This window comes from Vibrio sp. Hal054 (assembly GCF_037162405.1).
GTDB lineage: Bacteria > Pseudomonadota > Gammaproteobacteria > Enterobacterales > Vibrionaceae > Vibrio > Vibrio diazotrophicus.
The window spans coordinates 1,960,828-2,018,498 of the sequence record NZ_JARLUT010000001.1; the positions used below are offsets into that span (position 1 = coordinate 1,960,828).

At 43.8% G+C, this 57,671-nt stretch carries 47 protein-coding genes and 2 pseudogenes (2 of these 49 only partly in view); 20 read left to right on the forward strand and 29 right to left on the reverse strand.

All coding sequences use genetic code 11. From position 1 onward, the window contains the following. From nirB to P4S58_RS09155, 13 genes and pseudogenes are all read right to left on the reverse strand, one after another. A protein-coding gene (gene nirB, locus P4S58_RS09095) for a nitrite reductase large subunit NirB (protein WP_337164549.1) crosses the window boundary here: on the reverse strand, positions 1–1,909 show its 5' portion. Its footprint begins 572 nt before the window's first position; the window shows 1,909 of its 2,481 coding nt (coding positions 1–1,909); the start codon lies at positions 1,907–1,909; its stop codon lies off the left edge, out of view. 14 nt (positions 1,910–1,923) lie between these two features. Beyond that, positions 1,924–2,751, reverse strand: coding sequence for an ABC transporter ATP-binding protein (locus P4S58_RS09100; protein ID WP_337163699.1), 828 nt, complete (start codon positions 2,749–2,751; stop codon positions 1,924–1,926). Between the two features lie 12 nt (positions 2,752–2,763). Then, positions 2,764–3,732 carry an ABC transporter permease gene (locus tag P4S58_RS09105; RefSeq protein WP_102952948.1) on the reverse strand — a complete coding sequence of 323 codons (969 nt, stop codon included), beginning with the start codon at positions 3,730–3,732 and terminating at the stop codon, positions 2,764–2,766. 99 nt (positions 3,733–3,831) lie between these two features. Next, positions 3,832–5,214 (reverse strand): CmpA/NrtA family ABC transporter substrate-binding protein, encoded by a 1,383-nt coding sequence (locus P4S58_RS09110; protein WP_337163701.1) that lies wholly within the window; start codon positions 5,212–5,214, stop codon positions 3,832–3,834. 279 nt (positions 5,215–5,493) lie between these two features. Next, positions 5,494–6,081, reverse strand: a complete 588-nt coding sequence (locus P4S58_RS09115; RefSeq protein ID WP_102952946.1) for an ANTAR domain-containing response regulator — start codon at positions 6,079–6,081, stop codon at positions 5,494–5,496. A gap of 155 nt (positions 6,082–6,236) precedes the next feature. Continuing rightward, on the reverse strand, positions 6,237–7,190 hold the full coding sequence (locus tag P4S58_RS09120) for a glycosyl transferase family protein (protein WP_337163703.1): 954 nt from the start codon (positions 7,188–7,190) through the stop codon (positions 6,237–6,239). Between the two features lie 27 nt (positions 7,191–7,217). Next, a pseudogene (gene cobA / locus P4S58_RS09125) lies at positions 7,218–8,089 on the reverse strand (uroporphyrinogen-III C-methyltransferase). A 16-nt stretch (positions 8,090–8,105) separates the two neighbouring features. Continuing rightward, entirely contained in the window at positions 8,106–10,727 is a 2,622-nt protein-coding gene (locus P4S58_RS09130; protein ID WP_443089009.1) for a nitrate reductase, read from the reverse strand. Between the two features lie 256 nt (positions 10,728–10,983). After that, on the reverse strand, positions 10,984–15,006 hold the full coding sequence (locus tag P4S58_RS09135; RefSeq protein ID WP_337163707.1) for a polysaccharide lyase family 8 super-sandwich domain-containing protein: 4,023 nt from the start codon (positions 15,004–15,006) through the stop codon (positions 10,984–10,986). 260 nt (positions 15,007–15,266) lie between these two features. Continuing rightward, entirely contained in the window at positions 15,267–16,574 is a 1,308-nt protein-coding gene (serS, locus tag P4S58_RS09140) for a serine--tRNA ligase (protein WP_042481870.1), read from the reverse strand. 102 nt (positions 16,575–16,676) lie between these two features. After that, positions 16,677–18,026 (reverse strand): replication-associated recombination protein A, encoded by a 1,350-nt coding sequence (locus P4S58_RS09145; protein ID WP_337163710.1) that lies wholly within the window; start codon positions 18,024–18,026, stop codon positions 16,677–16,679. Positions 18,027–18,050: 24 nt separating this feature from the next. Beyond that, a complete protein-coding gene (gene lolA / locus P4S58_RS09150; RefSeq protein ID WP_102952942.1) occupies positions 18,051–18,647 on the reverse strand; it encodes an outer membrane lipoprotein chaperone LolA in 597 nt (198 codons plus the stop codon). Positions 18,648–18,787: 140 nt separating this feature from the next. After that, on the reverse strand, positions 18,788–19,408 hold the full coding sequence (locus P4S58_RS09155; protein WP_102952941.1) for an SEC-C metal-binding domain-containing protein: 621 nt from the start codon (positions 19,406–19,408) through the stop codon (positions 18,788–18,790). 241 nt (positions 19,409–19,649) lie between these two features. Here P4S58_RS09155 and dusC point away from each other — a divergent pair, with 241 nt between their 5' ends. Next, complete coding sequence (gene dusC, locus P4S58_RS09160) at positions 19,650–20,600, forward strand: tRNA dihydrouridine(16) synthase DusC (RefSeq protein ID WP_337163712.1); 951 nt, start codon at positions 19,650–19,652, stop codon at positions 20,598–20,600. A 9-nt stretch (positions 20,601–20,609) separates the two neighbouring features. Here the strand turns inward: dusC and P4S58_RS09165 are convergent, their stop codons facing one another. From P4S58_RS09165 to yfbV, 6 genes are all read right to left on the reverse strand, one after another. Beyond that, a complete protein-coding gene (locus tag P4S58_RS09165; RefSeq protein ID WP_042481856.1) occupies positions 20,610–22,073 on the reverse strand; it encodes a GGDEF domain-containing protein in 1,464 nt (487 codons plus the stop codon). Between the two features lie 199 nt (positions 22,074–22,272). Then, positions 22,273–24,114, reverse strand: coding sequence for a maltodextrin glucosidase (gene malZ, locus P4S58_RS09170; RefSeq protein ID WP_337163714.1), 1,842 nt, complete (start codon positions 24,112–24,114; stop codon positions 22,273–22,275). Positions 24,115–24,248: 134 nt separating this feature from the next. Next, positions 24,249–25,043, reverse strand: coding sequence for an ABC transporter ATP-binding protein (locus tag P4S58_RS09175; RefSeq protein ID WP_042481850.1), 795 nt, complete (start codon positions 25,041–25,043; stop codon positions 24,249–24,251). Beyond that, a complete protein-coding gene (locus tag P4S58_RS09180) occupies positions 25,040–25,984 on the reverse strand; it encodes an ABC transporter permease (protein ID WP_042481846.1) in 945 nt (314 codons plus the stop codon). Before P4S58_RS09180 ends, P4S58_RS09175 begins: the two co-directional genes overlap by 4 nt. 64 nt (positions 25,985–26,048) lie before the next feature. Continuing rightward, entirely contained in the window at positions 26,049–27,014 is a 966-nt protein-coding gene (locus P4S58_RS09185) for an ABC transporter substrate-binding protein (protein WP_042481844.1), read from the reverse strand. Between the two features lie 304 nt (positions 27,015–27,318). Beyond that, the gene (gene yfbV, locus P4S58_RS09190; protein ID WP_102967882.1) at positions 27,319–27,771 is read right to left on the reverse strand and encodes a terminus macrodomain insulation protein YfbV; all 453 of its coding nucleotides are present in this window, start codon (positions 27,769–27,771) and stop codon (positions 27,319–27,321) included. Between the two features lie 356 nt (positions 27,772–28,127). Between yfbV and P4S58_RS09195 the strand changes: the two genes are divergently transcribed. The 3 genes from P4S58_RS09195 (at position 28,128) to P4S58_RS09205 (ending at position 32,879) form a co-directional block, all read left to right on the forward strand. Then, positions 28,128–29,324 (forward strand): acetate kinase, encoded by a 1,197-nt coding sequence (locus P4S58_RS09195; protein WP_042481839.1) that lies wholly within the window; start codon positions 28,128–28,130, stop codon positions 29,322–29,324. A 139-nt stretch (positions 29,325–29,463) separates the two neighbouring features. Next, positions 29,464–31,608, forward strand: coding sequence for a phosphate acetyltransferase (pta, locus tag P4S58_RS09200; protein WP_102952936.1), 2,145 nt, complete (start codon positions 29,464–29,466; stop codon positions 31,606–31,608). Between the two features lie 179 nt (positions 31,609–31,787). Continuing rightward, positions 31,788–32,879: an OmpP1/FadL family transporter gene (locus P4S58_RS09205; RefSeq protein ID WP_337163718.1), complete on the forward strand. Its 1,092-nt coding sequence runs from the start codon at positions 31,788–31,790 to the stop codon at positions 32,877–32,879. Between the two features lie 44 nt (positions 32,880–32,923). On the opposite strand, the pseudogene P4S58_RS09210 reads toward P4S58_RS09205, so the two are convergent. The 10 genes and pseudogenes from P4S58_RS09210 to P4S58_RS09255 all read right to left on the reverse strand — a co-directional run bounded on the left by P4S58_RS09210 (position 32,924) and on the right by P4S58_RS09255 (position 44,344). Next, positions 32,924–33,867, reverse strand: a pseudogene (locus P4S58_RS09210) (glutathione S-transferase family protein). A gap of 82 nt (positions 33,868–33,949) precedes the next feature. After that, positions 33,950–34,753: an O-antigen ligase family protein gene (locus P4S58_RS09215; RefSeq protein WP_337163719.1), complete on the reverse strand. Its 804-nt coding sequence runs from the start codon at positions 34,751–34,753 to the stop codon at positions 33,950–33,952. A 751-nt stretch (positions 34,754–35,504) separates the two neighbouring features. Beyond that, complete coding sequence (gene oppF, locus P4S58_RS09220) at positions 35,505–36,497, reverse strand: murein tripeptide/oligopeptide ABC transporter ATP binding protein OppF (RefSeq protein WP_042481828.1); 993 nt, start codon at positions 36,495–36,497, stop codon at positions 35,505–35,507. Further along, positions 36,494–37,465 carry an ABC transporter ATP-binding protein gene (locus P4S58_RS09225; protein WP_042481824.1) on the reverse strand — a complete coding sequence of 324 codons (972 nt, stop codon included), beginning with the start codon at positions 37,463–37,465 and terminating at the stop codon, positions 36,494–36,496. The genes oppF and P4S58_RS09225 overlap by 4 nt, the downstream gene beginning before the upstream one ends. 17 nt (positions 37,466–37,482) lie before the next feature. Continuing rightward, entirely contained in the window at positions 37,483–38,385 is a 903-nt protein-coding gene (oppC, locus tag P4S58_RS09230) for an oligopeptide ABC transporter permease OppC (RefSeq protein ID WP_042481822.1), read from the reverse strand. A 12-nt stretch (positions 38,386–38,397) separates the two neighbouring features. After that, on the reverse strand, positions 38,398–39,318 hold the full coding sequence (gene oppB, locus P4S58_RS09235; RefSeq protein WP_042481819.1) for an oligopeptide ABC transporter permease OppB: 921 nt from the start codon (positions 39,316–39,318) through the stop codon (positions 38,398–38,400). 115 nt (positions 39,319–39,433) lie between these two features. Continuing rightward, complete coding sequence (locus tag P4S58_RS09240) at positions 39,434–41,065, reverse strand: ABC transporter substrate-binding protein (RefSeq protein ID WP_042481816.1); 1,632 nt, start codon at positions 41,063–41,065, stop codon at positions 39,434–39,436. A gap of 529 nt (positions 41,066–41,594) precedes the next feature. After that, positions 41,595–42,833 carry an NAD(P)/FAD-dependent oxidoreductase gene (locus P4S58_RS09245; RefSeq protein WP_337163721.1) on the reverse strand — a complete coding sequence of 413 codons (1,239 nt, stop codon included), beginning with the start codon at positions 42,831–42,833 and terminating at the stop codon, positions 41,595–41,597. Between the two features lie 25 nt (positions 42,834–42,858). After that, positions 42,859–43,926, reverse strand: coding sequence for a methyltransferase (locus P4S58_RS09250; RefSeq protein WP_337163723.1), 1,068 nt, complete (start codon positions 43,924–43,926; stop codon positions 42,859–42,861). 28 nt (positions 43,927–43,954) lie between these two features. Continuing rightward, a complete protein-coding gene (locus tag P4S58_RS09255) occupies positions 43,955–44,344 on the reverse strand; it encodes a hypothetical protein (protein WP_102986959.1) in 390 nt (129 codons plus the stop codon). Between the two features lie 78 nt (positions 44,345–44,422). Here P4S58_RS09255 and P4S58_RS09260 point away from each other — a divergent pair, with 78 nt between their 5' ends. The 16 genes in view from P4S58_RS09260 to P4S58_RS09335 are tightly spaced (at most 25 nt apart) and all read left to right on the forward strand, a layout consistent with a single transcriptional unit that may run on beyond the window. Beyond that, positions 44,423–45,148: a beta-ketoacyl synthase chain length factor gene (locus tag P4S58_RS09260; protein ID WP_102963536.1), complete on the forward strand. Its 726-nt coding sequence runs from the start codon at positions 44,423–44,425 to the stop codon at positions 45,146–45,148. Beyond that, on the forward strand, positions 45,145–45,915 hold the full coding sequence (locus tag P4S58_RS09265) for a lysophospholipid acyltransferase family protein (RefSeq protein ID WP_042481807.1): 771 nt from the start codon (positions 45,145–45,147) through the stop codon (positions 45,913–45,915). The genes P4S58_RS09260 and P4S58_RS09265 overlap by 4 nt, the downstream gene beginning before the upstream one ends. A 10-nt stretch (positions 45,916–45,925) precedes the next feature. After that, complete coding sequence (locus tag P4S58_RS09270; protein ID WP_042481803.1) at positions 45,926–46,186, forward strand: phosphopantetheine-binding protein; 261 nt, start codon at positions 45,926–45,928, stop codon at positions 46,184–46,186. Between the two features lie 16 nt (positions 46,187–46,202). Beyond that, positions 46,203–46,460, forward strand: a complete 258-nt coding sequence (locus P4S58_RS09275; RefSeq protein ID WP_042481800.1) for an acyl carrier protein — start codon at positions 46,203–46,205, stop codon at positions 46,458–46,460. Then, a complete protein-coding gene (locus tag P4S58_RS09280) occupies positions 46,460–47,017 on the forward strand; it encodes a hypothetical protein (protein ID WP_042481798.1) in 558 nt (185 codons plus the stop codon). The genes P4S58_RS09275 and P4S58_RS09280 overlap by 1 nt, the downstream gene beginning before the upstream one ends. Before the next feature lie 7 nt (positions 47,018–47,024). After that, a complete protein-coding gene (locus tag P4S58_RS09285; protein WP_337163728.1) occupies positions 47,025–48,389 on the forward strand; it encodes an AMP-binding protein in 1,365 nt (454 codons plus the stop codon). Between the two features lie 25 nt (positions 48,390–48,414). After that, a complete protein-coding gene (locus P4S58_RS09290) occupies positions 48,415–48,783 on the forward strand; it encodes an ApeI family dehydratase (RefSeq protein ID WP_081878667.1) in 369 nt (122 codons plus the stop codon). Beyond that, entirely contained in the window at positions 48,776–50,485 is a 1,710-nt protein-coding gene (locus tag P4S58_RS09295; RefSeq protein ID WP_443089010.1) for a glycosyltransferase family 2 protein, read from the forward strand. Before P4S58_RS09290 ends, P4S58_RS09295 begins: the two co-directional genes overlap by 8 nt. Further along, the gene (locus tag P4S58_RS09300; RefSeq protein WP_337163730.1) at positions 50,463–52,007 is read left to right on the forward strand and encodes an HAL/PAL/TAL family ammonia-lyase; all 1,545 of its coding nucleotides are present in this window, start codon (positions 50,463–50,465) and stop codon (positions 52,005–52,007) included. Before P4S58_RS09295 ends, P4S58_RS09300 begins: the two co-directional genes overlap by 23 nt. 8 nt (positions 52,008–52,015) lie before the next feature. Beyond that, on the forward strand, positions 52,016–52,462 hold the full coding sequence (locus P4S58_RS09305; protein WP_042481787.1) for an acyl-CoA thioesterase: 447 nt from the start codon (positions 52,016–52,018) through the stop codon (positions 52,460–52,462). Between the two features lie 23 nt (positions 52,463–52,485). Then, positions 52,486–53,085 carry an outer membrane lipoprotein carrier protein LolA gene (locus P4S58_RS09310; protein WP_414628702.1) on the forward strand — a complete coding sequence of 200 codons (600 nt, stop codon included), beginning with the start codon at positions 52,486–52,488 and terminating at the stop codon, positions 53,083–53,085. Next, positions 53,057–55,381 (forward strand): MMPL family transporter, encoded by a 2,325-nt coding sequence (locus P4S58_RS09315; protein WP_337163732.1) that lies wholly within the window; start codon positions 53,057–53,059, stop codon positions 55,379–55,381. Before P4S58_RS09310 ends, P4S58_RS09315 begins: the two co-directional genes overlap by 29 nt. Then, complete coding sequence (locus tag P4S58_RS09320) at positions 55,378–55,992, forward strand: DUF3261 domain-containing protein (RefSeq protein ID WP_337163733.1); 615 nt, start codon at positions 55,378–55,380, stop codon at positions 55,990–55,992. The genes P4S58_RS09315 and P4S58_RS09320 overlap by 4 nt, the downstream gene beginning before the upstream one ends. A gap of 10 nt (positions 55,993–56,002) precedes the next feature. After that, positions 56,003–57,190, forward strand: coding sequence for a beta-ketoacyl-[acyl-carrier-protein] synthase family protein (locus P4S58_RS09325; protein WP_337163734.1), 1,188 nt, complete (start codon positions 56,003–56,005; stop codon positions 57,188–57,190). Next, complete coding sequence (locus P4S58_RS09330; RefSeq protein WP_337163736.1) at positions 57,183–57,647, forward strand: hotdog family protein; 465 nt, start codon at positions 57,183–57,185, stop codon at positions 57,645–57,647. Before P4S58_RS09325 ends, P4S58_RS09330 begins: the two co-directional genes overlap by 8 nt. Beyond that, positions 57,644–57,671 carry the 5' end (the start) of a 3-ketoacyl-ACP reductase FabG2 gene (locus P4S58_RS09335; RefSeq protein ID WP_102986969.1) on the forward strand. The gene runs 698 nt beyond the window's last position, so the window shows 28 of its 726 coding nt (coding positions 1–28); the start codon lies at positions 57,644–57,646; its stop codon lies beyond the right edge, outside the window. The genes P4S58_RS09330 and P4S58_RS09335 overlap by 4 nt, the downstream gene beginning before the upstream one ends.

Genomic DNA, 57,671 nt, shown 5'->3' on the forward strand with positions numbered 1-57,671 from the left:
ACCAAGTAGAACCGACGCAAGATTTCACCGTACGCAGAGACTTGCCGTAAGCATGCCCAGTTTCAAAACCAGCGTTGATCAGTTCACGCCAGATTTCAGGTAACTGTTCCATTTGCGCGCCAAACAAATCAACCCGTTGCCCACCGGTGATCTTGGTATAAAGGTCGTATTTCTTAGCCACTTCCCCCAGTACAATCAGTTTGTCCGGTGTAATTTCTCCACCCGGAACACGCGGCACAATGGAGTAAGAACCGTCTTTCTGCATGTTTGCCATGAAAGCATCATTGGTATCCTGCAAACGACTGAGTTGCGGTTCCATAATATGTTCGTTCCACAGGGAAGCGAAAATTGACGCCGCAGTTGGCTTACATAAATCACAACCTAAACCGTGCCCGTGTTTTTCCAGTAGGGTATCGAAATCTTTAATCTCTTCAACCTGACAGATATGGAACAGCTCTTGGCGTGAATATTCAAAATGTTCGCAAACGTGGTTGTTCACTTCCATCCCCATCGCCACCAGCTCTGCATCGAGAACCGATTTCACCATACTTGAACAACCACCACAGCCAGTACCCGCTTTAGTTACCGCTTTGAGATCATTCAACTCTACCGCACCTGCATGAATGGCATTAACTAGCGCACCTTTCGTCACGTTATGGCAAGAACAGATCATGGTGTCATCAGAGACTTCACCACTGAGCGAAGAGGTATCAAACAGCAGATAAGCAGGATGTTCCGGCAATACCGTTTTGTTTAAATAAGCTTGCAGCAACGCATCGTAGTCAGAGTTATCACCGACAAGAATGGCACCTAAAAGCTGAGTGCCACTTTGATCAACCACCAGCTTTTTATAACTGCCGGTGCAGGTGTCCTGCAAAACAAGCTCTTGAGCGCCTTCCGTTTGCATTTGCGCGTCACCGATAGATGCCACATCCACACCCAACAGCTTCAACTTGGTACTCATATCTGCGCCGGTGAAATCGCCGCCCTGCCCCATAATTTGACCAGCAACCGCACGAGCCATTGCATACCCCGGAGCAACCAAGCCAAAGATGCGTTGTTGCCATAATGCACACTCACCGATGGCGTAGATGTTTGCATCGCTGGTTTGGCAACTATCATTAATCACAATACCGCCACGTTCACCGATTTCTAATCCACATTGGCGAGCCAGTGCATCTTGCGGGCGAATACCTGCCGAAAAGACAATCACGTCCACTTCCAAAGGTTCTGCATCTTTAAACACCATACGGTGTTTTGCTGTTTCACCATCAATAATTTTTTCTGTCGCAGTGGATGTATGAACGGTTAAGCCGAGCTTTTCGATTTTCTCTTTAAGAATCGTACCCGCACCATCATCCAACTGCACTGGCATTAAGCGGGGCGCGAATTCGATGACATGCGTTTCCACACCCAAAAGACGCAACGCGTTTGCGGCTTCTAAACCCAGCAAACCACCGCCAATCACCGCGCCCGTTTTTGCTTTATCACAAGCGTTACGAATCGAAGACAGATCATCCAAAGTTCGATAGACAAAAATACCGTCACGCTCATGGCCCGGCACTGGCGGAACAAACGGGTACGAACCCGTTGCTAGCACAAGCGAGTCGTAACCCAGAACATCATCACCATCTAAAATAACACTCTTTTGAACGCGGTTAATCGCCGTCACTTCACTGCCTAAAATCAGATTGATGCCATGTTTTTGATACCACTCTTCACTGCTTAGCATTAAGTCTTCATGAGACTTACCTGAAAACAGAGAAGAGAGTTGTACTCGGTCATAGGCGATAAACCGCTCTTCACCAATCACTGTAATACGTTTTTCTAAATGAGCTTGCTGCTCAACCAATTTCGCAACAAGGTGATGTCCCACCATTCCGTTGCCGACAATAACGATATGTTCCATCATGAGACTCTTCCTTAAGCCGTTTTTGCCATAGGAGCAGCGACTTTTTGAGCTGCTTCTGTTTTGGTTTGCTTTTCATACAAAAAGCGCAGTACCGATTGACGATATTTTTGATACGTCGGGTTGTCTGCCAACGCGACTCGGTCACGTGGTCTTGGTAGATCAATCTCAAGCACTTCGCCCACCGTGGCCGCGGGGCCATTGGTCATCATGACGATTTTGTCTGACAGCAATACAGCTTCATCCACATCGTGAGTAATCATGATGACAGTGTTATTCAGCTCTGCCTGAATCTTCATCGTTGCGTCTTGCAAACGTGCACGAGTCAATGCATCCAGTGCGCCAAATGGCTCATCCATCAACAACACTTTCGGTTGCAACGCCAGTGCACGAGCAATACCAACGCGCTGCTTCATACCACCTGAAATTTCATCCGGCTTCTTATCTGCTGCATGATCCATTTGAATCAAATTCAGGTAGTGTTCCACCTGCTCTTTAATCCAACTTTTCGATTTACCTTTGGCGATTTGTTTCACCGCCAGTTCAACGTTTTGATACACGGTCAACCAAGGCAATAAAGAATGGTTCTGGAATACAACGGCACGCTCAGGTCCCGGTCCATCAACCTCGCGACTATCCAGAATTACACCTCCATCGGTTGGGTTATGCAGCCCAGCGACAAGGTTTAACACGGTTGACTTACCACAGCCTGAGTGACCGATAAGTGAAATAAACTCGCCTTTTTGGATTTGCAGATTGACGTTTTTCAGTGCCACAAATTCACCTTGTGGCGTCGGGAAACGCATGCCGAGTTGTGATAGATCTAAAAATGCTTTTGACATGAAATTTCTCCTTTAGCGAAGTTCTTGTTGTTTGTTCCAAGACAGGCGTTTTTGCAGTTTGAGCATGCCTCGATCCAATAACAGACCGATAAAGCCGATAACAAACACCGCGACCATAATTCTGCCCAGTGATGCTGAGCTACCGTTTTGGAATTCGTCCCAAACGAATTTCCCTAAGCCTGGGTTTTGTGCCAGCATTTCAGCCGCAATCAGAACCATCCACGCAATACCCAGTGATAAACGTAATCCGGTAAAAATCATTGGAATCGCAGAAGGCAAAACAATGGTCCGAATGTGTGCCCACCAAGAGAGGCGCAATACTTTGCTCACGTTGAGCAGGTCTTTGTCCACACTGGTCACACCCACCGCAGTATTGATAAGCGTTGGCCACAAGCTACAAAGTGCAACGGTAAAGAGTGAGTTGACGAACGATTTAGCAAACATTGGGTCATCACTGACATAAGTCGCACTCACCACCATGGTGACAATAGGTAACCATGCAAGCGGTGATACAGGTTTGAGCAACTGAATAATCGGGTTAAACGCCTGATACATGCCTTGATTTAGCCCCAACACAATGCCAAGCGGAATGGCGATAACAGAAGCTAGCAAAAAGCCTGCGGAAACCGTGACTAAACTGGTACCAATTTGATCAAAAAAGGTCGGTTTGCCTGTGTATGGACGAATCTTCACTTCTGCGTCTGGATTCTTAGCCAATTTGGTTTGATTGCGCTTTTCTTGCCTCTCAATAAATGCCACTTCTTTCTCTCGTTCCTTAAAGTGCTCATCAACCAAATTGCTGAACTGTGTAAAGGTTTGAACTGGACCCGGCAAGGTACCTAATGAGGTCTCTACTTGTTTGGCAGCCAAATGCCAGAACATAAGAAAAAAGCAGATTCCGAGCATTGGCCACAAGATCATCTTGCTTTGGCTCACAACTTGAGTGCGACTTGGAATCAGTGAAATAACATTGCTCGACATAGCAAACTCCTTGGCTATCTGTCTTTTAGGGTCTGTAGCCCTAGAACTTCCGTGTACATCTGTTTGCTTGGAGACTCTCAGAGCCTCCAAGCGTGAGGCTTAAACTTTGTCTTTGCCTTTTAAACCAATAGAGAACTTCTCCAGATAAGCATTCGGTTGACGGCCGTCATACACGATGTTGTCGATGAAGTGTTTCTGAGGAGCGCGGAATCCATCCATCTGTTTGAAATCTGGGAAATCCTTCGCCGATAACGTGCCATCTTCAATCAAAGACTGAGCAGCTTGTTGATAGATGTCTGGGCGATACACTTCTTTGGCGATGCTCATGTACCAATCATCAGACTGCTGCTCTGGAATTTGTCCCCAACGACGCATCTGAGTGAGGTACCAAATCGCATCGCTGTAGTACGGATAAGTGGCGTTATGACGGAAGAAAACGTTGAAATCAGGTACATCGCGCTTATCTCCTTTTTCGTACTCAAAGGTACCTGTCATAGAGTTGGCAATGACTTCTGCATCTGCACCCACATACTGACTTTTCGCCAAAAGTTTTACTGCTTCTTGTCGGTTAGCATTGTTGCCCTCATCTAACCAATACGCTGCACGAATCAAAGCTCGTACCACTCGCAGATGGGTGTTTGGGTATTTATCTGCCCATGTTTTAGACACACCGAAAACTTTCTCTGGGTTGTTTTTCCAAATCTCGTAGTCCGTCACCACTGGAACGCCGATACCTTTGAACACCGCCTGCTGGTTCCATGGTTCGCCAACGCAATAGCCCTGAATTGTGCCCGCTTCCATAGTGGATGGCATTTGTGGAGGAGGAGTGACACTTAACAGCACATCGGCTTTTAGCTGACCGCTGTTATCACCTGTCGTTGGAGCGTAATAACCCGGATTGATACCACCCGCAGCTAACCAATAACGCAGTTCGTAGTTATGAGTGGAGACAGGAAATACCATCCCCATGTTGAACGACTTACCTTCGTCACGATACTTAGAGATAACAGGCTTCAAAGCGTCTGCTTTAATCGGGTGAGCAATTTTCCCATCACTTTCTTTGGCAAGGAATGGCTTCATTTGCTCCCAAGTGTTATTGGAGACAGTAATCGCATTACCATTCAAATCCATGCTAAATGCCGTCACCACTTCTGCTTTGGTGCCAATGCCAATGGTTGCGCCGAGAGGCTGGCCAGCCAGCATATGTGCACCATCCAGTTCACCGTCTATCACGCGGTCTAACAGAACTTTCCAGTTCGCTTGCGCTTCTAACGTGACGTATAAACCTTCGTCTTCAAAATAACCTTGCTCGTAGGCAACCGCGAGGGGTGCCATATCAGTCAGCTTAATAAATCCAAATTTAAGATCTTCAATTTCCGGCTCACCAATCTCAGCATGAGCAGTGGCACTGAGCAGTGAAGCTGAAGTTGCAAGTGAAGCGCCGAGCACTAAAGTGCGCATCCATGGCTTGATATATTGCATCGCAATACTCCCTTTCCTTATAACGAATCCCAAAACACAAAAAGGCGCTACTGCCCGATTGAGCAGTAGCGCCTTTGCTATTTCTTTCATCACCGCCGTTGATGATGTCCGAAGTTATACTTTAAATTTATCTACAAATAGTAATCCAATTTGTATGCCATCTTTTATATTTATTATTTTTCAACCACTTAAATTAAAACATTTCAATTTATAGTGATTACACTGCATTTCTAAGTGCAACCTGCACCAAATCAACAATTTCTCCCTACCCCCAAAGTATTATTTACCATTGATACTATCGAAGGTATGAATCACGTTCTTCGCAACTTGCGCCATAGATAAACTAGATTGCATCGCAGAACTTCTTAATACGCGATAAGCGTTCTCTTCATCGATAGCATGCATCCTCATCAGCAATCCTTTGGCTTTTTCAATCCACTTTCTCTCTTCCAGTTTTGCCGTCAACTGCTGTATTTCTTGTTGCAACGCAACGCTTTGATCACGAACCTGAATTGAATAATCAACCCAAGGTTTGAGATCAAATGAAGAATCAAAAGGAAGAATAACGAAATCATTAGACTGAGGTAGTCTATTGATATCATTAGAATTTAGCTGTTTAAGAATAACAAGGAGCGGGATTTTCTTGCTCTTGCAAAACTCAACGATCAGGCGTAACTCCGCCGTTGGCTGACGCCAGGAGACAACCACAATTGAGCTGCTTTCACGCCCAACCATCTTCTCTAACTGTACAAGCTGACAAGCTAATATATGGTCGTAATGCAGCGCCAATTTGGCGCTGATATCTGCTTGGTCACTAATACTGTCACTACATACAATGACTGGCTGAGATGCTGTTGAAGGTGACATAACCATTCCCTGTTTAATCGAACCCTGTAATCAATTGAGCAAGGAATGTACCAATCTAATAAATTTAAATTTAATTAAATAAAAACAAATAGTTATAATTGATTACTTTAAATTATTACTACTTTATAGGTATATTTAAACAAGCAAAACACAGATTAATGATTAAGCACGTGCGCTTTCCAGAACATATATGCGGCTTCATACGCCTTTTCTCTGTTATGGCACTGCGCAAACAGTACGGCAGCCATGGTCGATACCACGGTATTTGCCATCATCTGCAGGTCTTCTTGTGGCGTATTCATAGGGCAGTTCGCCACCGTTTCAATTTCTGAAACGTACTGTTCTGGCCAATAAAAAGACTCTACGCCTGAAGGCTGGCTCAGCCAAACGGTTTGGCTGACTTTAGGGTTGTATTCCGATTCCCCAGACACCCCTTTAAATGAGATAACCGCGTGTGACGTTTTACCGATGACATGTTCGACTTCTGCATGCAGCTGTTGGAAACCGGGATGAAAACTACCGCGAATCCCGATTTTGCCTCCACCGGGATTGAGCGCTCGAACCACGGTATTAATGGGAGTTCTTAACCCATAGCGGTTTTTCCAACTGATCATTAACTCTGCTTGTGGCGCGAAAGCATTCAGAGGCAAATAAGCAATGCTTCCTGTCTGCAATAGCAGTTGTGCGTGTTCCGTGTTTGACGCCATAGGAATGCCGAGTGCAGGCAGATAGTCTTCAGCATGTTCACGTGAAGCTGGCTTATCGTTATAACCATGAAGCAGCACTTTAAAACCGTTATCGGCGAGGATTTTCGCCGCCAAAAGATGCCAAGGTTTACCAGCGGTTGCACGTTTTCCCGCGTAGCATGGCCAGTCGATATCAGCGCCAAGATTAGGAACACGCGATTGGAATGCTTTTACAAAACCAGCGATTTCGTCATTGGTTTCATTTTGAACTCGAATCAGCATTAAAAGCATCGCCATTTGATCATCATCGCACTCACCATTGAGGTACTCATCCATTACCTGAAATGCTTGATCAAATGTGAGCGATTTTCGTCCTCGCTCCCCTCGTCCTACTGTTCGAATACACTCTTTTATTATGCTCATGACAACCTCATCGCTTACAAATAAAGCTTATAGATGCGCAGACTCCGCTTCAAAACGTGTCGCTTGTGCGGTTTGAATTAACTGTTCTCTAAGCTTGACCACATCGCCCATAATAATCAATGCTGGACTTAGTCCTTTTAGATCATTTGCTGTTTGTGTGAGCTGATGAAGCTCAAAGGTAACAACCGTTTGATTGACTGAGCAGCCTTGTCCAACCACAGCAACAGGAGTGTCCACCGATAGACCATGCTGAATTAATCCTTCTTGTATCGAACTCGCATTCTCCAGTCCCATATAAAAAACCAGCGTTTGACCGCTAGCCACCAGACCCGCCCATGCAGGAAGAGCTCCGGTGACCACTTGACCTGTAATCAGTGTAACACTGCGAGAGACTTGTCTATGAGTCAAAGGGATCAGAGCGCTTGAAGAGCAACCGATAGCCGCAGTAATCCCCGGAATCACTTGATAAGCGATATTGTGCTTAACCAATTCCAGTGCTTCTTCCCCCCACGGCCGAAAATGAACGGATCACCACCCTTTAAACGCACAACTTGCAGTCCTTTCTGTGCAAATTCCACCAGCAAGCGGTTGGTTTCCTCCTGTTTAAGGCTTGGCAATCCACACCGTTTACCCACGTAGACCATTTCTGCATCGGGATTAACAAGGTCGAGTATCTCGCGTCCAACTAAGCGGTCATACACCACAACATCAGCGGTTTGAATGACTTTCAATGCTTTCACCGTCAATAAATCAGGGTCGTTTGGCCCTGCACCAACTAAATAGACAAAACCTTGTTTTCCATTCGAAGGACTGCGGCGCGACAAATTAGGTGTATCACAATAATGTCGCTCATGAACAGTAAAGCTTTCTCGTGCTTGAGCAGTCGTATTTGATCTCATTTTCATAGCAAATTCCTTATGCCTTGCTCACAGCAATCGTCTGATAGCTTTTAAGAATTTTGTTGACTTCCGGCAGGCATGAGCCGCAATTCGAGCCACATTTCAGTTTGGATTGGAGCTGATTTAACGATACACACCCGTCCTCTTCTATGGCGGTTTGAATCTGCTTATCAGTCACTCTAAAGCAGCTGCATACCAGCTGACTTTGCGCCTTTTCTCCCGCAATCGAGATAATAGAGCTCAAGCTTAGTGGCTTGCCGATTAAGGCTGTGATTGCCGTGTAATCTTGCTCCAGTGGTTGTGGAGAAATGAGCAACACACCCGTAACCGTCATCTGCTGATGATTGCCAGTTTGACGGCCTATCACCATCATCCAGCCTTGTGGCAGATCCCAACGGAAAACCTTTTCTCCTTGACCGACAGAAAACATCGATTTATCCAATTTAGTAAGGTTGGCAAAACGTGTAACAGCAGCATTGTCATCCAGTTGATAGCTACTGTAATCGCAACTGGGTAAATCTCTCTCCTGCCCAACATAGATGCCATAGCTTTGCATCTGCACGGCAGCAATATGCACGTTTGAAGATTTGAATGCAGGCTGACCTGAAATAGGATCGACCACACTTGAAACCGTTCGGTTAACTTGAGACTGTCCGCCATAACGCCCCGCCCAATGCATCGACATAAATAGCTGTTTACCGCTGAGCCCGTCATCAAATTTCACCTTGGCAAAAATACACGAATCGGATTCATCCGAGATACCCCGTATCGCAGCGCTGTAACCTTCTTGTAGCCCTATCGTTTCTGCGCTGAGTTTGTTGACATAAATCGTTGGCTCAACTTCTCCCGCAGCGAGTTTTGCGATATGACCTGTTCGCGTCATGGTATGCCACTGATCACGCAATCTACCGGTGTTGAGCCACCAGCCATTCATCACAGTCGAAGGTGCGGTTACCGCAACAAATTGGGCTTTACCCGAAGGGGTAGAAAACACGCCATCACGGTAAGGCGCTTCTTTTTCTAACGGCCACTGCGTCGGTTGCCAGTTCGCATATTCTTCATCGCTTATAGAAGCGAATTTAGAGAGGTTGAACATATAATTTGAATTAGTGTTGATAGCGCTGAGACCCGCGAACTCACGAAAAACAGCCGCTTCACTGTCGAACTCAAATCCAGATTCACAGTTCAACTTTGAGCACAGTTTTTTCCCTACTTGAGTCACCGCCCACCAATCAGGTTTTGCTTCTCCCGGTGCCGGTAGAAACGCGCGCTGACGAGACATACGACGCTCAGAGTTCGTCACCATCCCCTGTTTTTCGCCCCAACCTGCGGCTGGTAATACGAGGTCAGCGTACTCTGCCACATCACTGTGTTCAGTAATGTCAGACACCACCACAAAGTCACAACCTTTCAATGCTCGGCGAACTTGGTCGCTATTCGGTAACGAAACAACGGGGTTGGTTGCCATAATCCACAGCACCTTGATTTTCCCCGCTTCGACAGCTTCAAACAGATCAACAGCCTTGAGGCCGGGTTTGGCGGCAATCGATGGTGATTGCCAATATTCTTTGACTAAACGTACCGATTCAGTGTCAAAACCACGATGCACCGCGAGCTGGTTTGCTAGCCCACCGACTTCTCTACCGCCCATCGCATTAGGTTGTCCGGTAAGGGAGAATGGCCCACATCCTTGTTTGCCGATTTTTCCGCTGGCAAGGTGTGCATTGATAATTGCGTTGCCTTTATCGACACCAGATTCAGACTGATTGATACCCTGACAAAACAGAGTCAATGCTTTTGGTTTATGACTAAACCAACGATAAAAAGTCGTCACTTCATTGAGGGTTAAATTTAAAGCGCGAGCCACATTTTCTAACCGGTATTGATCCGACTTCACTTCTTCTTCCAGCTCAGAAAAGCCTTCTGTTGAAGCATCAATAAAACCTTCATCCAGCGCATTCTGGTCTATCAGGAAACGGAGCAAACCGTTGTAGAGCAAGACGTCACCATCATTTTCGATTGCAAGGTGCAAGTCTGCTTGTTCAGCGGTAACCGTATTTCTTGGGTCGATGACCACCAGTTTCAAATCAGGATTGTTTTCACGAGCTTGTTGAATTCGCTTAAACAGTACTGGGTGAGTCCATGCAGTATTGGCACCAATCAGGACAAGTAAATCAGCATGAGCAATGTCTTCGTAATTTGCCGGGACGACATCTTCTCCAAAAGCGCGCACATGTGCCGCCACAGCAGAGGACATACATAGTCGTGAATTGGTATCTATATTTGCACTACCAACATACCCCTTCATTAGCTTATTCGCCACGTAGTAATCTTCTGTCAGTATTTGCCCAGAAACATACATCGCCACAGAGTCTGGACCGTGCTTCTCTATTGCTTGATGGATTCTTTGTGCAATCTCATCACTCGCCTGATCCCAAGAAATCTCTTTTCCTTGCATCTTGGGATAAAGGAGACGGGATGGCATTGCTAAGCTCTCTTTTAGTGCTGAGCCTTTGACACATAGAGCGCCCTGATTGGCAGGATGTTGCTTATCACCCACAATTGAATCTTTATTCGCCACCACACCACAGCCGACACCGCAGTATGGGCATGTCGTTTGAATTTTGTTTACTGCCATCATCACTTCCTTATGACAAATAAAAAGACGCCTTACTTCTCAGGGAAGTAAGGCGTCTTTGCCTATAACGGTTAACTTTAATCAGATTTGCTTAGACTTGTTATAGCAATACGAATGCCAACACAAATATCGCTATAAATCATAATGTTAACTAATTGAAGTTCGCTGATTACGCACTAACAGTGTGCAAGCCTGCGCCAAACAGTAACGAACACACTACCCCCAAAGAAGTATCCACCTTGTTGTTGCTTACGACTTATTCCAAAATTAACTGCGGGCCTTTATAGCCAAATTCTTTAGTCGCAAAACTGACATAGTCATCAAAGTAATCTTGCGTTAAGTCAATGAGCTCAAACACTAGGTTATCATTCTGATCTGGTTGAATGGCACGAATCAAATCTGTCACATCGATATCAATCCATTGCCCTTGTGCCTCTTTACCTAAATAAGTCGGGGGAGACTCTTTGATCATCGTCACTTTAGGGAATGTACTATAGGTTGTGTTGTGCTCATTCCAATCGGCTGTGTTGACTAATCTTGCGACGATTGAGCGCTTGAGTGCTCCATCACTTCTGATGCCCCGAACAAACAATCTTAGGGTTGCTTTACTTACTAGTTGGTTGTTAACTCTTGATAAATCATACCGAATTAGACTTTGGCGCTTATGATCCGCTGTACCATTTTTCAGTTGCATGTAACCAAGTAAGCCGTATTGGGTTGTTGCGTTAGCACCACCTTGAACAAACACGTCCTCAACTGGTAAGTAAGTCGTATACGCCTTAGACGCTTTAGGATCATCTATTGCGTAGTAATCCTGAATTGATTCAAACTCAAATGAAACACTACTGCCCGCTTGTTCACCACCCGGTGTTACAATCCGTTGAGTTTTCGCCACACCGTTGGCCGTAATTGTAATGTTGATACCTCTATAGGCTATAGCCGGAGTGGACACTGTTACCTTCGTATTAATACCACTTCTATCCAGCATCACAATACATGGAGAATCGACCTTCAGTTTAAATTCTGGAGATACTTCTAACTCACTAGCAACGAAGAATACTGCACTAATAATGTTTTTTCTCGTATCTTCAACAGCATGAATCCCCCTTGTGTTGGACAGTACTTTGACCGGTATATTCTGTTGGTACTCAGACGTTTTCTGGACATCTATGTTCGGCAAAATAATATATTGATACGACTTGTCCTTAGGTTCAGAACCATGCGGGATAGTTAAAGTAAAGACATCTTTGCTTATTGAAGTACCATCAACATTAGTAGCGTTCCGTTTTTTAATCACCGCATATCGATCTAAGTTATCCCAGAAAACATAACCTACGCCGTCATGGTGTATCCAAGGATAAGCAGAGACATTGTGATTATCCATGACTAAGTTGTCTCTGTTGCTTAACGTTACTGGTCCTTTCAATGCTGTTTGGTTGATGGTTGTAAATACAGGTTCTAAATGTGTTGAACTAATGCCAGACCCAAGTACAACAATCTGTTCACCAAAACTGAACCAAGACTTATTGGCGTAAAGTTCATCTCGAACAGTCGTTGATGGAGTCCAAACATACTGCTGAGTTGGACCGCTACCCACGACACGGTATGCACTCATATTTATAGATGCGGTTGTAACACCTACTTTGCCGTTTGTAGCTCCTCCATAAAATTCCATATTACGCAAAGTATCTGAATCATATGTTGGTGCCTGAGGATATTCCGGTGTAGTAACACCAGGAATTTTAGTAAAATCGAGAACAGAATTAAGACTCTCATATTCCTTACCCGTTTGAATTAACGACGTACCGCCAAGTCCTAACCAAAATTTCAAATACGCTTCGTTATTGGTGTCAGCTTCTGGTAAGGCACGCATTGAGTCCATTTTAATGCCAAACATGAAATTATCTGTCGCAGTCACCGTTGAATCAGCAAGCAAGAACTGTTTAAAGCCATTCAATCCGGTATTTTGGTTGTTATATACTTGGCCCTTGTAGGCTATCGCCTCGTCGTAACGAGTGGGGAAAAGTGCTGCGACCATATCCATACTAGTAGGTAAGTTGCTGATACTTGCTCCAGACTGAGTCGTTTCAATTTGCTGACTAATTTCGCCACTGAGTACATCTGAGCCGAACTGTTCAAAGCTCTGCATCCAACGTATACCGTCAAGCAGAATGCTCGCTAAAATTTGAGCACTGTACTCACTGAACTTCCAAGGAAGGTCTTTTACGTTGTACGCCCAACGCAAGATGGAATAAAAAGTCTCTTCACCAGTTTTTCCACTATGCAATTGTTGACTCAAAAATGCCGACCAATCAGGTGATTCACTATCCATCGCCGTATCTAGTATTATCTGAGCTAACTCTTCAAAACCAGTACTCAAGAGAGATTCTTGCTGACTCAACAGACCGTAATATATGCTAGTAACCGCTTCGTCAACTCGATTTAAGCCCAGTTGGTGCTTGCTACGTGCATTAGCGAGGAGACTGATAACTTGTTGCTTTAAGTCTACCTGTAAACCATCACCCAATAAGAAGGCAACCTTTGCCAGTGAGTGGAACTCTCCGTACTCACTCCACCATCCTGTCATAACCGGTTTGGTGATTAACCATAAGTTTAAAGCCTTGTTTGCAACCAGCTTATATTGTTGATTGTTAGTTTTACGAAACGCAGCGGCGATTGTTTCCAACCTTTTTAAATGCTGCTCTGCTGGCCATCGATAGTTATTTGTTCGCTCATAATCTATATCCAACCAACGACCATCCGCTTGTAAGCCGAAAATAAGCTCCGATGCCAAAGCGTCTAAACTCTTAGATTGAGCTTGCGCACTTCCTTCTTCTGCTGAAACAAGATCCTTCGAGATTCTAGTAAGCAGTGTGCCTAAGTCTGTAACGGCCAGAGTTTCAAGAGTCTGCACATCAGCGTTATTGGGAGGAGAATTTTGTGTTGTCGCTTCAGTACCCGTTCCTGTTGTTACTAGTTCTACTGTTGGTGGAGTTTCATTTGGGAGGCTGTTTCCCGTTGTTTCTGTTTCAGTCACAACACCAGATGAAGTACCGTCCTGAGATCCTTGTGCGGTACTTAAAGGTTGGTCTAGCGCAGAGAGATTACTCTCTGGAAGCGGTGTCGTGACTTGAGTATCTGTTCCCGATGTCACGACCTCTGAGGTCTGCAGAGCTTCATTTGGAAGGCTATTTCCCGTTGTTTCTGTCTCAGTCACAACACCAGATGAAGTGCTGTCCTGAGGTCCTTGTTCGGTACTTAAAGGTTGGTCTGGCGCAGAGGGATTACTCTCTGGAAGCTGTGTCGTGCCTTGAGTATCTGTTCCCGTTGTCACGACCTCTGAGATCTGCAGAGTCTCATTTGGGAGCTGATTTTCCGCCATTGGCGTCTCACTTGCCACTTCTAAAGTTGGCATTATCGCGTTTACGGGTGCTGATTCTTGAGGCTGATTAGAATTGCTAATATCAATTTCGGTGATTGACGGCGAACCTAGAATGCTAGGCACCTGTAATCCTACTTCGGGAGTCTGTTTGTTGTTACTTGGTTCACTTGCATTAGGATCTACCGTTTCATCTGCCACTGCAGATATAGGATTTTCTCCACTAACAAGTCCGAGATCTGCTTCTAGCGTTTTAACAGCGCTATGGTTAAAAGCATCAACCGCCCTTTCCAAAACCGGATGAGATTGAACAAGTTGCTGATGTGTAAATGGGGTTTCAGCTTCGGGCATGACGCTAGCTAAGCTATGAGACAGAGCTTGAAGCTTTTTATTTTCTTGCTTGTTGAGGAAATTTAACAGCTCCTGCTCGCTAACCTCACCAATGATTGCCGCAATCATCGCAGTCGCTTGTTCAAAAGCTAAACCTTCCGCTTCTTGCTTGGAGTAGAGTAGATGTGAAACTGGTGAGATCCTTTGAATCCCTGCAGGCGCTACCATCAAATAAGATTTGCTGACTTTCTCACCTGTTGTTTTGTTTATTGTGCGATTTTTTATTGCTGATGCAATTAGTGAATACGCTTGAGGTACATTATCGAGCGCAGCTACATCTAATAATGCGTTACCAGTAGAATCTGTGTATGAGTTAGGTTCTCCTGCATCTAATTGATAGTTGTGATTCAAATCCAACCAAACAAGTGCATCTTGAAGATGTTCATCGGCCACTTCAGCCTGATAAACAGTGGCTTCGGTTTTGTTATCCGTTCCAGAAGAATCTTCACCACCACAGCCAACAATGGCTCCAATAGACATGGCGAGAATAGATAGTCTAAGTGATTTCACAATAGCTCCTTATCAAAACACAATCAGTGCAACTTTTTGCACTAAGATCACATTCCGAAGAGGGTATTGAGTCGCCTAGCAAGCGTAAACTTATGAACTAATTTGCATCGGCGCAGTTCTAGTTATTTAAGTTTAATTGTTTAAAAACAGGAACCTATTCGCAAATACTTTAAAATCAGTCTCGATGAAAAGTCATAAAAAAACACCGAACTCTTTCGAATTCGGTGTTTAGTGGTAATTGCCTGATCAGCGAATCAGTATTAACCGATATGAGTCGCGCCACCCATGTACTTCTGAAGCACTGTAGGAATTTCGATGCGACCATCTGCAAGTTGGTTGTTCTCAAGAATTGCAACCATTGTACGACCAACCGCTAGACCAGAACCGTTTAGTGTGTGTACAAGTTCAGGTTTCTTCTCGCCCTTACGACGGAAACGCGCTTGCATACGACGAGCTTGGAAATCCCACATGTTTGAACATGAAGAGATCTCACGATATGTCTGTTGAGCTGGTACCCATACTTCTAAATCGTATGTTTTACGAGAACCGAAGCCCATGTCACCTGTACATAGCACGACTTTACGGTATGGAAGCTCAAGAAGCTGTAATACTTTCTCAGCGTGACCCGTTAATTCTTCTAGCGCTGCCATAGAATCTTCAGGCTTAGTGATTTGTACTAGCTCAACTTTGTCGAACTGGTGCATACGAATCAAACCACGAGTATCACGACCATATGAACCTGCTTCAGAACGGAAACATGGTGTGTGAGCCGTCATCTTCAATGGAAGATCAGCTTCATCAGTGATGGTGTCACGCACTAAGTTTGTTACAGGCACTTCCGCAGTTGGAATCAATGAAAGCTTACGAGGCTCTTCATCGTTCACTTTTTCAGTTAGCGGCTCAGTGTGGAACAAGTCTTGACCGAACTTAGGAAGCTGACCAGTACCAAATAGGCTGTCCGCATTCACTAGGTAAGGAACGTACATTTCAGTGTAACCGTGCTGTTCTGTATGCAGATCTAGCATGAACTGCGCAATTGCGCGATGTAGGCGCGCAAATTGGCCTTTCATTACGATAAAACGTGCGCCAGTGATTTTAGTTGCACTCGCAAAATCTAAACCATCACCCATTTCGCCAAGGTCTACGTGATCTTTTAATTCAAAGTCGTAAGTCTTTGGCTCGCCCCAACGCGCAACTTCTACGTTGTCGTTTTCATCTTTACCGTCTGGCACAGAATCATCTGGGATATTTGGTAGTGTTTGTGTAATCGCATCTAGCTGAGCTTGAACTTGGTCCAATTCAACTTTTTTAGCATCAAGGTCGTCACCCAATGTACCGATCTGCTTTTTGATCTCTTCAGCGCCTTCTTTATCACCTTTAGACATCAATTGACCGATTTGCTTAGAGATCGAGTTACGCGAGGATTGTAAATTTTCAACTTCTACTTGAATGGACTTACGTTGTTCTTCAAGTGTACGAATTGTATCGACGTCGAGTTTAAAACCGCGACGTGCCAGTTTTGCAGCTGTTTCATCCAGCTCTGTACGAAGTAATTTAGAATCCAGCATTGTTAATCCTATGCTTTTGAGTATCGAAAAGACGTAAGTGCTTGCTTTTTAAGCAAGCCATACGTATTGAATTTTTAACTTGTCAAAGATAACGAAAAGACACTATTTTTCATAGCGCTTTTGTGGGCTTTTTGCGTCTAAATCCGCCAGATAATCTAACTTTTCACCAATCTTAGTTTCTAAGCCTCGATTTGTTGGCTGATAATAGCGGGTTCCTGTCATTTCAGGTGGCAAATATCGTTCTCCGGCAGCGTAGGCACCGGGTTCATCGTGAGCATAGCGATATTCAGCACCATAGCCTAAATCTTTCATCAAACTAGTTGGTGCATTTCGCAAATGATGAGGCACTTCATATTCAGGCAAGTTGTGTGCATCAGACAATGCTTGTTTCCATGCCGAATAGACGGCATTACTTTTGGGTGCACAGGCTAAATATACAATCGCTTGCGCTATGGCTCGCTCGCCCTCGGCAGGCCCGACACGAGTGAAACAATCCCAAGCAGACAAAGCCACTTGCATTGCTCGCGGGTCAGCATTACCGATATCTTCAGACGCAATCGCTAATAAACGTCGAGCAATATATAACGGGTCGCAACCTGCAGAAATCATACGTGCAGCCCAATACAAGGCTCCATCGGGGTTTGAACCTCGAATGGACTTGTGAACCGCCGAGATTAAGTCGTACCAAATATCACCTTTGTTATCAAAGCGGGAGACTTTCTCTCCTGCGACTTCAGCCAGAAGACTTAAAGTAATGAGCTTGTTCCCGTCACTATCTTCTTCCGCCATGTCATAAAGTAGCTCAAGGTAGTTGAGCGACATTCGCGCATCACCATTCACCAACTCTGATAATCGCTCTAAAACGTTATCTTTAAATACGGCTTTGGTTTTGCCTAAGCCTCGCTCTGAATCATTAACCGCTTGTTCCAACGCCTGAAGAATCTCTTCTTTACTTAAAGACGTCAGCTTATAAACGCGTGCTCGCGATAACAGAGCGTTGTTAAGTTCAAACGAAGGGTTTTCGGTCGTAGCGCCGATAAAGGTCACAGTGCCGTCTTCAATATGTGGTAGAAAAGCATCCTGCTGCGATTTATTAAATCGGTGCACCTCGTCGACAAACAAGATGGTGCGGCGACCAGTCAGCTTATTCTCGCGAGCTTTTTCAATCGCAAGACGTATCTCTTTAACACCAGAGGTCACCGCCGAAACACGCTCCACTTCTGCATTGGCATAATTTGCCGCAACTTCAGCCAGCGTTGTTTTACCAGTACCCGGAGGCCCCCACAAAATCATTGAGTGGATTTGTCCTGCTTCCAGAGCCTTACGCAAAGGCTTACCGACACTCAATATATGTTGTTGACCAATATATTGTTCTACGGTTTGCGGACGCATACGTGCAGCAAGGGGACGAAAATCTTCGTCCCCTGAAAAATCTAAAGAGTAGTTACTCACTGTGCCAATTACCTAGATCCATCGTTAGTTACGTTGGTCATCAACTTCCACGCCTTCAGGAACATCAAATGTGAATCGATTCATTGCGGGTTTCTGCTGTTTTACATCATTAAAACTAAACAGGCTTTTCTGACCATCTTGTTCTAATACATTAAAACCTTTTACCACACCTTTTTCATCAATCGTAATTTGAAATTGCCCCTGATTTGATTCAACAGCCGTCGGCGTCAAGGTAAACACATCATTATCTTGTTCAACTTTGTAGGCATCCCAATCACTGGTGCGGTTGCGAGTAAGCAATACAAATGGTGTCTGCTCCATCGCTTGTTCTTGGTTATAGATGGTGACTTGTTCGATAAACGGGCTGTAATACCAGAGAGATTCTCCATCAGAAACCAGTAAGTTTTCGTCAGGATCAAGTGTTTCCCAACGGAAAAGACTTGGACGTGCGATATCCACTAAACCACTACCATCCATTACTATTTCGCCATCTGGGCTGATAACTTGTTGTTCAAACTTGGCGCTAAACCCATCCGTCAGTGCAAGACGCTCACTTAAATTCTCTTTAGGTGTCGCCAATACAGAGAAACTACAGAATAAAAGAGCTAACCATTTTTTCATTGCTATTCGGCTCCTAGCCAATTCATGTAAGGAAGTTATATCTAAGATTCTTCCTTGTTATGTCAACCTTGTGTGGAAAAAGTTCGAATCTCGCCACTTTTAACGAAAGTTAGCGCTGCTGTAAAACCTGAAAAAGAGGCTTAGTTTCCGCAACAGTGCTTAAACTTCTTTCCACTTCCGCATGGGCAAATTTCATTGCGACCGATATCTTTATATGGGTTTACGTTCTGCGCTTTTGCACCAATCATGGCTTCATCAGCGGCTAAAGCAACTTCGTGAATCATCAGATCCAATTGCTTCACCATATTTTCGAGTTTTGGCAGGTCAGTGAAACCCGCTTGTTTCATTTGCTCGTGAGTCTGTTCTTCGTCAATAGCAAGCATTAGCGTTGTCAGCAGAGCTTGTAGCATTCGAATCGAGCCATCTGATGTTGCCACTTCTTGCCACGAAGGCTCAATGGTTGGCCACAATGTCATAAAGCCTTCAGCAAAGTCCGCTAACGCTTCGTCAAAACCAGAGTCTTGTTGATCGAGCATAGAGAGCAAACCATATTCGTTGAGCTTAAGCTCGTGATATTGAGCATTGATTTGATCGGTAATCAGAGTCTTTAAAGTTTCAGCTTGGTCGCCAAATACTGAACTTAACCATGTTTCAGGATCTAAAGGCTTTGTTGCTAAGTTTGCAGCCAGAACAACACCTTCGATAAAAGCAGGCGATTCGCTGCGCTCTACTGAACTTAAATTCACAAATTGATAACTCATTTAAACTCTTCTAGCTTTTGATAATTTTGATTGTTTCCGCATTATAACCTGAACTTACCAATAAGTTCTCGTGCGTATCTCCCGAACTTTCTCCAGATTACCTTCATAAACTCTCATTCAATTACTTTCAGGACATCTCGCCAAGTTAGCGAACAAAGGTCTAGTGCGGATTTCGTGACATTTCACCGCCATACCTCTACAATCTCGCCTCCATTTTAGACGGTAGTAATAAGATCTTAGTATGCGAGTTGTTTTAGGCCCTATGGAGGGCGTATTAGATAGCCTGATGCGTGAAATGCTGACAGAAATCAATGACTATGATTTCTGCGTCACTGAGTTTGTACGTGTCATCGATCAAACGCTTCCAGATCATATGTTCTATCGTCTCTGTCCGGAGCTAAAGCAAGGTTCTGCGACTAAATCTGGTGTACCTGTCAAAGTTCAGTTGCTTGGACAAGAGCCTGTTTGGATGGCAGAAAATGCCGTGCGCGCCGCAAGCCTAGGTGCATACGGTATCGACCTTAACTTTGGATGCCCAGCGAAAACCGTCAATAAAAGCAAAGGCGGGGCTGCTCTATTGCAACAGCCAGAACTTATCTATCACGTTGTCAAAGCATGTAGAGAGGCTGTTCCAGCGCACATCCCAGTTTCAGCCAAAATCCGTCTTGGATGGGAAAACCCTGATGACTGCTACGAGATCGTTGATGCGGTGTCCCAAGCCAAAGCCGATGAACTAACCATTCATGCTCGAACCAAAATGGGCGGCTATAAGGCAAGTGAAATCAAATGGGAATACATTGATAAAATCCGTCAGAAAACCTCTGTACCGCTTATAGCGAATGGCGAAGTATGGAGTTACCAAGACGGTCAGGATTGTATCAAAACCACAGGTGTCGATTCCCTGATGGTATGCCGTGGTGCTCTGAACATTCCAAACTTAGGGAATATGGTGAAACATAATCACGAGCCTATGTCTTGGAATGAGGTGGTGGAACTGCTGATTAAATACTCTGAATACGAAGTAAATGGTGATAAGGCCAAATACTATCCAAACCGAGTGAAACAGTGGTTTTCCTATCTGCGTCAGGCTTATCCTGACGCAGCAGATCTATTCAGAGAGATTCGTGTCAAAAATGACGTTGATGCGATGGTTGATCACTTAAAGCGATATAGAGACGCGCTTTACGCCTAATTCCACCTATTAAAACACCAGTTTATCTTTACCCGTTGTTTTAGCTTGATAAAGCTTCTCGTCTGCGATTTTGAACAGCTTGTCGAAATCGCAGCCTTTGTCACTTTGTATAATCTCTACACCACCCGAAACGGTAAACCCATTCTCGACCACTTTAGAAGACTGACTAGTAATTGCATCTTTGACACGCAGCATAATCTTTTTCAGGACGTCGCTATCATCGCCCGTTAAATAAACCACGAATTCTTCTCCACCGAAACGCGCTACCGCATCAGTATTACGGATACTTTTTTCTATTTGTTCGCCGAGATAGCAAATAACATCATCCCCGACGTCATGACCGTAGGTGTCATTGATCGATTTAAAATTATCGATATCCAGTATAGCTATGGACAAATACTGCTGGTGATATTTTCCGCGCAGGAACTCTTCCATTCCCCTTCTGTTGAGAACACCTGTCATAGGATCATGCGAAGCTAAATCAGCGTAATAGCTCTTTTCAACTCGAGTACCAAGATGTAAAACGCCAATAACAGTCACTAAGTAGGAAAGCAAAACTACCGCCAAACTCATACTCATTTCATCCACAAACTGCGTGATTTCGGCACGCCAATCCCAGTGGTAGTAGAGATAATGATCCATGTTGGTGTAGCTGACTTCCAACTTGTGTGGCAAATACGCTGAACCATCGGTCGGCAGCGATTCTGTGCGTACTAACCTGATCTTCCCTGCCACGGGAGATAAATCTCCGATAAGCTTATCGACGCTGACATCGAGTACAACCACACCTTTAAAGACCGCGTTCTCAAAAACGGGCATTGCTAATGTCATGTTATTTCTTTGCATCAGCACTTCACTAAACGCACTCGGTCCTATTACAGAAATAACGTCCGGATTTTGTGATGCTTCTTGCCAGAAATTGCGTAGCCTGACGGTTTTTAGTTGCTCTTGGGTGATACCTTGAATGGCTTCTTTAGGTGAAGAGATGATAAAGCCATGTTCATCAAGATAATGAACGCCGATAACATAATCATCGAGGTCATGAAGGAATGAAATGATGGGTGCCAGAGTGACTTTCCTTAAGGCTAATTCAGTCACATCACTCGAAGCGTTACAGTACTTTTCATCGCCTATCATCATGTAACTGATGTTAATTGGCGGAGAGGAATGGGCAAGATTCTTAGTAATCATCAGAGACTCTTTAGGGGAGAGTTGGCAAACGCCATTGACCACTTCAATATTAAAATCTGTTGCCTCTGTTAATGTGGACTCATAGTAGCTACTAAAACCGTAATCCAGTGCGACTAGTATTTTCCCCGCTCGTTGCAGCATGGCATTCACATTTCTATATTCACTGGTGATCTGCTGGTTCAACACCATTAAATACGAGTAAACCATCATCGACAAAATAGCGAAAACCAAAATCAGTGGTCCAAAAATAACGATTTTTTTGTAGTTTTTCTTCGGCTGCATATATTTTCTTCACACCAATACCAAGTAGGGAAATCTTTTCAATCAACAGATTAGTACACTTAACACTTTTTTTATATGCATATTGTATCGTTATTCCAAGCCGCTACGCCTCTTTTAGATGTATCTCAATATTGCAGCAGCGGCTTAGTGTCGAGAAAAGCCGAAATTAAGTAACTGATTCATTTTTATAAGTAAACAATCAAGGCTTCGTGCTCATTCCCATAAGATAAGCCTTACTGCCAACTTCCACCGACAGGTTGCCCGAAACGACTTCCATTTCATTGCCGGATTTAGAACAAATGACCTTGCCGCTCTCAATCCCCAACTTCCAGATTGGAACAGACATAGACTGAGGTACATAAGAGGCGTTTATCACAACCAAGATAACTTCTCCGCCAAAGACTCGAGCATATGCAATACAACCATCTTGAGCATACAAAATCTGCAAAGCACCTTGTTGTAATGCCAGATGATTTCTTCTCATTGCTACTAGCTTTTTGAATCGCTCTATCTGTTCAGAGTTATCAATCTCTTCCCAAGGTAAACAACGACGATTATCAGGATCTAAACCACCTTGCAGATTCACCTCGGTACCATAGTAAATACATGGTGTACCAACCATGGTCATCAACAACACTAAACCTATTTCAATCAATGCATCGTCACCATTAACCAAGGTTGCCCAACGCATCGTGTCGTGGCTATCCAGTTGATTAAGCTGTGCCAATTGATTCAGCCAAGGCACTTTCGCCTGAGCTTCAACAATCCACTCAACAAATTCCTCTGCGCTAATGGAAATACGATCATAAGCGATATCTTGACCCGTTAGCCAAGCTCGAACCGGATGCGCAAAACCGTAGTAGTTCATCGCTCCGTCTTCTTGGTCTCCCTGTAGCCATTGTGTCGCTTCAAAGAAGTGTTCGCCTAAAACATAAGCTTGCTGATTCTCTTGTTTCACCGAATCGCGGAACTGTTTTACATAGTAGGCATTGTTGATGGCTCCTGACCCCTCACCTAGCATATGAATCACATCAAAACGCCATCCATCAATCGAGTAAGGCGGGCGAAGCCAGTGTTTGATCACTGAATCCTTGCCCTGATAAATATAATCACGCACCTCTTCGTTTAAGAAGTTCAACACGGGTAAGTTTTCAACACCTTTCCAACAGGCGTAGTGATTATCTTGATCGAACAGGTAATAGTTGCGATAAGGGGACTTCTCAGAGCAATACGCACCATTTTCATAATGGTTGAAGCGGTCAAACCAAGGATGTTCAGCAGAGGTATGATTGAACACGGCATCAAGCACAACCTTCATTCCACGCTGATGAATCTCAGCGCATAGCTGAGCAAACTCTTCATTGGTTCCCAGATGAGGATCAACATTAAAGTAATCCGTCGTGTCATATTTATGATTACTCAATGAGGTAAAAATAGGATTCAGATAGACAGTCGTGATACCAAGTTGCTCTAGGTAGTCTAACTTGCTTCTGACACCTGCTAAATCGCCGCCGTAGAATTCCAAAGAACCATGTGAGTCATGGGAACTGACGGGCTCGCCCCACTGTTTAGCAATCACATTACGTTTCCCGCCGCGAACAGAATATTCATTTGTCTTAACGCTGATGTCAGGATTACCGTTGCAGAAACGATCAGGAAATATTTGATAGAAAACCTGCTCTTTCACCCATTCTGGAGGCTGATACAAAGCGTCACACTTAAAATGATACTCTCGTGGTGGGATACGGTTATGCACGCCTCTGGCATCAAGCCAATGTTGCGCACTGCCACTCAACATCTTAAACACATAGTGAGTCAGTGATTTATCCGGATTAACAGGGATGGTTGCGCTCCATTGGTTTAAGCGCCCTAACTTTCCACAAGGCTTCATTTCCACCAATGATTCTTCGTTGTCCGGCTCATGTCTGACATACACCTTCTGATACAACTCAGACTCTGTGTTTAGAATAAGTGTCAGTTGACCATCTTGATAAGATAAACCGTCGGATGTTTGGGCATGAAAAGCGAAAGGTAAGGACATGCTGCTCCCCTAATATATGATTCCTGTTGCTTGTTAACTTACCTCTTTGTTTAAAAAGAAAAATCCTCCTTACACAGTTAGCGATTTGCGCATAGTGTAAGGAGGATCACGTTTAGTAGGATGAACTCGAGGGATTAGTTCAGCAGTAAGCTATCGTCAGACAGTTCTTCACCACGAACTTTAGAGAACATCTCAAGCAGATCAGGTACTTGCATATTGGCTCGTTGATCACCGGATACATCCAGAACAATTTCACCTTGGTGCAACATTACCGTTCTGTCACCACACGCTAGTGCGTCTTTCATTGAGTGAGTCACCATCATTACGGTCAGGTTAAACTCTTTAACGATTTTCTTGGTTAAATCGATAATGAAAGCTGCCATGCGAGGATCTAGAGCTGCGGTATGTTCATCAAGTAACAATAACTTACTGTCTGAAAGTGTTGCCATCACAAGACTCACTGCCTGACGCTGACCGCCAGAAAGCAAACCGATGTTATCTCCAAGACGATCTTCTAAGCCTAAACCAAGAATACTGATTCGCTCTTGAAACAGTTTGCGACGATTGGTTGAAAGAGAATGCTTCCAGCCACGACGTTTACCGCGCATATACGCAAGCGCCATGTTTTCTTCAATAGTTAACGCTCCGCAAGTACCTGCTAGCGGATCTTGGAATACACGAGCACAAAGGCTGGCACGTTGGTCAACACTGCGGCGAGTCACGTCAATATCATCGATATTAACTTTACCGCCGACCATAGGTGTTTCACCTGTTACCGCGCCAAGCAGTGTTGATTTACCCGCACCATTTGAGCCAATAACGGTAAGAAATTGGTGTTCTGGCACTTTCAGATCCACACCTCTTAACGCTCGGTTCTCAAGGATAGTGCCAGGATTAAATGTAACTTGAATATCTTCTAAATGGATCATAATGCTTCTCCTGACGCCTTAACCTGCTTAGATACTTCTGATTTCTTAGCAGGCCCACTACCCTTTTTTGGCTTTCGATTCCTTTTCATTCTCGGCATGATTAACGCCAGAGCAACTAGCACTGCAGTAACCAAGTTCAAGTCCGAAGCTTGTAAACCAAACATTCCCGAACTTAATGCAAATGCCACCGCTAAACGATAGAGAACCGATCCCACGATAACAGCGATGACGGCTACCCAAATTTTACGGCCGGGAATGAGTGTTTGACCCAAAATAACAGCAGCCAAACCAACTACGATGGTACCTACACCAGAAGTCACGTCCGCAAAGCTGTTGGTTTGTGCAAATAAAGCACCAGCAAAACCCACAAAGCCGTTTGACAGTGCTAAACAAAAATAGGTGTAAAACGCCGTACTCGCACCTTGCGCAGCAACCATACGAGCATTCACGCCTGTGGCACGAAGCCCCAAGCCAAAATCACTGTTCAGTAGACGAACAACAAACAGAGCAGAAATAAGTACCAGTACCGCTACAACCAAAGGACGAATGAGCATAGGGTCGCCCATCGTTTCAAATGGTGTCAGGATCGTATCTTCACCGAGCAGAGCTAAGTTAGGACGTCCCATAATGCGAATATTAATTGAGAACGCAGCAATCATAGTTAGGATTGATGCTAATAGATGAAGAATTCCACAACGAACCGTCAAAAACGCCGTTACCCATCCGGTTGCCGCACCAGCAATAATAGCTAAACCGGTAGCGATCCATGGGTCAATACCAGAAACAATCGCGGTTGCAGCTACAGCAGCACCCATAGGGAAACTACCATCAACACTCAAATCTGGGAAATCAAGAACTCGGAAAGTCAGGTAAACACCAAGTGCCACCAGACCGTAGATAAGGCCAACCTCTAAGGCGCCAAAAAAGGCAAAAGCAGACATACAAACTCCCTTCTCTGCTTAATCAAGTTGGCGTACTGCTACGCCAACTCTTTTAACAATGGTTCTATTTAACGCTTGTTGCGCGATCCATAACGGACTTAGGAATTTCCAGACCTAGCTTTTCAGCCACAGTCTTGTTAATCACTAAATCAGAACCTTTAGCAACTTTAACATCCAAAGAACCAGGAGCAGCACCTTCTAGAATAGCAGCTACGTAATCCGCAGTTTGAACGCCAATTTGGTAGTAGTCGAAACCAAGACTAGCAACTGCACCACGCTCTACATATGATGTAGCAGCGCCAAACACAGGTGTCTTAGCTTGGTTTGCAGCGACGATCATACCTTCAATTGCGCTGGCAACAGTATTGTCAATCAGAGCATAAATAACGTCTGATTTTGCAGAGATTGCTTGTGTCGCTGACTGTACATCTGCACTTTTCAGAGCAGTTGCTTCAACCAGAGTAATTCCGTGCTTTTTAGTGGATGCTTTTAGTAGCTCCATCAAGCTTACAGCGTTTGCTTCACCTGGGTTGTAAACCACACCAATTGATTTCACGTTTGGCATGATTTCTTTAATCAACTCTACGTGTTGTTCAACTGGAGAAAGATCTGAAAGACCCGTTACGTTTTTACCAGGTTGTTCCATTGTCGCAACCAATTTTGCGCCTACTGGGTCTGTCACCGCTGTAAATACAACTGGAATGTTTTTAGTCGCTGACACTAGAGCTTGTGCGGTAGGTGTTGCAATACCGACTAACACATCTGGATTTTCACCCACAAATTGACGCGCAATTTGTACAGCAATAGCAGGGTTACCTTGCGCTGTTTTGAAATCAAACTCTAGGTTTTTGCCTTCTTCATAGCCTTTTGCTTTCAGGCCATCAAGAAGACCTTGACGTGTTGCATCGAGTGCAGGGTGTTCTACGATCTGTGAAACCGCAACTTTAGCGGTTTTAGCCATAATGCTGTGGGAAGAAAGTAATGCAGCTCCGGCTAGAACGGCGGTAGCAATGACCTTGCTTGCTTTCATCTTAACTCCTTGATTTAAAGCATATAGTAATGTGATGTTGTGTAATGTTTTTTAGTTATTGTGCAATTAGCATGCACTTATGGACATTATTACCAGTAACTATGCGGAAAGGGAAGAAACATTTAACAGCGAAATAACAAAAAGAGAGGAAGAAACAGTATCTTGAGTTTGGTGACTAAAAGAAGGCAAATAACGACTAATTTTTGCTCAGAAGAAAGCCTCTACAACAGCCATGAGCTTGGCTTCATATCGAAAAACAAAAAAGGCTCTAATGGATAGATTAGAGCCTTAATAATTCGTTTAATTAAAACCAGCGTTCTAAAGCGGTTTTATCAAGCTGACGGAATGCACGATTAAGTACCATTGCCAGCTCTTTGTATCGAGGCTTCGGTTTTATCGGTTCAAGAGCAGAACCTGTTTCAACAATTTTTGCATGAATTTCGCGATACCAACCTGCAAGTGCAGGCGGTAACTGAGTATTCGCTCTGTTACCTAACCACCACATACCTTGCAAAGGTAAGCTGATGGCAAACAAAGCAACAACAACCGCTTGTGGCATAGCTTGAACATTTTGAAAACTCATTTGAGTTAACACGCTAATAGCGGCGACCGCTGGCATAACTTTGATACCAAAACGCGTCGCTTTAATAATTCGCGATTCAGGAAAAAGCAGATTCAACTCTTTCCGCATAGGCCAAACTTGCATGTATTTCTGGCCGTCTTTCAAGCTGTGGATGATTCCGACACGATTACTCATACCACTTCCTCACTCTCAGTTATCGCCTCTTGTGGGCGAATTCGCTAAAAAATAGTTGAATAGTTCAACGAATAACGTAAAAATTTGATAAAAGCTAATATTGTTTAAATTTTTTTGTTATATTACCCCATTATCGCTATCCTTTGCGGACTCTCAATCTCATTGTTGCCCTTATTTACAATTTAGGCAACTTTAAGACTAATCTGCAAGGAAAGCAGCAGACGATTTCAATGACGAAGTCACGTCTCTAGATAAGGAAGTTAAAGCTTTATTGATTAAGATTAGTACCAATTGCTTATGCATCTACTATTCTTGTCATTGATTTTGTCCTAACCGATTATTACAGGTAGTCACACATGTCTAAGCTAGTTTTAGTTTTAAACTGCGGTAGTTCTTCACTTAAATTCGCTGTTGTCGATGCACAAAACGGCGACGAACATCTTTCTGGTCTTGCAGAATGTTTACACCTTCCAGAAGCACGTATCAAGTGGAAACTTGATGGTAAGCACGAAGCACAACTAGGTGAAGGCGCTGCTCACGATGAAGCTCTATCTTTCATCGTAGAAACTATTCTTGCTTCTAAGCCAGAACTTGCGGCACAAATTAAAGCTATCGGTCACCGTGTTGTACACGGCGGCGAGAAGTTCACTAAATCTGCTCTAATCGACGATGCTGTTCTTCAAGGTATTCAAGACTGTGCAACTCTAGCACCGTTACACAACCCAGCACACATCATCGGTATTAAAGCAGCTCAGAAAGCTTTCCCAGCACTGAAAAACGTTGCTGTATTCGATACTGCTTTCCACCAAACTATGCCTGAAGAAGCGTTCCTATACGCACTTCCATACAAACTATACAAAGAACACGGTGTACGTCGTTACGGCATGCACGGTACTTCTCACCTATTCATCGCTCGTGAAGCAGCTGAACGTCTAGGTAAACCAGCAAACGAACTTAACATCATCAACTGTCACCTAGGTAACGGTGCATCAGTTTGTGCAATTAAGAACGGTGAATCAGTTGATACTTCAATGGGTATGACTCCTCTTGAAGGTCTAGTAATGGGTACTCGTTGTGGTGATATCGATCCTGCGATCATTTTCCACCTACACGACGCTCTAGGTTACTCAGTTGAGCAAATCAACAACATGCTGACTAAAGAGTCTGGCCTTCTAGGTCTAACTGAAGTGACTTCTGACTGTCGTTTCGTTGAAGACAACTACGGCGCTAAAGAAGAAGCAACTCGTGCGATGGACGTATTCTGTCACCGCCTAGCTAAATACGTAGCTGGTTACACTGCAAGCCTAGATGGTCGTCTAGACGCTATCGTGTTCACTGGTGGTATCGGTGAAAACTCTGCTCCAATCCGTGAAATGGTTCTTAACCGTCTAGCAATCTTCGGTATCGAAGTAGACAGCGATGCAAACCTAAAAGCACGTTTCGGCGGCGAAGGTGTTATCACTACAGCAGACAGCCGCGTGCCAGCGATGGTTATCTCAACCAACGAAGAGTTGGTGATTGCTGAAGACACCGCAACTCTAGCAGGTCTTTAAGTTTCTAACTGGCTAACCTAACGGTTAGCCAGATTTCTATAGGGGCTTAGCTTTTATTCTCACTTGAATCATTAACTAGGCTTTATTTCAATCCAATCTATCTCTTAGATTGCATCCAATAGTTTGAGGTACCTTACAGATGTCCCGTACTATTATGCTTATCCCTATCAGTGCTGGCGTGGGTCTAACCAGCGTGAGCATGGGTATTTTACGCGCTATGGAGCGTAAAGGCGTAAACGTTTCTTTCTACAAGCCTATTGCTCAACCACGTAGTGGTGAAGATCAACCAGATCTGACTTCAACGATTATCGGCCGTAACAGCGATATCAACATTGCTGAACCTTTGCCTATGTCTACGGCTGAAACGCTAATCGGCTCAGAGAAAATGGATGAGCTACTAGAAACTATCGTTGAGCGTTACAACCAGATCAATAAAGACTCAGAAGTGACGTTGATTGAAGGTTTGGTTCCAACTCGTAAACATCCATTCGCTAACCAAGTGAACGCTGAAATTGCAGCAACACTTGGCGCTGAAATCGTGTTCGTTGCAACTCCTGGTACTAACAACCCAACACAGCTGAAAGAGCGTATTGAAATCGCCTGTTCAAACTTTGGTGGTACTAAGAATAAGAACATTAAAGGTGTCATCATCAACAAGCTTAACGCTCCTGTTGATGAAGCTGGCCGTACTCGTCCAGACCTATCTGAAATGTTCGATGACGCAGACAGTGCGATTCAAACAAATCTTGAAGTAATGCAGATCTTCAATACTAGCCCTATCCGTGTTCTAGGTTGCGTGCCATGGAACATCGAATTGATCGCGACTCGCGCAGTGGATATGGCTAAGCACCTAAACGCTGAAATCATTAGCGCTGGTGAAATCAATACTCGCCGTATTAAGAGCATCACGTTCTGTGCACGTTCAATCCCTCACATGATTGAACACTTCAAACCAGGTTCTTTACTTGTGACTTCTGCAGACCGTCCAGACGTTATCGTTGCAGCGTCTCTAGCAGCAATGAACGGCGTTGAGATTGGTGCTGTACTGCTTACTGGTGGTTACGATATTCCAACGGAAATCGTTGATCTATGTAAACCTGCATTTGACTCTGGCTTGCCAATTTTCAAAGCACAAGGTAACACTTGGCAGACTTCTTTGAACCTACAAAGCTTCAGCCTAGAAGTACCTGCAGACGATAAAGAGCGTATCGAGTTCATCAGCGAACACGTTGCAAGCCACATTGATGGCCCTTGGATTGATTCTCTATCTGAAGGCACTCAAGGTATCCGTCGTCTGAGCCCACCAGCATTCCGTTACCAGCTAACAGAATTTGCTCGTCGCGCGGGTAAACGTATCGTTCTTCCTGAAGGTGACGAACCACGTACAGTGAAAGCTGCGGCTATTTGTGCTGAACGCGGTATTGCAACTTGTGTGCTTTTAGGTAACCCAGACGAAATCCGTCGCGTTGCAGCACAACAAGGTGTTGAGCTAGGCGCTGGCGTTGAAATCATTGATGCGGATTCTGTTCGCGAAAACTACGTAGCACGTTTAGTTGAACTACGTGGCGCAAAAGGTATGACTGAAGTTGTTGCTCGTGAGAAATTGGAAGATTCTGTTTTCCTAGGCACAATGATGCTTGAAGCGAACGAAGTTGACGGCCTAGTATCTGGAGCTGTTCACACAACTGCGAACACTATCGTTCCTCCGTTCCAAATCATCAAGACGGCACCAAATGCGTCAATCGTATCTTCAATCTTCTTCATGCTTCTGCCTGATCAAGTATTGGTATACGGTGACTGTGCAATCAACCCAGATCCAACGGCTGAACAGCTAGCAGAAATCGCTATCCAATCGGCTGATTCTGCAGCTGCATTTGGTATCGACCCACGTGTTGCAATGATCTCGTACTCTACTGGTGAATCTGGTAAAGGTGCAGACGTTGATAAAGTACGTGAAGCAACTCGTATTGCTCAAGAGAAACGTCCAGATCTTATTATTGACGGCCCTCTACAATACGATGCAGCAATCATGGAAAACGTGGCAGCTTCTAAAGCGCCTAATTCTCCAGTTGCAGGTAAAGCGACAGTATTCGTATTCCCAGACCTAAACACAGGTAATACGACGTACAAAGCAGTACAACGTTCAGCAGACCTAGTATCAATCGGTCCGATGCTACAAGGTATGCGTAAGCCAGTTAACGACCTTTCTCGTGGTGCGTTAGTTGATGATATCGTGTACACAATTGCTCTTACCGCTATCCAAGCAGACCAAGAAGCAAAATAGTCTTCACTTAGGTCTCCAGATATTATTAGCAAAAGCCGCAACCTAGGTTGCGGCTTTTTTATTCTTAATAAAGTTTAATCCCTTCCAACAAGCGTTTGTCGAAAATTCCTACATATCAACCAAACCCCGCTCAATAGAATACTACAGCTACTAACTTTCAATTTTATAAGTCTAATAACATGAATCTACTAAAAAAATCCCTCGCCGCTAGCGCAGTTCTAGCGAGTACTTCTGCATACTCTGCAGGTGTATATTTGCACGAAATCGGCAACAATGACCTTGGTTTAGCAGCTGCGGGCAAGGCTGCACGCGCTCAAGATGCATCTGTTCTGGCTGCAAACCCTGCGGGCTTATCTAATGTCGAAGGGCAATCGTTTACTGGCGGTATGATGACGCTTTATGGCGATACCGAATACCAAATGCAAAGTTCTAGTGCAGGAAACATTGTTGGTTTTGTTCCCCTCGGTTCTGCATTCTACAGCCAGAAAATGAATGACAAGTTAACACTTGGCATCGGTGTTTACGGTAATTATGGAATGGGTCTAGAGTACGAAAACTTCCCTATCAAAACTGCAGTAACACAAGCTCTCACCATTCAGCCAACCGCTTCTTACCAGATCAACGACCAATGGTCAGTTGGGGCTGGCTTAGGTATCCAATATGGTATGTTTGATGTAGAAGCTGGCGGCGCTCAGATTGACGATACTGACATTGCCTATAACGCCAAACTTGGTGTCCTTTTCTCACCAAATGAAAACACCCGATTCGGTATCGGTTACTCTTCTGAAACAGAACTCAAATTTGATGTCAATGTATTAGGTCAAACCGTTGATCCAGCTGTAATGCCACAAACACTGACTTTCAGTGCATTCCATCAGTTAAACGATAAGCTCGCTGTAATGGGTAACTTAGGTTGGGAAGACTGGAGTGAATACGAAACTTTCACTAAAACTCCAACTCAGGATACCTACCATATTGCTGTAGGTTCACGCTACCAATTAAACAAGAAACTAATATGGAATGCAGGTTTGGCGTTTGATAGCAGCCTATACGAAAATCAATCTTCGGGTGACTTTACTATCCCAACAGGTGATGCATGGCGTATTGGTACGGGTATGGAATACGATCTAGGTGAAGGCCGTGCAATGGGCCTAGCCTTTGAAGTCGTATTACTTGAAGACTCCAAGACACAGGCAGGCCAGTTAAGTGGTGGTTTTGAAGATCCTACCTTATATTTCCTAACGGCTACCTACAGCTGGTCAGGTCAATAACACTTAGATAATAAAAAACGCATCGTAAAAGATGCGTTTTTTATTTATACCAAATCTCTGTTATGTGGAGATTCTAGATCCAACTCAGGCCCAACAGGCACTACTTGCGTTGGATTGATGCTGGTATGACTGAAGTAGTAGTGTCGTTTGATATGGTAAAAGTCCGTGGTCTCTTTTACTCCCGGAACTTGGTATAGCTCTTTCAAATAACCATTCAAATTTGGATAATCTGCAATTCTTTTTTGTTGCACTTAAAATGGCCAACATATACCGAATCGAACCGAATAAGCGTAGTAAATAGACGCCAGTCTGCCTCTGTGATACTAGAACCCGCCAGATATCGATTATGAGCCAGATGTGCATCCACTTTGTCTAATGCTTCAAATAAAGACTCATACGCTTCTTCATAGGCTTCCTGCGTCGTTGCAAAGCCACAACGATAAACACCATTGTTAATGTTTGGATAGATATAATCATTCCACTCGTCGATAACATTGCGAAGTGCAACAGGATAGTAATCGACATGATTATCAGTTAACTCATTAAACGCACGGTTAAACATACGAATTATTTCAGACGATTCGTTACTTACGATGGTTTGAAGTTTCTTATCCCACAACACAGGTACAGTAACGCGGCCAGAATAATCAGGTTTCGCTTGAGTATAGATTTGGTGAAGCTTGGTGTGTCCGAACAGAGGTTCTGGAATGCCGAATTTCCAACCATCGTGGAGCATATCTGGACAGACAATCGTGACATCGATAATGTCTTGTAATTGCTTAAGTTCACGGAAAATTAATGTACGGTGCGCCCATGGACAAGCCAAAGATACATATAAATGATAACGACCAGCTTCAGGAGAAAATTTGGCGTCAGAACGGCTGTCTATCCAATCGCGAAATCCTGCATCTTCTCGAATGAACTTTCCGTCACTGCTCTTTGTGTCATACCAAACATCATGCCAGACACCTTCAACTAATTTTCCCATTACTCACCCCATCACTAATGCTTAATTCTGGAGTTATTATAGTTGAACGAGATGAATACTCACCCGAAGGGTTTTGGCTTAGTCATTCGAATTTTTTGAACAGATTGTTGTTCATATCAACTTGTGAGTTCCTCAAGCAATTATCACCCACCCACATGGTTACACCTACATTTTGGCGTTGAAGAACTTCGCTTTGCTCCAAATCTTCGTAAAATGGTAACCTTTGCAAAGCCAGATATATGCAAGAAAAAATAAAACAACTGGAAATAAGAATAGTTAATAGATGATACCGTAGGCTAATTTGTGAATCTGGTGCTCTTAAATGTTTTCTGGTCGACCAAAACGCTGCTAATGACATCACAGCCATTAATTGGCTTAACGGCATAATAAAAACTCCAGAGACTAAGCTATATGCAACTCCAATGAGAACATTAACTCCTAGTACCTGACCTAATCGTGCTTTAGTAGAAAAAACATGCTTCAACAAGATCAAAAATAAGCTAATGTAGGCTAAAGCAGGAATCACTCCCCACTCGTAGATAACCGTTAATACTGAATTATGGGGATGACCAAATTTATACCCTCCGCAAACGAAACTACCTCCACCATTTCCCCAAAAAGAACTATTCGAAATGCTGTTAGTCCAGAGTTCAATTCGCCCAGAAGAGCTAGTTCTAATTTCAGGAATAACATCTCCTTGCCCCGAATATAAAAAAGGTATTAATTTAAAGAACACTAGAGAGATTATAATACCGGCAAACATATTTATTAGTATTGTTTTTATCCACAGCGAACGATCACTCTTATTCAAGATAGTAATTAAAACCATCCCTCCTGTTACTGCTATAAACAAACCTCTAGCATCTAAAGTAACAATAAGGGACAATGTCAAACTCAAAGCTATATTATAAAATATTGAAGACTTCTTTCTAATTTTCTCTCTAACTGATAAATAAAGAATTGGTAGAACAAACCAGATTTGAACTTGATTAAGAAACCTAGGATTAGCAAAACTTAGAATCGTATGATAATTAACATATAAGCCATGCGATACTCGAAGATAAAACGCGACAGCGACACTAGCGAAAAGGCAATAAGTGATTAGACATGCCATTACGAAGTATATGGATTTGCTTTTTGGAATTCATTGAGAAAAAGGAAAACCAATCCAACTATACCTATAAAATATAAATCATATAGATAAGAATAAAACACATATGATGAATTAAACAAATCAGATATAAATAGGGTGATTATAAAAATTAACGAACATATCTTGATAGGGTACGGTAAAGAATTAGCACTATTATATATATACTCGCGAATACTAGAAGAAAGTATCACAACGATAAAAAATATAGCGACAGTAAATAAACTAAAGAAGCGCTTAATATCGTAGGTATATATAACCTGATCTCTAGGTATAAATATGTTAAAACACAACCAAATTAAAGAAACATAGAAAAACACTAAAATAATACGCTGAAAAAGGGAACCTATTAACATGTTCTTCATATATCCTTCATTCTTCTCCCCTAAAACTTAACTAAAAGTATTGTCTATATTATTGATATTGCAATAAATAAAAAAAGCGCGACTCAAAAAGAAGCCGCGCTTATGCCCGTCACAGGCTGAATTTACATCTCAACATGTAAGCACGAAACTGCATGGGTATCAGACCCTTGAATTTGTGGCTTAGTTTGAGCACAGATCTCTGTCGCTTGAGGGCAACGAGTTCTGAATACGCATCCCGATGGCGGGTTAATTGGTGAAGGCAGGTCGCCTTCAAGCATTTGAATCGTTTTTGCACGTTCCAGCTTTGGATCTGGAATCGGCACAGCAGACATCAATGCTTTGGTGTATGGGTGTTTAGGATTAGCAAACAGCGCTTCAGATTCACCGAGTTCTACTGCATTACCTAAATACATTACCAATACACGGTCAGAAATATGTTTCACTACTGACAAGTCGTGCGCGATGAACACTAGGCTTAACCCTAGCTCACGTTGCAGTTCTTGCAGCAGGTTTACCACCTGAGCCTGAATTGAAACGTCGAGCGCTGATACTGGTTCATCACAGATAATCATCTTTGGATTAAGAATCAAAGCACGAGCAATACCAATACGTTGACACTGACCACCAGAGAACTCGTGTGGATAGCGGTTGATCACGTTTGGTAACAGACCCACTTTTGCCATCATCTCTTTAACACGGTCCTTCACTTCTTGCTTAGAAAGCTCTGGATAGAAAGTCTGTAGCGGCTCAGCGATGATGTCCCCTACTGTCATACGCGGGTTCAAAGACGCCAGAGGATCTTGGAAAATCATCTGAATATCTTTACGAGTTTCGCGACGTTTCACTTCCTGCATGCGAGTCAAATCTTGACCTAACCAGACCACTTCACCGTCAGTTGCCTGTACAAGGCCGATAATTGCGCGAGCAAAAGTAGACTTGCCACAACCCGATTCACCCACAACGCCTAGAGTTTCACCTTCGTAAAGGCGAACGTTCACACCATCTACAGCTTTAAGCTTCGCTGGTTTTGACCAAGGCCATGCTGATTTAGAAGCGATGTCAAAGTGTACTTTTAGCTCTTTAACATCTAACAGTAATTTCTTATCTACACTCATTTCGTCCAAGTCTCCCAGTCAGAAAAACATGCTCGTTGACGATCATTGCCAAATGGAGTCAGGATCGGCGCTTCACGTTTACAGCGGTCCATTACACGATGACAGCGGTCTTGATATGGACAACCCGGTGGCAGACGAAGTAAGTTTGGCGGATTACCCGGAATGGTTGGTAATACATCACCTTCAGTATCCAAACGAGGGATTGCTTTCAACAAGCCTTCCGCATATGGGTGGCTCGGTTGATAGAAAATCTCATCAACCGTACCGTATTCCATTGTGCGGCCAGCGTACATTACAAGCACTTTGTCACAAGAACCTGCAACCACACCCAAATCGTGAGTGATCATGATGATTGCCGTGTTGAATTCAGATTTCAGTTCATTCAGAAGATCCATAATCTGAGCCTGAACCGTTACGTCTAGTGCGGTTGTCGGTTCATCAGCAATCAACAGTTTAGGGCGACATAGCAGAGCCATCGCAATCATTACACGCTGACGCATACCGCCCGAGAACTCATGCGGATACATTGTGATACGTTTGCGAGCTTCCGGAATTTTAACTGCTTCCAGCATGCGAACAGACTCTTCAAACGCTTCTGCTTTGCTCATGCCTTTGTGCAGCATTAACACTTCCATCAACTGGTCGCTAACCTTCATATAAGGGTTAAGCGACGTCATCGGGTCTTGGAAGATCATTGCAATTTGTTCTGCGCGAACTTTATTTAACTCTTTTTCAGGTAGGTTTAGAATTTCCTTACCTTCAAATTTTGCGCTACCAGAAATGATACCGTTCTTAGCCAACAGGCCCATGATAGAGAATACAGTTTGAGATTTACCCGAACCAGATTCACCAACGATACCCAGTGTCTCACCTTGATTTAGTGAGAAGTTCAAATCGTTTACTGCGGTAACAATACCATCTTGGGTAGTGAACTCTACACGCAGGTCTTTGACATCTAATAAAGCCATTACTACTTCCTCAATTCTTATCTGTCTTTTGGATCCAGCGCGTCACGGAGACCGTCACCCACATAGTTAAAGCAGAACAGTGTGACCACCATGAATGCCGCAGGGAAGCCAAGCTGCCAAATTGCGATTTCCATTGTGTTTGCACCTTCTTGCAATAGTGCTCCCCAGCTTGTCATAGGCTCTTGAACACCTAATCCAAGGAAAGATAAGAATGACTCAGTCAGAATCATGCTAGGAATGAGCAGCGTCGAATAAACAGCAACGATACCTAATACGTTTGGAACGATATGACGAGTAATGATCTTCCAGTTACTCACACCACATACGTGTGCCGCTTCAATAAACTCTTTGCTGCGTAAGCTCAGCGTTTGACCACGAACAATACGCGCCATATCAAGCCATGCAATAGCACCGATAGCCACGAAGATCAGAACGATATTACGTCCAAAGAAGGTCACCAATACGATAACCAAGAACATGAATGGCACTGCGTACAGAATTTCGAGGATACGCATCATGATACGGTCAACACGGCCACCGATGAAGCCAGACGCCGCACCGTAAAGTGTACCGATGAGTACTGCAACCAGTGCGCCCATCACACCGACCATCAGAGAGATACGTCCACCGACTAAAGTACGAACGTAAATATCACGGCCTAAACTGTCTGTACCGAACCAATGCTCTGCATTTGGAGCAACGTGCATTGCGTACCAGTCAGTATCGTCATAAGTAAAGGGCGCAATCATTGGTAAAAAAACAACCGCCAACGTCATAAGCGTGAGAATAAATAGACTCACCATCGCGGCTTTATTGCGCATAAAGCGAATACGAGCGTCCTGCCACAGGCTGCGACCCTCGATTTCAAGATTTTCGGAAAACTTTTCAATCGCTTCCAGATTTTCTTTTTTCGTCAACATAGTAATACTTCCTTAGTAACGAATTTTCGGGTCAATCGCTGCCAACAAGATATCTACAATTGCGTTGAACAGGATAAATAAGAAACCAATAAGAATGGTTACACCCATTACCAGAGAGTAGTCACGGTTAAATGCCGCGTTTACGAACAACTTACCAATACCCGGAAGGCCAAAGATGGTTTCGATAACAACCGAACCAGTAATGATACCTACGAATGCAGGCCCCATATAAGAAACTACTGGTAATAACGCAGGTTTCAACGCGTGCTTAACGACGATGTATGGATAGCTCAACCCTTTTGCTCGCGCAGTTCGAATGAAGTTACTGTTTAGAGTTTCAATCATTGAACCACGAGTAATACGTGCAAATGTTGCTACGTATAACAGAGACATACCAAGAACTGGCAGAGCCATATATTTGAACGACCCGTCTAACCAGCCCCCAGCAGGGAACCAACCTAAGTTAATAGAGAAAATGTAAATCAATACCGGCGCGAGAACGAATGAAGGCATTACGACACCAATCATAGCAGTAGCCATAATTGAATAGTCCAACCAAGTGTTTTGCCTCAAAGCGGCAAGTGTCCCGACAGTTACACCCATAATTACTGTGAAGATAAAAGCGGCAAAACCGACTTTCGCTGACACAGGAAGGGCTGCAAAAATTAGCTCATTTACAGAGTAATCAAGGTATTTAAATGAAGGGCCGAAATCACCTTGTAACACGTTGGTCAGATAGGTGGTGTACTGCTCTAATACAGGCTTATCAAGTCCATATTTCGCTTCGATATTTGCCATTACTTCTGGCGGTAGAGCACGCTCGCTTGAGAAAGGGTTTCCTGGTGCGAAACGCATGAGAAAAAACGAAACTGTAATCAAAACCAACATGGTTGGAATTGCTTCCAGAACTCGTCTAATAATGAATTTAAACATAAACTCACTCTTCCAGTCTGTGACTATTTAAAACAAAAAAATACTGCATGTACCATCCGCGAACCTCAAGCACATGCAGAATATTACTTAATTATAGTTTTATAGCTTTGCTAATTTATTCAGCTTTGATGTACAGATCTTTTGAGTAGATCTTTTCTTCTGCGTTGTTCGCAGGGAAACCGCCTACTTTTGGAGATAGTAAACGAGTCTTAACATACTGATAAATTGGAGCGATAGGCATATCTTTCGCCATTAGAGCTTCCGCATCTGCGTAAAGTTTTTGACGTTCTTCTTCGGAAGTAGATGTTAGTGCTTTATCGATGATTGCATCGTACTCTTTGTTGCCCCAGTGTTGACCACCAGTGGTGTTATTACTTGTCATCAAAGTTAGGAATGAAGACGCTTCGTTGTAGTCACCACACCAACCGGCACGAGCAACTTCGAAGTCACCTTGGTCTTTAGAAGATAGGTAAGTTTTCCACTCTTGGTTTTCTAGAGTGACATCTAGACCCAAAGTTTTCTTCCACATAGAACCAATCGCTACAGCAACCTTCTTGTGGTTTTCTGAAGTGTTGTACAGAAGAGTAAACTTAAGTGGGTTGTCTTTACCGTAACCAGCTTCAGCAAGTAGACGAGCGGCTTCTTCGTTACGCTGTTTCTGAGTCATTTTGCCGTAAGCAGGCATTACTGGGTTGAAACCAGAAGTGATCTCAGGCGTTAGGAAGTATGCAGGTTTCTGACCTTGACCCATGATTGCATCGCTCACGATGTTACGGTCAATAGCGTAAGAAATTGCTTTACGTACACGTACGTCATCAAATGGTTTTTTCTTGGTGTTGAAAGAGTAGTAGTAAGAACATAGGTTACCCACTACAGAAACCAATTCTGGATGATCTTTCTTCAGACGACGGAAATGTTCAACTGGAACGTCGTAGCTGATATCGATCTCGCCCGCCAGGAAGCGGTTCATTTCAGCAACTTGGTTTTCAATCGGAAGGAAAGTTACTTTGTTGATAACTGTGTGCTCGTTATCCCAGTACTGTTCGTTACGCTTAAGCACTAAACGCTCATTCACAACCCAGTTTTCAACTACATAAGCACCGTTACCAACGAAGTTTTCAGGTTTGGTCCATTGATCACCAAACTTTTCTACTGTCGCTTTATTGACTGGCTTCATTGTTGTGTGACCAGTCATCATAACGAAATATGGAACTGCTGAGTCTAACTCAACAACAAGAGTGTTCGCGTCTTTAGCGTATACGCCTAGCTCACTCTTGTCTTTCTTCCCTGCGATAATGTCAGCTGCATTCTTCATCTGGGTCATTTCCATGTACCAAGAGTATGGAGAAGCAGTCGCTGGATCAACGGCGCGTTGCCAGCTGTATACGAAATCTTGTGCAGTTACAGGTTCGCCGTTAGACCACTTAGCGCCTTCACGAATATGGAAAGTGAACGTTGTATTGTCTGATGTTTCCCAGCGGTCTGCGACGCCAGGAATAACCTTACCGTCAGCGTCTTGGTTTACCAAGCCTTCTAGCAGGTCACGAATAACGTGTGATTCTGGAACACCTTGAGATTTATGCGGGTCGATAGTAGCGACTTCAGTACCATTACCACGAACGATCTCTTGCACTGGAGCTAGCTTAGTGCCTGCTGGCACGTTTGCAGCAAAAGCTGTAAGAGAAGTTGTAGCCACCGCAAGGCCAGCACCTAGTAAAAGTGCTTGTGTGATTTTGTTCTTATACATCTGTATAAACTCCAAGTTTTATTTTTGCATCCATGACTTCTTTGCATGTCGGCTAGAACGGCTAACCTAAAAGATGTGGGAAGTGACAAAAGCATGTCAATTCCTTACAAAGAATGCGGCAAACATTATCAAGCATTGAAGCAATTTGCCATAAAATTAGAATAAAAAGAGATTATATTCTTATCCAGAATGAATAATTAGATGCAACCACTAACCAAAGACTAGCTTGCAGCACAACAAAGGAAAGTAATCCTTTACATCAGATTTAAATCTCGATTTATCTAACTAACGCCGTATTCCCAGCATCTTGCACTAGATAATAACAATACATTTAACATTTTGTGCACAAATTTAGGGAGATTGTGTGATTTTTATCTCATCAGACAAGAGGGAAATGTGAGCGTTATCACTCAGCTGCACTATGATAGATCTCTATGCCCAATAAAAGAGCATTAGAGACCATAGACTAAGTAATTAAATAGTTATGCAGTTTGGAGACTGCAACTACTTGCGCTCTTTTGCTGAGTATTTAGGAACTTCGGATAAGCTCGGCCAAACTGGTTAAGCGGCGTTTCGAGTCCTTCACATAAGGATTATTGGTATCCCATGCGTAACCAGCCAATATTGAGCAAATCATCTGTTTGATTCTTGAGTTTGGATTTTCATAGTAGATAACATCTTGAAGTGTACCGTCATACCAACCTTCAACATAGGTTCTAAAGGCATTCACACCAATCATCAGCGGTATTTCGTAGTCGTTTTGCCAATCAACACTTTCGCCTTTTATTTGGCGAACAACACACTCAACAGCCAATTGTGCTGATTTCATCGCTATCGTGACACCCGAAGAGAACACAGGGTCAAGAAACTCACCAGCATTTCCCAACAGAGCATAGTGTTGAGTAGCCAAATGTTTAACGTTGGCGGAATACCCTTTCAGCTCACCCGCCGCATTTGGAAACTCTGCATTCTCAAGTAGCAGTGCCAGATGTGGCTCTTCGCTAGCTAGTTGCTTTATCGCTTCGATTTTGTCTTCAGGATAACCTTCAAAAAACTCGGGTGTTGCAACCACACCAATGGAACAAACACCATTTGAGAATGGAATGAGCCAATACCAAACATCAGCATGTATAGGATGAACCGAAATAAGAATTTTATTTCTGTCATAGAGATGTTTATCTGCATCTATATGATCAATGGTGTGGGTAAAAATGGCTTTGCGTGCGGGTAGACAAGAAGGTTCTTCAAGATTTAAAAGTCTCGGCAACACTCGGCCGAATCCGCTGGCGTCTAACACGTAAGAGGTTTGAAGTTGATAACTATTTCCTAGCTCATCCTCTACCGTAAGCAGAGAATTCGACCCATAAAACTCAATGCTTTTCACTTCATGCCGGTAGCGAATTTCAACACCTTGGCTTTGAGCACTATCAGCGAGAACTTTATCGAAGCTTGCTCTTTGGACCTGAAAGGTAGTACCCGGCCCCGGCGTAAACTTATTGCAAAAGTCAAACTCGGTATAGACACCATTTTTCCTAAAAGCCGCACCGTTTTTAAACTGAAACCCGGCATCTTCCACAGCCTGCAGCATACCAGCGGCCTGAACTGTCTCCATACACGCTGGCAGTAGGCTCTCTCCTATGGAGAAACGAGGAAACTGCATTTTCTCTAGAACTAAAACATCGATACCTTGCTTGTTAAGCAAAGCTGCGGCCGTCGAACCTGACGGCCCCGCGCCAATAATAACGACTTGACGTTGCTGTATATCCATTACAATTATTCTCTGAATATTATTTTTACTTGGCTTTTAGTTCTAATAGCGTATGCCCCAGACCAATGTGGTCTGTACGCTCCACTACTTCTAAACCAGCCGCGTCAATGATCTCTAGGAAATCATCACTGCGATAAAAACGGCTGTTACCATTTGCCAGACAGGTAAAATAAAGCGAGGTGGCGTTCAAGCTATAAGAAGCCGCATCATATTTCTGGGCGTCCCAGAATAGCTCCAAAATATACACTTTTGAATCTGGTTTTAGCTGCTGTTTGACTCTTTGCAGAATACTTAGAATTTCCATTGGTGAGAAACAGTCTAAAAACTGGCTCATCCACCATACATCAGCGTGTTCTGGCAAAGCTTGGCTCTTATCCAACATATTGGCGGGATAACCCTTTATACGTTCCGAAAGACCATTTTCTTCGGCATTTTTCAGTGCCATTTCGAGCTGCTGAGGAAGGTCAACAATCGTTACTTCAACATCTTTGTCATAGTGACAGCATTGCATTGCCCATTTACCCGTGTTGCCACCAATATCAACCAGAGTTTTAGGCTTCGAAGCAAATACATGTTCAAGAAGAATAGGAAATGAGCGATCTGAGTAAAAATGGTCGAACTGGAACCAGCTCTGTTTTGCTTTTTCTGGCAAACGAGAAAGACCTTGGTAAATGGTTTCCCATTCGCCCAGCTCTTTAAGACCAGCGGGTTTACCTTCAGTAATCGACTCGGTTAAATGCATCATAGCGGCGTAACAAACATCCGCAGTGAAATCCATATTTGCTTGAGTCATTCCGTCATGAAGGATGAAATGCCCAAGATTCGCCAATATGTAATTTGGCTTTTCCCACAACACAATGTGGGCGCTAATTGCCATATCAAGAAGGACTTTGACACCGTACTCAGATACACCCGTCGCTTTGGAAAGAGATTCAGCGCTCGCGCCTTGCGAACCCGCTTTATCCAATTCCGTCAAAATACCTAAATCACGTAATGTACGTGCGGTTTGAAAAATAATCGGCGCAAAAGATAACTTTTGCGCCTCAGTTTTCGCTTCTAGAGCGTTATATGGGTCTTGTTTTTGTACAAACACGAAAAAGCCTAATTATATTATTTTGAAACTATTTTACTGACGCTCTAGCCAATTGTTTCTGAATATCAACGTTCAGATTATTAACCCAGCGATTGTAATTACGGTGAATATTACCGCCACCCGCTTTCAAATTCACAGAACCGACATAGATGATGGAATAATATTTTTCACTATAAGGAATACGAACTTCCGCGCTATGATCTCGAGACATAAGTTTGGCAGTTAATTCAGTTGGAGTACTATTTGAAATTATCCAACCTCTATTGCTTGCGGCAACAACAATGGCAGCTTTCACTTCGTCACTTTGAAGATTATAAGCAACAGGAGTATTCTCTACGTTCATGATTGGTTGAACTCGCCCGCAGCCTGCTAAAAGAACAACTAATAGAATCGAAATCGTGTATTTTATTGCTTTCATTGCATTTCCTTGCTTTGATTGGGGAATATTAATAAACGAGCATAGTATTTAATGTGCTCAACAACAAATCAATACGTTATGTCAAATCAGTTGCATTTAATCTCATTTAATATCGATGTTTGGTCAGCAAACAGTCTGGGTATCAATGACCTGCCAGATTGGCAGCAGTGGTCCCAAACTCATCAATGGCCAGAAGATGAAACCATCGAATCTGGTCTAATCCCCCCAATGATGCGACGCCGCATGAGCCCGTTAAGTAAACTAGCGGTGCAAACGGCTATCCATCTTCTGCAAGAAGAATCTATCGATTACTTGGTATTTTCAAGTCGTCATGGTGAACTACGTCGCAGTGCTGAAATAATTAAGAATATTCTTGCTGGTGAAGAAGCTTCTCCCATGAATTTTTCTCAGTCGGTACACAACACAGCGGCAGGTTTATCAACCATTGCAACAAAACAAGCTATTCCAGTGACTTCTATAGCTGCTGGTGACAACACTTTTCACAGTGCATTAATCGAAGCTTGGATCTATCTCAAGCAATATCCCAACGCCAAGGTATTGCTGGTCGATTTTGATGAACCCCTACCTGACGATTATTCTGAATACGAAGATAAGCAGTTCAAAGGATATGCATTGGGCTTGATTTTGTCCGCTGGTAATACGTGGCAAGTTGCACAATGTGAAAAAATGGATACTATCAGCACCCTACCTCAAGCGCTTAGCTTTTTGACACACTATTTATGCAAACAACCTCACTGGATAATTGAAGGTGAAAGAACTTCATGGGAATGGCAGCAAGCATGAATGCTGTAAATAAATATTGGCGAATTTTTGCTACTGGACTCTGTTTCGCAATTTTTGGTTTAGGCGGTTTAACACTCAGTTTTATCATTATTCCTTTAATTCGACTGACAACACCAAATACGATTCAGCGTGAATATCGAGTACAAAACGTCATTCGCATTACGTTTAATTTTTTCTGTCGCTTAATGAAGTTCACTGGAGCCATTGATTACCGAATCGATGGGGCCGAGATCTTAGCCAACGATAAGAACTGTCTTGTTGTCGCTAACCATCCAAGCCTGATTGATTATGTATTAGTCGCTTCACAACTCAAGCAGTGTGACTGCTTAGTAAAAGCGGCCATTTGGTCAAATCCATTTATGAAGCATATTGTCAAAGCGGCGGGTTATATTCCAAACCAAACGCCGGATGATCTGCTCGATCTGTGTGAAGAGCGATTTGAACGTGAGAACGTTCTACTCGTTTTCCCAGAAGGAACCCGTACTACACCGGGGGTCGCGTCAAAACTTCAGCGTGGAGCGGCTCAAATAGCCATTCGCACACAAAGAGACTTGCGCATAATACATATTTCCGTTTCTCCTAGCTTTCTCACAAAAGAAAAAAAATGGTATCAAGTTCCGGATACCAAGCCTTTTTTCCATGTAGAAGTTAAGGATAAAGTTGAGGTAATGCCCTTTATAGAGCAAACTAACAACCCAACTTCAGCAGCAAGAAGGCTGAACAGCTATCTTGCTGAAGCTATTTTTCCATCTATCAATAATAAATAAGTAGGTTCCCGTGGAAGTACTACACAAAGAAATTAAGCAGTTGATTATCGACGCATTAAACCTTGAAGACATCTCAATTGATGAAATTGAAACAGAGGCGCCATTATTCGGGGATGGGCTAGGACTAGACTCTATTGATGCTCTTGAGCTTGGCTTGGCAATTAAAAAGAAATATAACATCGTAATCGATGCTGATGATTCAAATACGCGCCAACATTTCGCATCTGTGGCTAACCTAGCAGCGTATATTTCATCTCAAACTAGCAACTAATTTGTAGAAAACGATTATGACAGATTTAAACAAGCAACAGGTTTTTGACCAAGTAAAAGATGCTCTGGTTGAACTTTTCGAAATCGATGAAGCCGACATTCAACCTGAAGCTCATCTATATCAAGATCTTGATTTAGATAGTATTGACGCTGTTGACCTCGTGGTTCACCTGCAAAACGTGACTGGCAAAAAAATCAAGCCAGAAGAGTTTAAAATGGTACGTACTGTCGATGACGTGGTTGAATCAGTAGTAGAACTGCTTAAGGAAGCCTGATGCGTCACTTGCTGACAGGTTTGTCTGCAATTGTTCTGCTCGCGTATCCATTTGCAATTTACTACGGCATAGATAAGTTCGGTCTGAGTATTTTAGGGGCAACGCTCGCTGTATTCTTTGTATTACGCATTTTCACAGCAAGTCGAACCAAACTTAAAGAATTCAAACAGTTAGCAATTATAAGTGGTCTTATCGGGATCACTTTAATTGTTTTGGGTATTCTATTCCGTAGTAAAGGCTGGCTGCTGTTTTATCCCGTCGCTGTAAATGCTTGCATGTTGATGGTTTTCGCAAGCAGTTTAAAGCAACCACAAACCATTATAGAAAGACTTGCCAGATTACAGGAGCCTGAACTCCCGCAAAGTGGTATTAATTACACGCGGAAGGTCACTCAAGTTTGGTGTCTGTTTTTCTTGTTCAACGGAATTACAGCGTTATATACCTGTTTCTTACCGATTGAAGTTTGGACCTTATATAACGGTCTGATTAGCTACCTCCTGATTGGTCTATTGTTTGCCATCGAGTGGGTGGTACGCCAATTTCTTCGCAAGGATTAGCCATTTAATGACATATAGCGGTACTGCATTTAGTTCTCTCTCCCATCTGTTACTAGAAAAACGTGAAGATACCGTCGTAGCGTTTGGTTCTGAGGGTGATATTACATGGGCACAATTTGTCGCCGATGTGAGTCATTACACTCAATTACTTCATCAAACACCGCAACAAAACGTCGCACTTTGTGCTCGCGATAGTTATTTGTTTACGGTCGGGGTGCTTGCACTATTCCATGCTGGGAAAACCATCATTTTGCCGGGTAATTATCAACCGGAAGCTCTGGAAGAGCTGAGTTCACAGTTTGATCTATTATTGTGCGATGACGCTATAACACCATTACGCAATACCGAGACACAGCTTATCACTACAGGCCACAATAGTAGTCCGTTCGTTTTTGCTGCTCTTTCTCCAGAAAGCATTCGACTCATTTTGTTTACTTCTGGTTCAAGCGGCACACCAAAAGCCATTCATAAGACCCTAGATCAGCTCAATGTTGAAGTTGAAATCTTACAATCACTGTGGGGAGAGCAGATCCCTCACAGCCGAATCGAAAGTACGGTTTCTCATCAACATATCTATGGTTTGTTATTCCGAGTTCTGTGGCCATTATGCGCAGGTAACCCATTCGCCCGACACAGTTTAGAGTTTCCCGAACAAATCACTCATCATGCTAATCAGGATACGGTTTTAGTCAGTAGCCCGGCACTGCTAAAACGCCTAACAGAAGAACACAAACCGACAAAGCTGAGATGCATTTTTTCATCGGGTGGGCCGCTGCCTTTTGCCGCAGCAAACCATGCAGAGGAATTGTTTAGCTATAGGCCAATAGAAGTATTCGGCAGTACAGAAACTGGTGGTATTGCTTATCGCCAGCAAATGACAGAACAAACCCCTTGGTCACTGTTTCCCAAAGTGGAAGCAGAGTTAAATCATGAGAATTGCTTACGATTGCGTTCTGCACATATTGATCCAACAGGCTGGTACCAAACTGCTGATGAATGTGAGTTCGTATCTGAAAACCAGTTTGTTTTGAAAGGTCGCACGGATCGGATAATCAAAGTTGAAGAGAAGCGAGTGTCACTGGTAGAAGTAGAAAAACGCGTTGACCAGTTAGACTACGTTCAAGAATGTGCTGTTATTCCGATGCAGCAGGCTGAGCGATTGATTTTAGCCACAGCAATAGTGCTGACTGAGAGTGGTAAAACAAAGCTTGCTGAACTTGGAAAGGGCAAGTTTTGGTTGCTGCTACGCAATGAACTGAGGCGTTGGCTTGAACCTATTGCTGTACCACGCAGTTTTAGAGTGGTAAAAGAGATCCCATTAAACAGTCAAGGTAAGCGCCAAGTCGCCGAACTTGAAAAATTATTCCAATAAAAACGAAGAAAACGCCGATTATATGATGGCTAAAAGAAAACCAACGTTACTGGCTTACGAGCAAACAGAACACCATGTGCTGCTGACTATTAAAGTAGACCAAGATATCGAAGATTTTAAGGGGCATTTCAATCACTTTCCCCTACTGCCCGGTGTCACCCAAATTGATTGGGCGATCTTTTACGCGCGTCAATATTTAAACACGCCTATGCATTTTAAAGGCATGGAAGTGATTAAGTTCCAAGAACCCATCTTGCCCAATGCAGAAGTATCCCTGAGCTTAACTTGGGATGAGAGCAAACAAAAACTGGCGTTCAGTTACCAATCTCATAGAGATGGTGACGTGGTGACACATTCATCAGGCAAAATGAAACTGGGAGATGCCAGTGAGTAAGCTTGATTACCGCCCGTGCTTTTTGATTCCCTGTTACAACCACGGTGGAACCGTAGCTGGTGTTCTAGACTCAATAGCTGGTTTCGATCTTCCCGTATTCCTGGTGGACGATGGCAGCAATAAAGAGACCAAATTTGCTCTCTCCGAAGCCGCCAAAAGAGCTAATGTTTCGTTAATTACCTTACCTAAAAACCAAGGTAAAGGTGGTGCTGTCGTGGCGGGTATACGCCATGCACATTGGCTCGGCTACAGTCATGTAATTCAGATTGACGCTGACGGTCAGCATGATATCAGTGCATTGCCGAATCTTATCGAAACCTCGAAGAATAACCCTCATCACTTGATTTCGGGACAACCTGTTTACGATGAAAGTGTTCCTAAAGCTCGACTATACGGCCGATATGTCACACACATCTGGGTTTGGATTGAAACACTCTCGCTGGAAATTAAAGACAGCATGTGTGGTTTTCGGGCGTATCCAGTCAAAGAAAGTATTGACGTCATTAATCATCACGACATCGGCAGTCGCATGGATTTCGATACAGAAATCTTTGTCCGTATGTTCTGGAATGGCGTGCAGTTCAAATTCGTCAACACCCGTGTAATTTATCCAGAAGATGGTATTTCCCACTTCGATTCACTTTGGGATAACGTCAAAATCAGTTGGATGCATACACGACTGTTTTTCGGTATGTTGCCGCGCATTCCTAAGTTACTGATGCGCAGAAAAACGCAAGGAACTGAAACACACTGGTCAAAACGCCAAGAGCGCGGAACCGTACTGGGTATTAAAGTGCTGATGGCGATCTACAAGCTATTGGGTAGAAAGGTTTTTCGCGCCATTTTAAAGTTGGTGATGGGCTATTACCACCTCACCGGTAAACAGACGAAGACATCATCAGAGCAGTTTATTACTCAGGTAAAAAGCTTTGCCGAACAACAACAGTTACCTGTGACCAAAAACCTAACCAGCTATAACCATTTGTTGTCGTTCGGTGAGACCATGCTAGACAAACTGGCGGCATGGCGAGGCGATTTCAATGTCAACAATCTAACCATCCATGGTCAAGAGCAACTCACATCACTGGTTGAGCGAAAACACGGCCTGCTACTGTTAGGCTCTCATTTAGGCAATATCGAACTGTGTCGCGCGCTAAGCCGACGTCACACTCATCTTAAGATCAATGCTTTGGTGTTCACAGAGCATGCCGAACGTTTTAACACCGTTATGAAAACGGTCAACCCGAATTCAGAACTCAACCTGATACAAGTCAGCAAAATTGGGCCTGATACTGCGATTATGCTTCAGCAAATGATAGAGCGTGGCGAGTGGGTGGTAATCGTGGGAGACCGAACTTCCACCAGCGTAGAAAGCCGAGTTGTTTGGGCGGATTTTCTTGGCAAGCCTGCACCGTTTCCTCAAGGGCCGTTTATGCTCGCTTCTGTCCTAGAAGCCCCTGTATACCTTATTTTTGGACTGCGCGACGACCAAAGTAAACATCCGCATTTTGACGTCTACTTCGAGCATTTTAGTGACGGTATCAAACTGCCTCGCGCAACAAGGCAGGAATCTTTGCGCCAAGTGGTTCAACAATACGCAGATCGCTTGCAACACTACACAATGAAAGCACCATTACAGTGGTACAACTTCTTCAACTTCTGGGAATTAAGTAAAAACAATGACGAAGACAAACGACAATAATATTTTATTCGGCGCTGAGCGCCTGACCATTGAGGACGTTGTTTCAATCGCACAAGGCGCTTCAGCCTCTATTAACTCTTCAGCTGAATTTACCGCGAAGATTGACCGAGGCGTAGCCTTTTTAGAACGCCTACTTAAAGAAGAAGGTGTCATTTACGGCGTAACCACTGGTTATGGTGATTCTTGTACTGTCGCCATTCCGCCTAATTTGGTTGAGGAACTGCCTCTGCACCTGACCCGTTTTCATGGCTGCGGTTTGGGCGAAGTACTTACTCACCAACAATCACGCGCTGTATTAGCAACTCGCTTATGCTCACTCGCACAGGGTGTATCAGGCGTGTCTCACGATGTGCTCAATCAAATTATCAACCTGATTAATCACGATATTGCCCCACGTATTCCGCAAGAAGGTTCTGTCGGCGCGAGTGGTGACTTAACCCCTCTTTCATACGTAGCCGCGACCTTGATTGGCGAACGCGAAGTGCTCTACAAAGGTGAAATTCGTTCCACTCAAGAGGTGTTCGCAGAACTTGGCTTGACGCCAATTAAACTAAAGCCAAAAGAAGGCTTAGCTTTAATGAATGGCACTTCAGTTATGACTGCCCTAGCCTGTTTGGCTTATCAGCGTGCTGAGTATCTGGCTCAGTTATGCACTAAAATTACGGCTCTTGTTTCAATTGGTATGCAAGGCAACGACTTCCATTTTGATGAAGCGCTATTTGCGGTGAAGCCTCACCCAGGCCAGCAACAAATCGCGGCTTGGTTAAGAGCAGATCTACAAGCAGAGCGTCCACCTCGTAATAGTGACCGCTTACAAGACCGCTACTCACTTCGCTGTGCTCCGCATGTCATTGGTACGGTGCAAGATGCCTTACCTTGGTTACGTCAGCTTATCGAAAATGAACTAAACAGCGCCAATGACAACCCAATAATTGATGGTGACAACGAGCGAGTACTGCACGGTGGTCACTTCTATGGCGGACACATTGCAATGGCAATGGACACACTCAAAACCTGTGTTGCAAACCTAGCTGACTTGCTGGATCGTCAAATGGCACAGTTGATGGATTACAAGTTCAACAACGGTCTGCCGTTTAACTTAACTGGCGCAGAAGGCGAACGTAAACCGATCAACCATGGCTTCAAAGCGGTACAAATTGGCATTTCAGCTTGGACAGCAGAAGCATTGAAACACACCATGCCTGCAAGCGTATTCTCGCGCTCAACAGAGTGTCACAACCAAGACAAAGTGAGCATGGGTACAATCGCCGCTCGCGACTGCTTACGCGTATTGCAATTGACTGAACAAGTGGCGGCGGCTTCTCTGCTTGCCTCCATTCAAGCCATTGAGCTACGCAAGCGCCACAATGAGATCGATGAGCGTCATATGAGTGCCAGCGTGAATCAAATCGTTGCTAATGTTCAGCGGGACTTTAAGTTTGTGGTAGAAGATCGCCCGTTAGAAGCAGAGCTACGTTTGTGTATTGAACGCATTCAAACCCAGCACTGGAAGCTGTACTAGGAGTGTTAATGGAGAACATTAATTTCCCATTAGAAACCGAAGTGACAGTCACCACTTCGTTTCAAGATGCCGATCCTATGGGCGTAATTTATCACGGTAACTACTTCCGCTATTTCGAAGAAGCACGACGTGTATTACTAGATAAAATCGCTTACGGTTACATAGCGATGAGTGAATCAGGCCACATGTGGCCTGTTATTGATACACGCGTAAAATATGTCAAAGCGATTCCGTTTAACCATGAAATCCGCATCAACGCCAAGCTGACCGAATGGGAAAATCGTCTGCGCATTGATTACGTAATTTTTGATGCACAGACCGGTCAAAGAATGTGTAAGGCACATACCACTCAAGTTGCGGTCAGCATCGCTGAACAAGAAATGTGTTTTGTCTCACCAAAACTGTTCTTAGATAAAGTTGAACATTGGCATCAAACCGGAGAGTGTTTGCAATGATTAAGGTGTTTAAAAACATCACTATGTCTGTTTGTTTAAGCTTGATTGCTACTACTGGCGTGTTAGCTCAAGTAACGGATTTAGCCTCATTGCAAGCTCAGCTTCAACAATCTCCGATTATTCGTGGTGATTTTACTCAAAGCCGCACCTTAGCCATGTTTGAGCAACCTTTGGTATCGGAAGGCTCATTTCTGCTTGAAAAACAACACGGCTTACTGTGGCAGCAACACACACCGTTTCCTGTCAACTTGGTGCTGACACAGGACAAACTACGCCAAACTTTCGCCAATCAGCCTGCACAGGTGATTAACGCCAAAGAAAACCCGATGGCGTTTTACTTCAGCAAAATCTTTTTGTCCGTATTCCATGGCGACACCGAACAACTTCAAAGTCAGTTTGATCTGCAGTTTGCTCCTCAAAGTGAACACTGGCAGTTAGTACTGACACCAAAAGAAGCGCCACTGAATGCGGTGTTCAAATCGATCGTTTTGCAAGGCAATCAAAATATTGATTCGTTGGTTCTGCAAGAAATAAGAGGCGACAAAACTGAAATCACCTTCACCAATCAAACTCACCAACCTGAGAATTTAACGGATGCTGAACAAGCTCAGTTCCAGTTTTAATCATTCCAAGCTGGCAATAATCTGGCTTGTTTTGGTGGTACTAAGCTGCGCCCTACTGTTGAAACAGTGGGGCTTTAGCTCATCGGTACCCATTGAAACTGACATCATGAAGCTGCTCCCTCAAAGCCGCCAAGATCCGTTGGCTCAAGTGGCGTTTGATAGAGTCACCAGTAGTGTTAGTGACAAGGTGGTGTTTGTCCTTAAAGGCAGTAACGATCAGCAACTGTTTGCTGCTGCTGAGAGTTTGCAAAATTCACTCTCAAGCCTGAACGCATTTTCCCAAGTTACCGGAAAAATTGACCAACAAAAACAAAATACTTGGAGTCGATACTACTTCTCCCATCGTTTTCAGTTTTTAACCGACGAACAACGCTCTCGTCTTGAACTTGCTCCAGAACAGCAAGTTCAGAAAGTGATTCAAACCATTTATAACCCTTTTTCCGGCGTTACCGGTTCTGAACTAAGCAGTGACCCGTTTTTGCTGTTTCGTGATTACTTAAGTCACTTAAACCAACTGACAACGCAATTCCAGATTCACCAAGGTTTCCTAACGACGCAATTTCAAAACGATACTTATGTGTTGATAACAGCGACGTTGGCGGATTCACCCTACAGTATGTCTGCACAGCAAGTTGTGCCTACATTAAAAAGCTTAGAGCAGACGCTAAAAGCACAATACGATGTGGATAGTGCGCACACTGGCGTGCTGTTTTATGCTGACTTTGGTACTCAAAGTGCGAAATCGGAAATCAGCACCATTGGTTTATTCTCCCTGTTGGGCGTTATCGTCATTGTCCTGTTTGTCTTTCGCAGTGCCGCACCTTTGTTATTAGCACTACTTTCCATCAGCGTTGGGCTTTTAGTTGCACTTGTTGCAACCACCGCCATCTTCGGCAAAGTACATCTGTTTAGTTTGGTATTTGGTGCCAGTTTAATTGGTGTTTCTATCGACTACGCGTTTCACTATCTGACTGACCGCCTTGCTGCACAAGACAAATGGGATAGCATCAAAGGGCTGCAACATATCTTCACTGCGATTACTCTCGGCTTGATTACCAGCTTAATAGGCTACTTAGGTTTATTAATTGCGCCATTTCCCGGTTTGCAACAACTGGCGCTATTCTCAGCCATCGGTTTAGTTGCAGCCTACGCTACTGTTGTCGCTTGGTATCCTATCCTTGCACGTAAAGCAACAGCAAATCGTCCCTTACCCGGTGAGATGTTATGGCGTTGGTGGTTGGCACAATGGCAAAAACGCGGTGTCAGAACGTCTCTACCTCTGGCGTTAGTGATTTTCAGTGCAGTTCAATTAACGCAAGTGAACTACGACGATGACATTCGTCAGCTTCAAGCCATGCCTAAGGAACTAAAGCAGCAGGAAGAGCTGATTAATCAAGTCTCTGGTGTGAAATCTTCACAGCAGATGTTGGTTGTGCGCGCAGCGAGCGATGAACAGCTAATGACAAAACTTGAACAGCTAGACAGCACACTTGCTCAATGGAAGCAGCAGCAAACGATCAGCGGCTATCAAAGTCTCAGTCAGTATCTTCCTTCAATTGAAAGACAAAAATCCGACTATCAACTGGTTAGCAAGCTCTATCAGAATTATGGTCCCTCACTCTCTGAGTCTTTAAAGTTGTCGGCTCAGCCAACGCTGACTGAGCCCATGATTCCGGTCAGTTTAGCGGACTATCTCAATCAAAACGTTTCAGAACCCGTTCAGTTCCTTTATCTAGGCAAAATTGGAGAAAGCGTTGCGTCTGTCATCATGCTCAGAGATGTGAGTAACGCAGATGAAATCACCGCTTTTACCAGCCAACGGGCTGATATCAGTTACTTGGATAAAGCCGGAGAAATCTCAGCCTTGTTTGGAGAATACCGAACTAAAGTGATGGAGCTGTTAGCGGGAGCTTTGGTCGGCATATCTTTGCTACTGGCTAAACGTTATGGTGTCGCCCATACAATACGAATTGTCTTCCCATGTATGGTTGCCTGCTTAGTCGGCATTGCTGTTACCACATTAACCGGTTCAACACTTAACTTGTTTAACTTGTTGGCGTTGGTGCTCGTCGTCGGTATTGGTATTGACTACACCTTGTTTTTTGCCGAACAGGCGCAAAGCCGGAGCACTTTGCTGGCGATTACTCTGTCAGCTATGACCACCCTACTTTCATTTGGCTTGCTGTCACTAAGTGAAACCCACGCGATTCACAGTTTCGGCTTAACGACATTAAGCGGCATTTTTGTCGCTTGGCTGCTTTCTCCACTTGCAATAAAAAGGCAAAAAATTCAATGAAATGGTTAACAACACTCTTTGCTTGCTTGTGGCTCAGTGGCTGTAGTTTGCAACCTCACACCTCTTCGACACAGGTGGAAATCGGTCAGGATATATGGGTAGAACTTCCCTTACCCAGTGAGCTGGGACAGTCTCTTAACGCCACTCAGTTGATCTCAGCACAGTGGCAAGATGAACAAGGCAATACGCAAACTCAACAGTTACCAGTGCAGTTACAAATCGATGACCAGCATATCGTGCTAGCGGGATTTTCTTCATGGGGAACTCGATTGCTGTCATTGGATTACAATGGTGAAAATATTTCCACCCAAGTGTTAAACGGTCTAGAAAATACCCTACCGAAACCGGAACAAGTACTATTTAATCTGATGATCACCCTATGGCCTCGAAGTGCTTGGGAAGCACCGTTAAATAAGGTAAGGTGGTCAATCATTGATGCCCCACATCAACGTATTATAAAAAACGAAGCTGGAGAACCCGTACTGATCATTAGCTATGCTGGAAAAACACCACTCGATGGTGATATTCAGTTTTTAAATAAGCCATTGGACTATTCGATCACGATCCAGACATTAAGTCATCAAGCTAAATTAACAACTTCAGAACAGTAGAAAAACCTAGATGAATTCTTCAACTTCATTTCCAGTGTTTATTCATGATTGTGGTTTTCACTCTGCGCTAGGGAGTGAAACGGTCGCTATTCATAAAGCACTACAATCCGGGCAGTCAAAAGGCATGCTCATAGACAATGAGATTCTCAACACCCATACGCCCACGGTGATTGGGCGAGTTACTGAGGCGCTACCTAAAATTCCTCAGCCATTGTCAAAATATGCGACACGTAATAATCAGCTCGCTTTATCTGCTCTCTTGCAAATCAAATCCAGCGTTGAAAATGCTATTCAGCAATACGGTGCTGACCGTATTGCCGTCATTGTCGGTACCAGTACCTCTGGCATTTCCGATGGTGAAATCGCCTACGGGCGAAAAATCGCTCAAGGAGCATTCCCAGAAAACTATCACTACACTAAGCAAGAGTTAGGTGACAGTGCTCATTTTGTTGCGGATTACTTCAAGATCACCGGTCCTAGTTACTCGATTTCAACCGCTTGCTCTTCCAGTGGCCGTGTTTTTATCAGTGCAAAACGTATGCTTCAAGCAGGCATAGTCGATGCGGTCGTAGTTGGTGGTGTCGATTCCATTTGTAAACTGACACTTAACGGATTTAATGGCTTGGAAGCACTGTCGAATCAGCTTTGCCAACCATTTAGCGCAGACCGTTCAGGCATTAATATTGGTGAATCGGCGGCATTTATGTTGTTGAGCACAGAACCAAGTGATGTCGCATTGTTGGGTGCAGGTGACAGCTCTGATGCACACCACATTTCTGCGCCTCACCCAGAAGGTAATGGAGCGGAACAAGCCATGCGAAAAGCGCTTGAAGATGCCAGTCTTACACCAGAAGATATCGGTTACATCAACGCCCATGGCACAGCGACCCCACTGAATGACAGCATGGAAAGCAAAGCCATTTACCGTGTCTTTGGTAACAACGTACCCGTCTGTTCAACCAAACCTTTAACCGGTCACACACTTGGCGCTGCAAGTGCGACTGAAGCCGCTATCGCTTGGCACATTTTGCGTCATCAGCTACCACTGCCTATGCAGCGCTGTGCAAACAAAGCAGACGATATTGAAATTTCACTTGTAGAAAGCGAGCAATTTTTGGGCCGCAAAGCTATTCTCAGTAACTCTTTTGCTTTTGGTGGCAACAACATCAGCTTAATTTTTGGATATCACCATGACTGAATTACCTGCTATCGAGACACTGCTGCCTCATGATAATCCAATGATTTTGGTTGACCGCGCTTTGTCTATCGAGGAGAAATCCATCCATAGTCAGGTGGATATTGATAAACATCTTATGTTCTTCAATCCCGAAACCAATACAGTACCAGCTTATGTAGGTATTGAGTTTATGGCGCAGTCCATCGCGGCTTGGTCTGGTTATCAAGCCTTACAAAAAGGTCAAGAACCACCCATCGGATTTTTATTAGGCAGCCGCCGCTACGCCACAGAGTGTGACCAATTCACCCAAGGTCAGACTCTGGATATCTTCGCAGAACAAGTGATGGAAGATAATGGAATGGCTGTTTTCTCTGGCCGTATAGAATACCAAGGGAATACAATTGCTCAGTGCCAACTGAACGTTTATGTTCCTACACAAGAAAAATTACAAGAAATGAAAATTAGGAGTCATGTATGACCCGACAAGTTCTCGTCACTGGTG

What these genes read in the sequence shown, in the direction of transcription:
- P4S58_RS09180 (WP_042481846.1), bottom strand. Translation starts at nt 25,984, where the DNA reads ATGTCTGCTTTTGCCTTTTTTGGCGCCTTAGAGGTTGGCCTTATCTAC.
- P4S58_RS09310 (WP_414628702.1), top strand. Translation starts at nt 52,486, where the DNA reads ATGTCTGTTTGTTTAAGCTTGATTGCTACTACTGGCGTGTTAGCTCAA.
- P4S58_RS09175 (WP_042481850.1), bottom strand. Translation starts at nt 25,043, where the DNA reads ATGATCCATTTAGAAGATATTCAAGTTACATTTAATCCTGGCACTATC.
- P4S58_RS09320 (WP_337163733.1), top strand. Translation starts at nt 55,378, where the DNA reads ATGAAATGGTTAACAACACTCTTTGCTTGCTTGTGGCTCAGTGGCTGT.
- P4S58_RS09120 (WP_337163703.1), bottom strand. Translation starts at nt 7,190, where the DNA reads ATGAGCATAATAAAAGAGTGTATTCGAACAGTAGGACGAGGGGAGCGA.
- P4S58_RS09105 (WP_102952948.1), bottom strand. Translation starts at nt 3,732, where the DNA reads ATGTCGAGCAATGTTATTTCACTGATTCCAAGTCGCACTCAAGTTGTG.
- P4S58_RS09255 (WP_102986959.1), bottom strand. Translation starts at nt 44,344, where the DNA reads ATGAAAGCAATAAAATACACGATTTCGATTCTATTAGTTGTTCTTTTA.
- P4S58_RS09155 (WP_102952941.1), bottom strand. Translation starts at nt 19,408, where the DNA reads ATGAGTTATCAATTTGTGAATTTAAGTTCAGTAGAGCGCAGCGAATCG.
- lolA (WP_102952942.1), bottom strand. Translation starts at nt 18,647, where the DNA reads ATGAAAAAATGGTTAGCTCTTTTATTCTGTAGTTTCTCTGTATTGGCG.
- P4S58_RS09280 (WP_042481798.1), top strand. Translation starts at nt 46,460, where the DNA reads ATGCGTCACTTGCTGACAGGTTTGTCTGCAATTGTTCTGCTCGCGTAT.
- P4S58_RS09165 (WP_042481856.1), bottom strand. Translation starts at nt 22,073, where the DNA reads ATGCAGCCGAAGAAAAACTACAAAAAAATCGTTATTTTTGGACCACTG.
- P4S58_RS09185 (WP_042481844.1), bottom strand. Translation starts at nt 27,014, where the DNA reads ATGAAAGCAAGCAAGGTCATTGCTACCGCCGTTCTAGCCGGAGCTGCA.
- malZ (WP_337163714.1), bottom strand. Translation starts at nt 24,114, where the DNA reads ATGTCCTTACCTTTCGCTTTTCATGCCCAAACATCCGACGGTTTATCT.
- P4S58_RS09315 (WP_337163732.1), top strand. Translation starts at nt 53,057, where the DNA reads ATGCTGAACAAGCTCAGTTCCAGTTTTAATCATTCCAAGCTGGCAATA.
- serS (WP_042481870.1), bottom strand. Translation starts at nt 16,574, where the DNA reads ATGCTGGATTCTAAATTACTTCGTACAGAGCTGGATGAAACAGCTGCA.
- P4S58_RS09305 (WP_042481787.1), top strand. Translation starts at nt 52,016, where the DNA reads ATGGAGAACATTAATTTCCCATTAGAAACCGAAGTGACAGTCACCACT.
- P4S58_RS09240 (WP_042481816.1), bottom strand. Translation starts at nt 41,065, where the DNA reads ATGTATAAGAACAAAATCACACAAGCACTTTTACTAGGTGCTGGCCTT.
- P4S58_RS09195 (WP_042481839.1), top strand. Translation starts at nt 28,128, where the DNA reads ATGTCTAAGCTAGTTTTAGTTTTAAACTGCGGTAGTTCTTCACTTAAA.
- P4S58_RS09110 (WP_337163701.1), bottom strand. Translation starts at nt 5,214, where the DNA reads ATGCAATATATCAAGCCATGGATGCGCACTTTAGTGCTCGGCGCTTCA.
- P4S58_RS09115 (WP_102952946.1), bottom strand. Translation starts at nt 6,081, where the DNA reads ATGTCACCTTCAACAGCATCTCAGCCAGTCATTGTATGTAGTGACAGT.
- oppF (WP_042481828.1), bottom strand. Translation starts at nt 36,497, where the DNA reads ATGAGTGTAGATAAGAAATTACTGTTAGATGTTAAAGAGCTAAAAGTA.
- yfbV (WP_102967882.1), bottom strand. Translation starts at nt 27,771, where the DNA reads ATGAGTAATCGTGTCGGAATCATCCACAGCTTGAAAGACGGCCAGAAA.
- P4S58_RS09100 (WP_337163699.1), bottom strand. Translation starts at nt 2,751, where the DNA reads ATGTCAAAAGCATTTTTAGATCTATCACAACTCGGCATGCGTTTCCCG.
- oppB (WP_042481819.1), bottom strand. Translation starts at nt 39,318, where the DNA reads ATGTTTAAATTCATTATTAGACGAGTTCTGGAAGCAATTCCAACCATG.
- P4S58_RS09225 (WP_042481824.1), bottom strand. Translation starts at nt 37,465, where the DNA reads ATGGCTTTATTAGATGTCAAAGACCTGCGTGTAGAGTTCACTACCCAA.
- P4S58_RS09205 (WP_337163718.1), top strand. Translation starts at nt 31,788, where the DNA reads ATGAATCTACTAAAAAAATCCCTCGCCGCTAGCGCAGTTCTAGCGAGT.
- P4S58_RS09330 (WP_337163736.1), top strand. Translation starts at nt 57,183, where the DNA reads ATGACTGAATTACCTGCTATCGAGACACTGCTGCCTCATGATAATCCA.
- dusC (WP_337163712.1), top strand. Translation starts at nt 19,650, where the DNA reads ATGCGAGTTGTTTTAGGCCCTATGGAGGGCGTATTAGATAGCCTGATG.
- P4S58_RS09275 (WP_042481800.1), top strand. Translation starts at nt 46,203, where the DNA reads ATGACAGATTTAAACAAGCAACAGGTTTTTGACCAAGTAAAAGATGCT.
- P4S58_RS09285 (WP_337163728.1), top strand. Translation starts at nt 47,025, where the DNA reads ATGACATATAGCGGTACTGCATTTAGTTCTCTCTCCCATCTGTTACTA.
- P4S58_RS09325 (WP_337163734.1), top strand. Translation starts at nt 56,003, where the DNA reads ATGAATTCTTCAACTTCATTTCCAGTGTTTATTCATGATTGTGGTTTT.
- P4S58_RS09245 (WP_337163721.1), bottom strand. Translation starts at nt 42,833, where the DNA reads ATGGATATACAGCAACGTCAAGTCGTTATTATTGGCGCGGGGCCGTCA.
- P4S58_RS09290 (WP_081878667.1), top strand. Translation starts at nt 48,415, where the DNA reads ATGGCTAAAAGAAAACCAACGTTACTGGCTTACGAGCAAACAGAACAC.
- oppC (WP_042481822.1), bottom strand. Translation starts at nt 38,385, where the DNA reads ATGTTGACGAAAAAAGAAAATCTGGAAGCGATTGAAAAGTTTTCCGAA.
- P4S58_RS09265 (WP_042481807.1), top strand. Translation starts at nt 45,145, where the DNA reads ATGAATGCTGTAAATAAATATTGGCGAATTTTTGCTACTGGACTCTGT.
- P4S58_RS09300 (WP_337163730.1), top strand. Translation starts at nt 50,463, where the DNA reads ATGACGAAGACAAACGACAATAATATTTTATTCGGCGCTGAGCGCCTG.
- pta (WP_102952936.1), top strand. Translation starts at nt 29,464, where the DNA reads ATGTCCCGTACTATTATGCTTATCCCTATCAGTGCTGGCGTGGGTCTA.
- P4S58_RS09260 (WP_102963536.1), top strand. Translation starts at nt 44,423, where the DNA reads ATGTCAAATCAGTTGCATTTAATCTCATTTAATATCGATGTTTGGTCA.
- P4S58_RS09130 (WP_443089009.1), bottom strand. Translation starts at nt 10,727, where the DNA reads ATGGCAGTAAACAAAATTCAAACGACATGCCCATACTGCGGTGTCGGC.